The organism is Burkholderia sp. BCC1999 (assembly GCF_905339975.1).
GTDB lineage: Bacteria > Pseudomonadota > Gammaproteobacteria > Burkholderiales > Burkholderiaceae > Burkholderia.
This window is the reverse complement of sequence record NZ_CAJPHP010000018.1, coordinates 1-57,427: the sequence shown is the minus strand read 5'-3', so window position 1 is coordinate 57,427 and position 57,427 is coordinate 1. Positions and strand designations below refer to the sequence as shown.

Below are 57,427 nucleotides of genomic sequence, written 5' to 3'. Positions count from 1 at the left end.
TGCCGGCCGGCATCGCAGGTGCGACACGCGATCGAATGCGGGCGCGGTCGATCGCCATTCCGGGTCGCCTGTGCGCATGAAGCGTCATAGAATCGTCGTCGCCGGCCGTTCGGACCCTCCGGCCCGATCTCAACCTCGACCATGAAGGTGCTCGCGTGGCGCTCGCCCATCGAATTCTGCTGATCGCCGGCGCATCGGCTGCGCTGCTCGCCGGGTCCGGCGCTGCCGGTGCGGCACCCGCATCCGCATGCCCGTCACCTTCGTTCGACCGTTATCCGGCACCGGCCGCCGGCGCGCCGCGCAAGCCGGCCGCATCGCCCCGGTTGACCAGCAAGGAAGCGCGCCTGTACCGCACCGTGATTCGCGACGAATTCACGCAACCGGCCAATTTTGCCGGTCACTATCGCGTGGCGATCTGGGGTTGCGGAACGGATTGCCGGAATTTCGCGATCGTCGACAAGGTCACGGGCGCGACGTACACGATGCCGGGCGTGACAGCCATCTCGGGCGTGATGGGCAACGACGACGAGCGCGTCGATTTCCGCGCCGGCAGCACGCTGCTGATCATCGCCGGCTGCTTCAACGACGATTGCGACGACAACCACGCGAAGGCGGCCCGGTTCTTCTACGAATGGACCGGCACGCGCTTGCATCCGGTCGGCACCTGTCCGCTGGCCATCGAGCCCATTCAGTAGCCGACGCGACTTGCGCTATCGTTCCTCCGGTACACCTTTGACGGCACGCCCGCTCGCGATGTCCATTCACCTCAGCTTCGACGACGGCCCAGGCCCGTCGACCCCTCCGTTGCTCGACGTCCTGCGCGACGCATCGTGCAAGGCAACGTTCTTCCTGCTCGGTAAAAATCTGGCGGGCGCACTCGACGTCGCTGCGAGCATGGCGCGCGAAGGCCACCGGCTCGGCAATCACACCCATTCGCACGCAAGGCCGGGCGCACTGGCGCACGACGCACTGATCGACGAGATCGAAGCGACCGACGCGCTGATCCGCGATGCCTATAGGGCGGCCGGTGTTACCGCACCGGACGCGATCCCGCTGCGTCTTCCGTACGGGCTGATGCCGCAGGACGATCGCGCCGGCGTGCTTGCGCGCCTGCGACGCGAACACACGGGCTGGACCGCGATACTCGACGACTGGAAGCGACCGGCGCCGTCGCCACAAGCGCTGTTCGACGCGATGTGCGCGCATGTCGACGCCAGCTCGGCGCAGCATCGCGATGTACTGTTCTGCATGCACGACGGGGCGCGACATGGCGAAGCGCGGCCCAACACGGTCGAAGCCGTCCGCCTGTTCCTGAATCGGCGGGACTGACGCAACGGCCGGTCAGCCTCCCGGCGCCGCATTGTCCAGCAACTGTCGCCAGCCACCGAGGAATCCGATGCCGGGCCCCGGCATCCACAAGCCGCGCTGCGCCGCCTCCAGATGAATCAGCGTCTGGTCGGCGCAGAACAGCATCATCAACGCATCGCGATTGGCACGCATCCAGTCCGGCACACCATCGGCGCGCGTCCGTGCATAGGTGAGCAAGCCAGCCTCCCATCGCTGCGCGTTGAACACGAAACGATCGTCCCGGCCCGCATCGCGCGACAGCGCGAACAGCGCAAACGCCGCCTCGAGCCACTGCGCGCCCTGCCCGGCATCGTCGAAATCCAGCACGCCGTTCACCGCAGGCCCGACATACAGCAGGTTGCCCGCGTGATAGTCGCCGTGCAGCCAGTGCACCGGCCCCGTCAGCCAGCGCGCGGCGGCGGCGAGATGCGCGCCGATCCGCCGGATCACCGTGTCGTAATCGCCGCTCAAGTCGCCCGGCAGCACCGGCATCGCGCGTGCCGCCACGCGCGCATGACGTGCCGACAGCCACGCAAGCGGCGTCGATTCGCTTACGGGTACCGCGGACAGTGCCGCATGCAGGTGTGCGAGCGCGCGCATCGCGTCGATCGCACCGGCGTGCGCGTCATTCGGCAGGCCGGGGTGACCGTCGATATGCTCGAACAGGTGCAGCCAGCTTCCATCGTCGATCCGCACACCGGATTGCGCATCGACGGTCGGCCGCAGCCGCGGCAGCGCGGGCAATGCCGGCGCTGTACGCGTATCACCGAGATGACCGAGTATCGACGCCTCGCGATGCACCTGCTCGACCGGCTTGCCTGACCATGACACGCGCAGCACCGCGCGCCCCGCATCGCACTCGACGAGATACGTTTTGTTAGTATGGCCCGATGCGAGCGCCTGCACGCGTGCAGGCACGATGTTCCAGTACCGGCGAAGCCACGGTTCCAGCGTTTTCACGTCACTCCTACTCGTTGCATTGACCATGTCAGAGCGTCCTTCGGCCCGCATGCGGGACATCAATATCGAATGGCTCACGCGCGCGGCCGAATTCGACCATCTGTTCCAGACGCGCTGGCTCGGCGAGCGCTTCTTCCATCTGCCCGGCGACATGCTCGCGCTCCAGGAGCTGATCTGGCGCGAGCGCCCCGACTGCATCGTGCAGACCGGCATCGCGGCGGGCGGCGGCGTCGTGTTCTCCGCGTCGATGCTGGAACTGGCCGGCGAGCACGGCCGCGTGATCGCGATCGAACCGCGCCTGCGCGACGAGGTCAGGCAGCGCCTGCAATCGCACCGGCTCGCCCATCGCATGACGCTGATCGAAGGCGAATCGTGTGCGACCGACACGCTCGCGTCGGTACGCGCGCAGATCGACGACGGCGCGCGCGTGATGGCGATCCTCGACCTCACGCATACACATGCACACGTGCTGCGCGAACTCGAATGCTATGCGCCGCTCGTGACGCCCGGCAGTTACGCGATCGTGATGGATACCATCATGGAATATCTGCCCGAGTCGATGTTCGACGGCAAGCCGTACGGCCGAGGCAACAACCCGGCCACGGCCGCGCGTGAATTTCTCGCGCGCGACGACCGGTTCGAAGTCGACTCCGACATCGAGGACCGCGTGCTCATGACGCTGTCGCCAGGCGGTTTCCTGAAGCGAGTGCGCTGATCAGGCGTGCAGCCTCCGCCGAGCCGTCGCGCACGTAGCTGTCGCGGATGCGCGCCGCGTGCTCGCGCAGCGAACCGGGACGCAACAGGCGCTCGAGCGCATCGGCGATATCCGCAACGCCGGCCTGCTGCAGATCGAGCACGCACCCCGCGCCGGCCCGCTCGACGAAGTGCGCCGAATGGAACTGGTCGTTACAGAACGGCGACAGCAGCATCGGCACACCGCACGCGAGCGATTCCATCACCGAATTCGCACCGCCGTGACTGACGAATGCATGCGTGCGTCGCAGCAGCGCCAGTTGCGGCGCATAACGCACCGCGATCACGCGCTCGTCAGCGGCCGGCAGCAGATCCGAATCGACCAGTTCACCCACCGACAGCACCAGTTGCGCCGCCGTCGCACGGGTCGCGTCGATGACCTTCGCGAACAGGTCCGGATGGTAGTAAAGCTGGCTGCCCAGCGACATGTAGACGAGCGGGCGATCGGCGTCGATGCGTTCCCATGGAAACGCCGTCTCGTCGCCGCGCGGGCCCGACGGCATCGCAGGGCCGACCAGTGCGACACCCGGCGGCGGAGCGCCGACCAGCGCGTCGGTCGTGAACGCGAGCGTGAGGTGCGGCGACAGGACATCGCAACCGCGAAAGCGCGCGTCGAGCCCGTAGCGCGCGAACAGGTTCGCGCGTTCCGGCGCGAGCCATCGCACCGTGCGCAGCAGTTCCGAATCGAGATCGTCCGGCAGCACCGGATTCAGCGAATTCGACATCGACACCCACGGCAAGCCCTCCAGCTCGGCGGCAATCGCTGCCGCATAAAGCAGCGGATCGATCACGACCACGTCGGGCCGCCAGTCGCGCAGCACCGCGCGGATGCCGTCCACCTGCGACGGCGCAAGATCGATCAGCAGCGTGCGGATCCAGTGCCGCAGCCAGCCGGCATCGCGAATGTTCGCGGCGAAGCTCGCGCCGCGCGACAGGTCGTGGCGCTCGGGTGTCTCGCGCGGCCCGACGAACACGAAGTCGCCGGCGCCATCGAGCTGTTCGCTGATGTCGGCCGGCGCGTAGAACGCGACGTCGCAGCCGGCGGCGCGCAGGTGCTGGGCCGGACCGATACACGGGTTGACGTGGCCTTTCTCGGGCACCACGCAGAACAGGATGCGTTTCATGAGCGACTCAGGTTGGGCGATGTGCGGCATCGAGGTGAAGGTGCTCGAGATGATCGAGGATCAGTGTCAGCGTCGCCCACAGCACGCGTTCGGTATCGGCCTGCAGCGTGGGGGTGGCAAGGCCAAGCGTGTCGGCCAGCGCATGCGTGCGGTCGCGATCGAGCAGCGCGCCGAGATCCATCGCCGGCGCGAGCCGCCCGCGCTTGGGGCCATGCACGAGACGGCCCGGCAGGTTCAGGCGCGCCCCGAGATCGCGCAGGCACTGCTTGTTCGGGTCAGGCGCGATGCTCGTCAGATGCGCGACGACGCCCGCATCGACGAACGGCGGATGCAGGTCGACCGACGCCGCATCGAACAACGCGTGGCATAGCGGCAGATAGTTGGCCGACCGGTCACGGCGCAACACCTGATCCGCGCCGTCGCCGGTAATCGCGACCTCGATGCCGTCCGCGGCCATCGCCTCGGCCAGCAACAGCTTCGCGACCGGATGCAGGTTGAACATCGGTTCCTCTACCGCATGGGTCGTTCTCGGCAGCGCCGCGACGAAATCGGCCTCGTTCGCGCGGACGATCTTCACGTTCGCCTGCATCTGCGTGGCGAGTTCGAGCGCCGCGTCGAGTTCGCAGTAGTCGGGCATGTCGGTCGCGAGAATGTAGGCCGTCACGTGCGGCAGAGCGCCGAGTTCGCGCAGTTGCGCGAGCAACAGCGCCGAATCGAGCCCGCCGCTCAGCGCCAGGGCGACGCGCTTGCCGCTGTCGAGCGCGCGTTGCAGCGACGCACGCAGCACGGTGTCCAGATCGGCGTACTGCGGCCGTTCCGGCGAAGGCTGCACCGCCAGCCCTTCCGGCGAACCGATCAGCGCGTGCCCGGGCGGCACCGCAAGCACGTCGCGCAGCACGGTGCGGCCGACGAGACGCTCGCCGCTCAGGTAGCCCGCGATGGCGGCCGTGTCCGGCGCACCGGCCGGTTGTCCCGCCGCACGCAGCGCGGCGCGAATGCCGGACGCCGACACGCCGCTGCGCGGATGGTAGTGAAGACGATCGAAACCGAACGGGTCGCGCGTGCCGACGATCATGGATAACGGGCCTTCAAGGTGTCCACTTCAATGCGTTTCAGGATGCGATGCGGCGCCACCGGCGCGCTGCCGCCCTGGCAATGCAGGCACGCTTCGAGCGGCGCCTCGCGTTGCAGATAGGCAAGCATCGCGTCGAGCATGCCCGCGTCGTCGCGCAGCGGCAGGCCGTCGGCCTGAAAATCCTTCTCGCCCTTGTAAAGCGTATGGAAATGCGCGGGACGCGTGCACGTGTAGAACATGCCGTCGCGAATCATATGGCAGCGCTCGCGAATCCAGCAATCGCGATAGAGGCGCTGCGCTTCGTCGCGGTCCGTGCCGGGCTGCGCGCGATTCATCGTCGTGAACACGTCCTGCACCTTCCAGTTCAGGCGCACGTCGAAACGCGCGGCCTGACGCTCGACGTACGCGACCAGGTCGGGCGAAAGCGCCGGTTTCGGATAGCGCGAGATCGTCAGCGCATCCACCGCCTGCCAGAATGCGTCCGGCATCTCGCCGAGCTTCAGCCCGTTCGTCGTGATGGAGATCACGGGCGCGATGGCCGTCGCGCGCACGCGTTCGACCAGTTCGACGAGCGCCGGATGCAGCAGCGGCTCGCCGCCGACCAGCTTGAACATGCGCGGGCTCAACACCTTCGCCGCCTTGCGCAGATCGGCCTCGATCGATTCGGGGCTCGCATGCCACTCGGGCAACAGCGGCGACAGCGAGCAGCATTCCGCACAGGTCAGGTTGCAATGATCGACGATATGCGCCTCCAGCGAGCGCGTGCGGACGCGACCGTTTTCGACGCGGTAGTCGCGATCGAGCGGCGGCGGGAAGACGTGCTGCCGCTCGCCGGACGGTGACGGATTCGGGATCGTGTTCGGATTCGCACTCACTTCAGGTTCCTGCTTCCGTGCAACGGGAAAAGAAATCGACGAGATGGCCACGCGCGTCCACCATCGCGGACGCCATCGTCACCGCGCCGCTCAGGTGCGACGCGAAGCGCGACGGATCGTCGAGCCAGCCTTGAACGACCCACAGCTTGAGCGCGTGCTGCAGGCATGCGGCATCGACCGCCCACGCGATGCGCGCGGGATTCACCGGCCGTACCCGCTGGTATCCGCGCACGAACGCTGCTGCCAGCTGAGGCGCTTCCAGCGGCAGATGATTCAGGCACCGCACCAGTTCGTATTCGCGCGGCGCGCCGATCGACGCTTCCCAGTCGAGGATCAGCGGCGGCAGCGTGCCCGTAAACAGATAGTTGAACTGGTTGTAGTCGTTGTGGATCGGGTGTTGCGGATCGTCGGCGGGAAACGCATCGATGCTGCCCGGATAGTAGCGGTCGAGCATGCGCAGCGCGAGGTCGACATAGCGGCGCAGGTTCGCGGTGTTGTCGTTCGCGCGTGCGTGATTCAGCGCATCGAGCAAACTGCGCCGCACCGCATCCGCGTCGATCGCGGCCAGCCGTGCGCGGATCGTGTCGAGCTGCGGCAAACGAAGCTGCGCAAGGCTCAGATGCAACGCCGCCAGGCTCGCACCGAGTGCATCCCATTCGGCTGCTGAAAACGTATCGTAGGTTCTGAACTGCCCGGCTTCCCAGCGCGTCAGCATCGCGTGCGATCCTTGCCCCGTCCACAGCGAGTCGCCGGACGTCGTGCGTTTCAGCGTCTGCACATGGAATCGGGGATCGCCGTGCGTTTCGAGGTGTGCGAGGACAGCCGCTTCCTTGGTCGCGCGTGCAAGATGTTCGGACGCATAGAGCTTGACCGCCACACCGCCGCCACTGTCAGTCGGCAAATGCCACACGCGATCGCTGACGCGGCGCAGCGCCTCGCTGCGGCCGAGCGCATAGGCATCGCGAATCTCGTCGAAGGTAGCGGCGAGCGCGTCCATTCAGATGTGCTCGGCCGGCCCGTGCCGATACGGATGACCGGTCAGGAACGTGTTGTGCCCGACGTAGCGCAGCTTGTACATCGCCGGCCGGAACAGCACCGAAGGATCGTTGTTCGCGATGCCGAGCAGCGGATACAGGTCCTGCCGCACGAAGAACGCGTTGTTGCCCATGTCGTCGCAGCAGACGAGTTCGTATCCCTTCTGCCGGCCGAGATGCACGAGCGATTCGAGGCTCGCGCCGTAATAGGTCGAGCCGTCCCATTCGTGGTCCGGATTGAAACACATGACCCAGCGCTCGGGTGGCGTGTAGTACGGGTTGTATTCGATCACGACGATGCGCGGCTTGAACGCTCGCAGGCCGCGCCAGACCCAGTAGTCGTTGCCGTCGATGTCGATCGACAGCAGGTCGAAGTCCTCAGGCGTGTTCGCATCGGCAAGCAGTTGATCGATTGTGTCGGGCTGGACGCGATCGTGATGCAGCAGGACGCGTTCCGCACCTGCGTAGTGCGCGGCAAGCTTGCCGAACCGGTACGCGCTGCCCTCCACCAGCACGCCTGCCCAATCCTGCTCGCGAAGCAGCCGCGCGGTGTTGCTGTTGCGCAGGCCGTCGCTCGCGCCGATATCGACGCAGAAGCGGTTGGTCGGCGCGATCCGCTCCATCAGCCGCGCGAGGATGCTTTCCTCTGTGCCCTGCGCGTACAGGCTTGGCGCAAGGCCGGACAGGTCGAGCGGGAGAGGATGGTCCTGCATCGAGGGGCAGCTCCGGGTCGGAATGGGGAATGGTGACGTGCGTTCGGAGGGTAATTTACCCGAAGTCGATTGAGCAGAGGAAACGGGAATTTGCGACGCTGGCGGGCTTCGGCACAAGCGGAAATGAAAAAGCCCGCCAAGTACAACTTGGCGGGCCTCTCGGCTACATCAACTCAGGTACGACTCAGGATACTTACTCCTGCCCCTGGCTCGTCAGGAACTCCTCGTAATTCCCGCCGAAGTCGAACAGCGTACCGTCCGTCTTCACTTCGATGATCCGGTTCGCCAGCCCGCTCACGAATTCGCGGTCGTGCGACACGAAAATCAGCGTGCCTTCGAACTGTTCGAGCGCGATCTGCAGCGACTCGATCGACTCCATGTCCATGTGGTTGGTCGGCTCGTCCATCAGCAGCACGTTGTGGCGGCCGAGCATCAGCTTGCCCCAGATCATGCGGCCCTTCTCACCGCCCGACAGCACCTTCACCGACTTCTTGATGTCGTCCGACGAGAACAGCAGGCGGCCCAGCGTGCCGCGCACCATCGTTTCGTCGTCACCGTCCTTGCGGTACTGGTCGATCCAGTCCATCAGCGTGATGTCGTTCGGGAACTCCTCGTACGTGTCCTGCGGCATGTAGCCGACATTCGCGTTCTCGGACCACTTCACCGTGCCGTGCTCCAGTGCGAGCGCACCGAGCAGCGAGCGCAGCAGCGTCGTCTTGCCCGCACCGTTCTCGCCGATGATCGCGATGCGCTCGCCCGGCTGTACCGACAGGTTGACGTTCTGGAAGATCGTGCGCTCGTACTTCTTCGTGATGTCTTCGGCCACCACCGCGACGTTGTGCAGCTTCTTCTCGAACTCGAAACGGATGAACGGGTTCTGGCGCGACGACGGCTTGAATTCCTCGATCTTGATCTTGTCGATCTGCTTCGCACGGCTCGTTGCCTGGCGGGCCTTCGACTTGTTCGCCGAGAAGCGGCGCACGAAGTCCTGCAGCTCGGCGACGCGCTCCTTCGCACGCGTATTCGCCGCGGCCTGGCGCTCGCGCGCCTGCGCCGATGCGAGCATGTAGTCGTCGTAGTTGCCCGGCCAGACCTTCAGCGTGCCGAAGTCCATGTCGGCCATGTGCGTGCACACCGAGTTCAGGAAGTGACGATCGTGCGAGATGATGATCATCGTCGAGTTGTACTCGTTGAGCGTTTGCTCGAGCCAACGAATCGAGTTGATGTCGAGGTTGTTGGTCGGCTCGTCGAGCAGCAGCACGTCCGGCTTCGAGAACAGCGCCTGCGCGAGCAGCACGCGCAGCTTCCAGCCCGGCGCGACGTCGCTCATCGTGCCAGTGTGGAATTTCTCCTCGATGCCGATGCCGAGCAGCAGCGCGCCTGCGCGTGCCTCGGCGTCGTAGCCGCCGTATTCGGCGAATTTGCCTTCGAGCTCGGCCGCGTGCATGTAGTCGTCGTCGGTGGCTTCCGGGTTCGCGTAGATCGCGTCACGCTCGGTCATGGCGGCCCACATCTCGGTGTGGCCCATCATCACGACGTCGAGCACACGCACGTCTTCGTATGCGAACTGGTCCTGGCGCAGCTTGCCCAGGCGGACGTTCGGCTCCAGCGCGACGTTGCCGGCGCTCGGCTCGAGGTCGCTGCCGAGGATCTTCATGAACGTCGACTTGCCGCAGCCGTTCGCGCCGATCAGACCGTAGCGGTTGCCCTCGCCGAATTTGACCGAGATATTCTCGAACAGGGGCTTTGGCCCGAATTGCATCGTGATGTTGGCAGTAGAAAGCACGGCAGGTCCCGTTAAGAGAGAAATCGACGGAAAACCGTGTATTTTAGCAGGTGTCGGAGAAACTGCCGACCGCACCGCCCCGGCAGCGCATTCCGGCCCCCTGGCCCGCCGCCCGGCGGCCCCGCCAACCCGGCGGCACGCGCCCCACTGCCGCCCTACCGGAATCCCGCATCATGCCTGCCAGCCAGCTTCGCGAACAACTCGTCGGCGCGTGGCGCCTCGTGTCCTACGAAGTCCGTCCGCGCGACGGCGGCACGGCCACCTATCCGCTCGGCCGCGACGCGCGCGGCTGGATTCTCTATACGCCGGACGGCTACATGTCCGCCCAGCTGATGGCCGCCGGCCGGCCGCCCTACGCGAACGGCGACCCGCACCACGGCACCGACGAGGCGTGCGCGGCGGCCGCTCGCGGCTACATCGCCTATTCCGGCCCCTTTCAGGTCGCCGACGACGGTACGCTGACGCAAGAAATGGACGTCAGCCTGTTCCCGAACTGGATCGGCAACGTCCAGCAGCGGGTCGCCGTGCTCGACGGCGATCGCCTGCAGCTCGGCCCCGCCGCCCCGGTCCGGCTCGACGGCCGGGAGGTCGACGTCCTGCTGCTCTGGGTGCGCGCGGGCCGCTGACGCCCGTTACTTGCCGGCCTTCGCGGCCGCCCGTTGCGCCGCCTTCGCATTCATCTGCCCGAACAACTCCGAGCACGGCACATCCTTGTTGTTGCTCGGTGCGATCAGCGGAATCAACGCCGCGAACGGGTTGATCAGCCCGAGCCCGACCATCGCACCGGCGCGCAACGCGAGCGCGGTCGCATCGACGCCGACGTTCGGGTTCTTGAACGTGCCCTTCGCATACAGCGGCGAGCGAAGCGAGAAGATCCGGAAGCCCTTCGTGTGCGGGTGGATCTTCAGGTCGAGCGATTCGTCGCGCAGGTTGATCGGGCCGTCGACGTTGATCAGCGCATCGTCGGTATCGAGCGCGAACACCTTCGGGTCGAGAATCCCGTTGGTTGCGACGAAGTCGATCGCCGCGCAGTTGATCTTCACGTCGTTGTTGCCGAACAGCTTCTCGTAGACAACGTTGGCGACGTTCAGCCCTGCCGCTTCCATCAGCAGGCGGCTGATGCGGCCGTCCGTCACGAGCGCCTTCACTTCGCCATTCGACGTCGCGGCCAATGCGGCCGGCGAGTTGCCTGTCGCCGACAGCGACGCGTCGCCGTTGATCTCGCCGAGCGCCGACTGCATGACCTTCTGCGCCGGGAACAGCTGCTTGAGCTTCAGGTGCCGCGCGGCCACCGTGAAGCGGCCCTTCAGCGGCGTGCCGCTGCCGTCGAGATGCGCGGTGGTCGCGAGCGTGCCGCCCGCGACGCCGAACTGCAGCGGCTCGAGCGACAGCACGCCGTCCTGCATCACGATGTGCGTGTACAGGTTCGTGATCGGCAGGTTCGAACTCTTGACCAGCTTGCGGCCCGTGAACTTGACGTCCGCGTCGAGCGCACGCCAGCGGTCGGTCCGGAACGTCTCGACCGGCAGCACGCGGCCCGGCGGCTGATGCGTGGTGTCGCCACGCTTGGCCTTGCTCGCGGCCGTATCCGCGCCGATCACCGGCGCAAGATCGGAGAATTGCAGCAGGTTCGACACGAGTTCGCCCGACAGCTTCGGCCGCGGCTCACGCTGCTCGTAGGCGAGCGTGCCGCCGAGATCGCTGCCGCCGACGCGGCCGTTGAAGTTCTCGTAGCGGAACGTGCTGGCCTTCCGCTTGAAGTTGCCGATCAGGTGCCCTTCGGTCGCGTAAGGCGGCGTATCGGGCAGCGTGATCCCGGTGAGCTGGTAAAGGTGCGACATCGACGTGCCCTGCAGCCACAGCCGCAGGTCGATCGCCGCGAGATGCATCGGATCGGTCAGCGTGCCGACGATCGCGAGCCGCGTGTCTCCGGCCTTCACGTCGGCCTGCAGCGGGAACGGCCGCGACGCGTCCTGGATCGCGAGTACGCCGCCGAGCTTGCCGGTCCCGTTGATCGGCACGTTCTTGTAGCGGCCGTCGACCTTCAGCCCGAACGCATAGGTCGGGCCGGACGGCTTTGCGGGTGCGGCGGCGGCGCTTGCGCCGGATGCGGCAGCAACTGTCGATGCGGAAGAAGCAGATGAAGCGGACGAACCAGGCGAGCTGGAAGCAGCCGAAGCAACGGAAGCCGCAGCCGATGCGCCCGTTGCCGACGACGCACTCGCAGCCTGTGCGGCGGACGCACTCGACGCGGCTTCCGCGTTGGCCTTCGCGCTCAGTTGCGCGGCGCCATGCTTGCCGACTCGCTGCGCGGATGCCGCACGCGACGTCTGCTCCTGCTCTTTCAGCACATCGCCGAGCGGGATCGGCTGGCCGAGCGTATCGATCGCGACGGTCAGGTCGGCCTTCGTGATCGCATCGCGATACGTGACGGTGCCCTTGGCAAAGCCGAAACTTTCGAGCCGCACCTTCCACGGCGACGGCTGCGACGATTGCTTGAACTGGAAGGTCCACGTATTGCGTCCGTCGGCGAGCCGCTCGAGGTCGACGGACGGATTGACGACATCGATCGACGGGATGACGATTTCATGCGCGAGCAGCGGCAGGATTGCGAGGTCGAAGTGCGCGGCATCGAGCGTGACGAACTTGGGCATCTTCGCCCAGTCGGGGTTGCCGATCTCGAGCTGCGTGGCCGAAAAACTCGGCCAGGGCACCCAGGCACGCCAGCCGGTTTCGCCGTCAGGGCGGCGCCAGCCGACCTTGAGATCGCCGTTGATTGCGAACGGACGGCCGAGGGCGGCACTCACCTGTTCGTTGACCCACGGCTTCGCGCGGTTCCAGTCGAACGTGAAGAGAAAGACGCCGGCCGCCGCGATGAGCACCGCGACGATACCGACGATCCATGCAGCCGATTTGCCGATGGCTCGGGTAAGCGTCATGGCGGTTCCGTTGTTGTTCTGAAATGTTGCCGCACCATGCCGGGCCGCTTGCGTGGACGAACGGCGCACGACACCCGCGGCTTTTCAATCGGTATTATGACGCACGCCATGGTGACGTTTCGGCGCCATTAACGCTTTTTTTCATTTGTGACATGACAGCCCCCACCGGCCTCATCGATGCGCAGCGCATTACACGGCGCGACGCCAGCAGCGGCAAGACCCTGCTCGCCCCGACCGATTTCAGCCTCGCAGCGGGATCGCGAATTGCTATCACGGGACCATCAGGATCGGGCAAGAGCGTGCTGCTGCGTGCGCTCGCACTGCTCGATCCGCTCGACGGCGGCCACATCCTGTGGCGCGGCCACGCGATCCGGCGCAGCGCGATCCCGCGCTACCGGCGCAGCGTCGCGTACGTGCGCCAGCGCCCCGCGCAGATGGACGGCACCGTCGAATCGCAATTGCGCTATCCGTATTCGCTCGCGATCTATCGCGACGCGTCATTCGATCGCGCGCGTGCCGAAGCACTCGCCGCGCAGGCCGGCCGCGGCCCCGACTTTCTCGACAAGCGCGCGAGCGACCTGTCCGGCGGCGAAGCGCAGATCGCGGCGCTGCTGCGCGTGCTGCAACTCGATCCCGACGTGCTGCTGCTCGACGAACCGACCTCCGCGCTCGATCCCGAATCGGCGCGCGCGATCGAGGCGCTCGTCGGCGCGTGGTTCGACGCGGCGCCCGACGCCCGCGCGTACATGTGGATCTCGCACGATCCAGCCCAGGCCGCGCGGATCGGCACGATGCGACTCGTGATGCAGGCCGGCGTCATGCATGTCGCGAACCCGACGGAGGCTGCGCAATGAGCCCGGCACTGCAGGACCTGAGCCTCGTCGACGTCGGCATCGCCGCCGCGCTCGTCGCCGTCAACGGTGCGATCTCGGCGGCGCTGTCGCTCGGCCTCGGCCGCAAGCTCGCGCTCGCGGCGGTACGTACCGTCGTGCAACTGCTCGCGATCGGCTATGTGCTCGGCTGGGTGTTCGGCCATCCGCACTGGTACGTCGTGCTGCCGCTCACCGCACTGATGACGCTGATCGCCGGTTTCGCCGGTGCGGGCCGCGGCAAGCGCACGTATCGCGGCCAGCGCATCGACAGCATCGCATCGATCTGGTTCAGCAGCTGGTTCGTCGCGGCGGTCGGGCTGTTCGTCGTGATCCGCATCCATCCGTGGTTCGCGCCGCAATACGCGATTCCGATCCTCGGGATGATTCTCGGCAATACGCTGACGGGCGTGTCGCTCGGCGTCGAGCGGATGATGGAAGAGCTCACGGCGCGCCGCGACCGCGTCGAAACGGCGCTCGCGCTCGGCGCGACGCGCTGGGAAGCCGCGCAGGACGCCGCGCGCCAGGCCGTGCGCGCGGGCATGCTGCCGACGCTGAACCAGATGGCCGTCGTCGGCGTCGTGAGCCTGCCGGGGATGATGACGGGCCAGGTGCTCGCCGGCCAGTCGCCGCTGCAGGCCGTGCGCTACCAGATCGTGATCATGTTCCTGATCGCCGCGGCGTCCGCGCTCGGCACCGTCGGCGCGGTGCTGATGACCTATCGCCGGCTGTTCTCGGCCGACCACCGCTTTCTCGCGTCGCGGCTCGAAGAGCGCGCGCACTGACACGCGCGGGTACCGCGCGACGCGTTCGCGCGGTGTGCGGTCAGCGCGCGACGCGGCGCTTGCCGATCGCCTGCCGCAATGCGGCCGCGACGTCCGCGTCGGGCGCGAGCCCCTCGACCGACGCGACGAGCCGCACTGCACGCGGCGTCGTCACATAAGCCTGTGCGCCGACATAGCCGCCGCTGCCGGCCGAGCGTGTCGTCACGACGAGTGCCTGTGGCGCGCGTGCGCCAAGGTCGGCCGTGAACGCATCGGTGACCGTACCGTCACGCGCATGCAGCGCGCCCGTCACGTAATCGTCGGTATCGAAGCCCGGCGCCGCATGTGCGGTCGAATACACACGCACCGCGTAGCTGCCGGTCGAGCACGGTTCGAGCGCGCCGCTCGACACGACGGCCACCTGTTGCCGCGACGGCAGCTCGACTTTCTTCACGAAACCGCAATCGTCGGCCGCGTGCGCATGCACGGCGACGAGTGCAACGGCAGACAGCAGCACGCGCATTCGAAGTTTCATCGGGAGTCTTGCGGGAAGGAAAGGATGCGGGCGAGCATAACGTGACATCTGCATGACGTCACGCACCGCTGCCGCAGGGCAGCGGCACCATGCCGCGAAGAAGGCGTCGGGAAAACATCGGAACGGCGGCACGCAACGCTCACGTGCCGCCCCGTTCACGCCGCCCGCAGAATCCGTTGCGCGCGCACCGGACGAAATGCCGCCCCGCGCACGCCGCTCAGCGCTTGATCGACACCGTCACCTTGGTACCGTCGCTCATCGCCACGGACTTCGACCCGCCGTTGGTCGGAATCGACACCCACTTGACCTGGCTCAGCGACACGACGTCCGGGCACTGCAGCGACTTGCCGCCGGCCGTCACGCTGCGCGTGCCCTTCGGCGCGGCCGCCTGGAAGCTCAACTGCACGTTGGCGACGCCCTTCGCGTCGACCGACGGCGCGAGCCGCACCTGGGTCTGGCGCACCATCGCACCGTTCGCGTCGCGCGGCAGGTTGTCGGCGTTCGGGCAGCCGTCCGGCATCGCGACCGCACCACTCGGCGGCACCGACTTCCAGTTGAAATCGTCCGTCTCGCCCGAGCGGATCTTGCGGGTCTCCTGCGTGTTGCCGAAGGTCTTCGAGTCGACCTTGACGGTATATTCGAGCTGTCCGGTACCGCCGCCCTTCAGGCTGCCCTTGACCGGCGGCGCCGCGAATACGCTCGCGCTGACGCACGCCGCCGCGAACACGACCGACCACGATGCGGCGACTGACAAGCTGCGTTGGCTCATGCTGACCTCCTTGTAATGCGGCGGCACGCGCGTGCCGCGCGGTTTTCGATGCATGATGCGCTGCCAGTCTACCGCCAAGCGCGGTGCAATGCGCCGCAAACGCATCGGGTGTTACCCCGCTTGCATTCGCGGCGTCGCAACCTTACGCGGGCGACGGCTTCAGAAACCGCTCAGCACGAGCTTGCCGATCGACCGCCCGGCCTCGAGCAACTGGTGCGCGCGCCGCAGGTTAGTCGCGTTGATCGTGCCGACCTGTTCGCCGAGCGTCGTGCGCAGCGTGCCGCCGTCGACGAGCCGCGCGACTTCGCCGAGGATCCGGTGCTGCTCGATCATGTCCGGCGTCTCGAACATGGCACGCGTGAACATGAATTCCCAGTGAAACGCGGCACTCTTTGCCTTCAGCAGTTCGACCGGCACCGGCTTCTCGTTCTCGACGATCGTGCAAATGCCGCCTTGCGGCCGGATTACTTCCGCAGCGGCAGGGAAATGACGATCCGTATCGTTGAAGATCAGCACGTAGTCGACGTTCGGGTGGCCAGCCTCGCGCAGTTGCGCAGGCAGGTCGCCGAAGTGGTCGACCACCGCATCCGCGCCGAGCGAGCGCACCCAGTCGGCCGACGCCGGCCGCGACGCGGTCGCGATCACGTGCAGCTTGCCGAGCGTCTTCGCGAGCTGGATCGCGATCGAGCCCACGCCGCCCGCGCCGCCGATGATCAGCACCGACTTGCCGGCGTCCGCGCCCTGCGGCGACACGTGCAGCCGGTCGAACAGCGCTTCCCACGCGGTCAGTGCCGTGAGCGGCAGCGCGGCCGACGCGGCGAAGTCGAGCGTGCGCGGCTTCAGCGCGGCGATCCGTTCGTCGACCGTGTGGAATTCGCTGTTCGTGCCGGGCCGCGTGATGCTGCCCGCGTAGAACACTTCGTCGCCGGGGCGGAACAGCGTCACGTCGGCACCAACCGCGACCACCGTGCCGGCCGCATCCCAGCCGAGCACGCGCGGCGTCTCCTCGACCTGCGGCTTCGGCGCGCGCACCTTGGTGTCCACCGGATTCACGGAGATCGCCTCGACCTTCACGAGCAGGTCGCGCGGGCCCGGCACGGGCTGCGGCAGCTCCACGTCGAGCAAGGCTTGCGGGTCGTCGATCGGCAGATAGCGGGTCAGTCCAACGGCTTTCATCTCGATACTCCTTTCAGGGATTCCGGGCGGGCTGCGGCGCAGCCCCATGAACGTCATCGTAGGCAACCCGATCCTTCGAGAAAACCGCTATATTTCCTGAAACATTTTCAGGAATTTCAGAACAATGGCGACCGATCCGATTCCGGCTCCCGACAAACCGCTCGACCTGCTCGACGTCGCGCTGTTCGTGCGCGCGGCGCTGCTCGCGAACGTCACCGCGGCCGGGCGCGAGTTCGGCGTGTCAGCGGCTGTCGCGAGCGCGCGCATCGCGCAGCTCGAACGCCAGCTCGGCGCACGGCTGCTGCACCGCACCACGCGCCGCATCAGCCTCACGCAGGACGGCGAGATCTTCATGACGCGCGCCGACGCGCTGCTGTCGGCCGCCGACGCCGCACGCGCCTCGGTCGGCCATGGCCGCACCGAGCCGTACGGACGGCTGAAAGTGTCGATGTCGTCGTCGTTCGGCCGCCAGCACGTCGCGCCGGTGATTCCCGCGTTCCTGCGCCGCTACCCGTCGGTGTCGCTCGACTTGCGGCTGTCCGACGAGATCGTCGATCTCGTCGACGACGGCTACGACGTCGCGATCCGACTCGGCGCACTGAAGGATTCGACGCTCGTCGCGCGCAAGCTCGCCGCCAACCGGCGCGTGCTGTGCTGCTCGCCCGCCTATCTCGCCGAGCACGGCGCGCCGCGCCATCCGGCCGATCTGACGCAGCACGAATGCGTGATCCTCGGCGACCAGCGCGACTGGTCGTTCGCGACGCCGCAAGGCCCGCTGACCGTGCGGGTCGGCGGCCGGCTCGTCGCGAGCAACGGCGAGGCGATTCGCGAAGCGCTCGTCGACGGCTTCGGAATCGCGATCAAGTCGACCTGGGATGTCGGCCCGCTGCTCGCGAGCGGCGCGCTCGTCACGGTGCTCGACGACTATCCATTCGCGGAAGAGGTCGCGATCTGGGCCGTCTATCCGAGCCGCGCGCACGTGCCGCTGAAAACGCTCGCGTTCATTGCGTTCCTCGCCGAGCATTTCGGCGATCCGCCGTACTGGGACGGCCAGGACGCGCGATAACCGCTGCGCCGAACCCGGTTTCGATCCGCCCCCGACCGCCCCGCGCGGCCGACCGGCTACAATGGCGCGTTCGCGACGCCAGGGCCCGACGCCAGACGGGGCCCGCGTCCGCAAGCGGCTGCCCGTTGGCCGCGCACGCATTTCATTCGTCTCCCAACCATCCCGTCATGACCCACAACCTCGTCATCCAGAGTCTTGCACCGCTGTCGGACGCTCATCACAAACCGCTGCTCGCGCTATCGCGCGGCACCCGCATCGTGCAGACCGACGATCACGCGCTGCGCATCGAAAATGCGAATCCCGCGCAGCGCCTCGACATCGACGCGTACTGCGGCACGCACGCGCTCGACTTCGCGTTCATCGAGGCCGGCCGCACGCTCGGCGATTTCGGGCTCACCGTGATGGACATGGATTCGACGTTGATCACGATCGAATGCATCGACGAGATCGCCGATTTCTGCGGGCTGAAAACGCAGGTCGCCGAGATCACCGAAGCGTCAATGCGCGGCGAGATCCGCGACTTCAACGAAAGCCTCACGCGCCGCGTCGCGCTGCTGGCCGGGCTCGACGCGCAGGCGCTCGAACGCGTGTACGAGGAACGGCTGCAACTGTCGCCGGGCGCCGAGACGATGCTGGCTGGTGTGAAGGCCGCCGGCATGAAGACGCTGCTCGTGTCGGGCGGCTTCACGTTCTTCACCGAGCGCCTGAAGGCGCGCCTCGGCCTCGACTACGCGTACGCGAACACGCTCGAGATCGTCGACGGCAAGCTGACCGGCAAGGTGCTCGGCGAAATCGTCAACGCCGACGTGAAGGCGCGCCTGCTGCGCGACACGTGTGCGTCGCTCGGCCTCGCGCCGAGCCGCGCGATCGCGATGGGCGACGGGTCGAACGACCTGAAGATGATGGCCGAAGCCGGGCTGTCGGTCGCGTTCCACGCGAAGCCGGTCGTGCGCGACGCGGCGACGGTCGCGTTCGACCATGTCGGCCTCGACGGGCTGCTGCGGCTGTTCTGATCCTGCCGCACCGCCCATGAAAAACGCCGGCGCGATGTTGCATCGCGCCGGCGTTTCGTTTTTCCGAGGGACGTTGGCGGCCCTTGATCAGCCGAGTACGCTCTGCATCGCGCGTTCGATGTCCGCGCGCAGATCGGCTTCGTCTTCCAGGCCGACATAGAAACGCACCAGCGTGCCGCGATGCGGCCAATCCGGACGCATCGACGCGACGTCGTAAGGCATCGCGAGGCTGCATGCACCGCCCCAGCTCCAGCCGATCGCGAACAGGTCGAGCGACTCGACGAAGCGATCGATTTGCTCCGCGCTGTAGCGTTCGTCGAACACCACTGAGAACAGCCCGCCCGCCCCCGTGAAATCGCGCATGAACGACGCGTGCCCCGGGCAATCGGCGATCTGCGGATGCAGCACCGCCGCGATCTCCGGCCGCGCCTTCAGCCATTGCGCAAGTGCGAGCGCGCTCTTGCTGTGCGCGTCGAAGCGCACCTGCATGCTCGGCAGGCTGCGCAGCACGAGCGAGCAATCGTCGACCGACACGCCGATCCCGCAGCGCATCCGCGCAAGCTTCAGCTTCGCGTGCAGCTCCGCATTCGCGGTAATCGTCGCACCCATCAGCACGTCGCTGCCGCCCGACTGGTACTTGGTCAGCGCCTGCACCGAGATGTCGACGCCGTGATCGAACGGCTTGAACGCGAGCCCGGCCGAGAAGGTGTTGTCGATCGCGGTGACGATGCCGCGCGCCTTCGCGGCCGCGGTGATCGCCTGCACGTCGGGCACTTCCATCGTCACCGAACCCGGCGCCTCGATCCAGATCAGCCGTGTGTCCGGCTGGATCAGGTCGGCGATGCCGGCGCCGATCAGCGGATCGTAGAAGCGCACAGTGATGCCGAAATCCTTCGCGAGCCAGTTGCCGAAATCGGCGTTCGGCCCGTACACGTTGTGCGGAATCAGCACGTCGTCGCCCGCTTTCACGATCCCGAAGTACACGTTCATGATTGCCGCGAGGCCCGACGGCTGCAGCAGCGCATGCGTGCCGCCCTCGATCTCGGCGAGCCGCTGCGCGAGCGCGAGCGACGTCGGCGTCGCGTGCAGCCCGTAGCGCCACTGGTTGTCGTTGTGCCAGACGAGCGCGCGCATCGTCGCGAGATCGGGAAACACGACCGTCGACGCACGCGCGACCGGCGGCACGAACGACCGGAAGCCTTCCGGAATGACGTCGTCGGGTTGAACGATACGGGTTTGAAGTGCGCGCTTGGAAGTGGATGCAGTCATGACAGGAAGCCGGGCACGAGGCCGTTCGGTTGCGGAATATGTCGCTAGATTAGCCAAAATCGGCGCACTTGGCCCGGTACAATGCGCGCCGCGCCCGCCGAGCCAGCGCGCGCTCAGTCGCCGGTGCGCAGGTTGACGACGCCACCCACCGTCTCGATTTCCTGCACGCGGCCGTCGCGCACCTGCAGCGCCGCGCGCTTGCCTGGCGCCAGGCGCAGCACGACCGGTTGCGGATCCGACTCGTCCGAGTTCATCCGGTCGGCCTTCAGGTCGCCCGTCGTGTCGAAGCGGCCGACCCACACGCCCGTGATGTTCGTGCCGTCGTTCGATTCCTCGATCTCGAGCGTGTCGCCGTCGCGATCGCCCGCAAGTAGCACGACCTCGCCCGTATCGGCGAACTGGTACTCGCCGTGCACGCCTTCCTCGTCCGTCTTCGGGCCAAGATGCACGACGATCGGTCGATCGCCAAGCGTGCCTTCGTAGCGCGGCAGGCGGGCGAACTCGGGATTCGGCTTCAGCGGCCGCGCCGCTGCCGGTTCATCCTGCTGCACGTCCGGCGCGACGGCCTGCGCCGCGACCACGCGCGGCATCGCGAGGCCCGCTGCCAGCGCGCCTGCGACGACGAGCGCCCGTTGCCATTCCGAATATCGACCCACCTTGTATTGCTCCTTGCTTCTGATTCGCTCGAAAATCGCGGCGATGCCCTGCCCGTCGTGCGGGGCCGTGGCCGGCGTACGCGTGGCGCGTCAGCCTTGCATCAGGCGCTCCACCGCGTCGCGGTGCGGAATCGGCGCGACCGCGCCGTAGCCCGTCGTCGACAGCGCCGCCGCTGCATTCGCATAACGCGCGGCCGCGAACGGATCGTCGCCCGCGACGATCCGCGCGACGAACGCGCCGCCGAAGCAGTCGCCCGCGCCCGTCGCGTCTACAGCCTCGACTGTGAAGCCCGGCACGACGCGCCGCTCGTTCGGCGTCGCGACATACGCGCCTTCCTTGCCGAGTTTCAGTGCGACGACCTGCGGCCCGTGTTCGAGCATTGCATCGACGATCGCATCGCGATCGTTCGCGCCCGTCAGTGCCGTGACGTCGTCCCAGCTCGGCAGGCAGATGTCCGTCTGGCGCAGCGCTTCGCGCATCACCGCGCGGGCGCGCGGCAACGGCCACAGCTTCAGGCGCAGGTTCGTGTCGAAGCTGACCTTCGCGCCGTGGCCGCGCGCATGGTCGATCGCCGCGAACGCCGCGTCGCACGCGGCCGTGCTGATCGCCAGACTGATGCCCGACAGGTGCACGGCCTTCGCGGCGGCCAGCGCATCGAGCGGCAGGTCGCCTGTGGCATAGCGGCTCGCCGCGGAGCCCGCGCGCAGATAGTCGAACTGGTGACCGTCGGCGCCGTGCGTGACGAAATACACGCCGGTCGGCGCCGTGCGATCGATCCGCACATACGTCGTGTCGACGTGTTCCGCCTGCCACATGTCGGCCAGCAAGCGACCGAACGGATCGTCACCGATCGCCGACACGAAGCCCGTCGACGCACCCTGGCGCGCCGCAGCGATGCAGAAGTTCGACGTGTCGCCGCCGAAGCCCTGCAGGAATTCGGGATGGCCCGGCTGCGACTGGTTGAATTCGATCATCGCCTCGCCGAGCGCGAGGATCCCCGGAAATGCGGCGGTCATCGCTTACACCTCGCCCCACAGATCGTGACCGTCGGCGCCCGTGATCTTCACGGATACGAAATCGCCGACCTTGTAGCGCTTCGATGCCTTCGTCGCCGGTTCGACATAGACGACGCCATCGATTTCCGGCGCATCGGCTGCCGTGCGGCCGATACCGCCTTCCTCGCTGACTTCGTCGATCAGCACCTTGAGCGTCTTGCCGACCTTGCGCTGGATGCGGTTCGCCGACACTTCCTCGGCGACTTCCATGAAGCGCGCGCGGCGTTCCTCGCGAACGTCATCCGGGAGCGCGCCGTCGAGTTCGTTTGCCGTCGCGCCTTCGACCGGCGAATAGGCGAAGCAGCCGACGCGATCGAGTTCCGCCTCGCGGATGAAGTCGAGCAGCGTTTCGAACTGCTCTTCCGTCTCGCCGGGGAAGCCCGCGATGAACGTGCTGCGGATCGTCAGGTCCGGGCAGATCTCGCGCCACTTCTGCACGCGCTCGAGCACCTTCTCTGCGTTCGCCGGACGCTTCATGCGCTTCAGCACTTCCGGATGCGCGTGCTGGAACGGCACGTCGAGATACGGCAGCACGTGCCCCTTGAACGGGCCTTCGGCCATCAGCGGAATCACTTCGTCGACGCTCGGATACGGGTACACGTAGTGCAGGCGCACCCATGCGCCGTACTGTGCCGCGAGTTCGCCGAGCGCGGCGACCAGGTCGGTCATGCGCGTCTTGATCGGCTTGCCGTTCCAGAAGCCCGTGCGGTACTTCACGTCGACGCCGTAAGCGCTCGTGTCCTGCGAGATCACGAGCAGTTCCTTCACGCCCGACTTGAACAGGTTCTCGGCTTCCAGCATCACTTCGGCGACCGGGCGCGACACGAGGTCGCCGCGCATCGACGGGATGATGCAGAACGTGCAACGGTGGTTGCAGCCTTCGGAGATCTTCAGGTACGCGTAGTGGCGCGGCGTGAGCTTGATGCCGGCCGCCGGCACGAGGTCGGTGAACGGGTCGTGCGGCTTCGGCAGGTGCGAATGCACGGCCTGCATCACTTCGCCCACCGCGTGCGGGCCGGTAACGGCGAGCACCTTCGGATGGACTTCCTCGATCAGGTTCGAGCCGCTGGCGCTCGACTTCGCGCCGAGGCAGCCGGTGACGATCACCTTGCCGTTCTCGGTCAGCGCTTCGCCGATCGCGTCGAGGCTTTCCTGTACGGCTTCGTCGATGAAGCCGCAGGTGTTCACGACGACGAGGTCGGCGCCGTCGTAGGTGCCGGAGATTTCATAACCTTCGGCGCGCAGCTGCGTGATGATTTGTTCGGAGTCCACGAGCGCCTTGGGGCAGCCGAGGGATACGAACCCTACTTTGGGGGATTGGGACATCTGGATGTGTGGGGGCGTGGCAGCAAAAGCGTGAGTTTACAGCGATTTAGGGTCCAGCAGCCTAAAACGAGTGGCCGGGGCGGCACAGGCTTTCGGCTCGGATGTGCCGCGTGGCGGACTACCGTGCGCGAGGTCGAACTTGATGCGACCCTTTCACTACGTGACGAAGGGTATTCCGCCGACCATAAGCGACGTCTGGAAAGGCCCATTCAACGTGGTCGTGCATGCTGATCGGGAACGGTCAGGTGCAAGACGGCCTGCGCTGATTTGTCGGGGATCTGGGGCGGCCCGAGTCGGGCCGACACTTGTTCCGCCATTGGCTCAACCCGCGTAGATCGCGAATACCACGATTAGCGGCGACGCGACGGGCGACAGCCTCGCGGCGAAGGAACGCAACACGGTTCTGCCGGTGCGCGCTCCGTACATCAGCCATCAGTGTGTAGAAGAGAAACTCGGAGGCGACCCGTTGAACGCTTTGCTGTTCGTTGCCGAGCCGAGCACGAGAATGACACCGTCGTGACGGATGCGAAATTGTCAACCGCTGATTGTCGTCGTTCATCAATACTCGTTGCCTACGCTATCGCAGCGGTAAGCCATTTTCGACAGTCATCACCGACGGCGCCCCCGCCGCGTAGCGACCGCTTGCTGTTACTCCACAAGCCACCCAGGCTCGCCCTCGACCAAGGTGCCGCCATGGCTAATGGTGTCACCCTGACGCGCCGCCGGCCGGCCTTCGATCTCCGTGCCAGGCGAGCCGGCTTGAATCTCCGCTCCGCAACTGATGCGGTCGCCCACGCGCGCGATCGCTCGGCCGTTAATGGCAGCGGACTCGGCGCCGCTGACGACGGTTCCGTCACCGTGGACGGGACAGCTGTGTCGGTGACCGACGAGTACGATAGGTCGCATATCAAGCTCCTTATGGTTTGTACTACTTCTGAATATCCTGGCGCTTACTAGCGCGCAGGCGGAGACCACCGAAAATGCCGATCGCCAAGGCAGGTAATGAGGCCAGGGCGAGTTTCATAGTCACGACGGCGATGGCGAGGCCCAGACAACTGACCACGATCAGTGCGCCGAGCACCTTGGCCAGCCACGTACCGTGGAAATGGCTCTGCTTGATCGGCACCATTGGATGGTGCGACCGCCACGTCGCCATGGCGGGCCCAAGCGCCGCCGCGAAGGCCTTGTAGCCGGGCGTCTTGCGGTTACCGAGCAACACCAGCGTTGGCTGCTGCCGGCGCGTGAGCCGGATCAGTCCGTCCAAGGTATATGCGGTGATACTGTCAAAGGTGACGGTTCCATAGCGCTTGAAGACCAAGGCGTCGGGTGTGATGTGCACCACGTCTTTGGCAGGTGGGTACACCACGTGGGCCAAGATCAACGGGGTGGCGATGCAGACGACTATCAGCACCGCGATGGCAAGAAGAGGTCCGTCGGTGCGCAATGGGAATGGCACGAACATCGACACGACAAGCAGTGGAGAAAATAGCGCCGTCAACGGGGCGGCCTGGTGCCACCGGGTGTAGATAACCACGTTAGGTCGGTCATTGCCCCCTGTGATCGCCGTTTCGAGGCTGGGATTGGTCATGCGAGTGCACTCCAGAAAATAATTGATCGGCCGCTTCGAGACCGATGGGCCTCCGCTCAGGCACTTTGCGCACGTGGGCATGACGCCAGAAGCCGTGCTGCTACCACGATGCCCGGTCAGTTCGAGGGCTGGGTAACTGCCCTATCGGCCTTCTCGGCTGAAATCACTGCACGAGGCAAATCACGCCGCCGTGCCCATGCCCCACGCGTGGTGTGCGCGTAGCACGCCATGGTGACGACGCTGATCTCCAGTGCGTTTCCGATCATTCGACGTGCGGATGGCCGGTGCCACGCCGGGTGCTTCTGTCTGGAAAATCGCAATCCCATCTTCATCGGTTCAACGCGCCAAGGCTTCCGCCGGCGGCGGTGCGCTCAACGCACCTCCTTTGGGATCGCGTTCCCGTGTATCAATTCTCCCCTCCGTCCCATACGCCATCGCACGCATCGATGAGTTCCTTTGGCCATTTGCGGCGCGGAAGGATGCGGTCAAGCCACATATAGAAGATGTCGCCCAGCGCTATGAGCCATAAGAAAGGTGCGACGACAGGAAAGAGCACCAGTACAAGTAGCCGCTTCCACCATGTCCGTGTCTGAAACATACGGAACGGGTCCCATGTCTTGACGCACTCTCGCACGCTGGTGGCTCGATAGTTGTCCAGTGTCGAGGAAGGCGGCAGGGCATCCATGCCGTCTTGCATGTAGAGGCGGATGTATTCCCACACCATTGCTGCACCGTAGATGCCACGATTGAAAAAGGCCTCGTCGGCATCCTTCGTCGCAGCGATGCCGATGCGCAGACGACCATCGGCATACGGCCTATCCGGGTCGGCGCAGGGAAAGGCCAGGGTCAGCACACCCTCATTGACTGGCGCGCCGCCTACTGCAAAGGTGGTGACATCCTTGATATAGGCTTCCAGATGGTCCCAAGACTGGTAGACCCATTTACCTTGAATGACGCAGGTGACTTGGCGCGTTTTGCGATTGAAGATGATGGGCAACTGAGTGCGCCAAGGAATAAATATCCAAGAGAAACACAACAATACCAGTGCGGTGTCGCCCACTGTATGGCCCCAGTTCTCCAGGTAGTGCATTAATGCGCCAGCGGAATATCCATTCCTATCTCGATCATCGACGTAGGCCACATACTCAAGAACTGAGGATATTGCGAAGATAAAGGGGAGCACCACGGCCGCCCACCAACTCATGCTACGTCTACCCCCATACATGCTGCCGAAGGCCGTACGCATGAAAAGGCAGTCTGCGGTGACCTTCATCACATTGTTGTCCGCAGCCGGCTCGACTCCCAAGGGGGGATCGCTCGGACGCAGTGCGTCAACGCGCGTGAAGAATATGCTGCGCTCTCCCTTAGAGACGGGGCGTTGATTCATGGTACGTTATCTCCGGTAGTAGAACGGAGCGTCGCCTGCAGCGATATCGCATTGCGTTTGCAACGTATCTTGCAGCAGTGTCGGCGTATAGGCTGCGATCAAAGTCAAGCAGTCAGCGGTCTTCTTGCTGAGGCCGGTCACCACGTAGGTGCGAACCGCGCCCCCTCCCTCCAACTGCTTGCCTTTGCCGTCATCGATTACCGTCGGCGCCGCCCCGCCCGCTCCGTTGCTGGTATGCGTGATGATGGGCGGTTTCACAGTGCCTTCCAGCGGATAAACAATCTTCAGCACCACGCGCGGATCGTAGTCGAGATAGACGCCACTGCTGCCGGGGACGTACATTGGCGAGACCTTAGGGGTAGCGATCTTCCACTCGCTATCCTCCAACTGTGGCGCGTAGACAATCTGCACATAAGCCTTGTTCTCGTCATCGAGGGTGGCGTATGTCACCACGGAGGTCCGCCCCAACAACTCGCGCTTGCCAAAAGTCCCATCGTTAAGCCAAAAGCCAAGCGGGGTGAATTGGGCCTTGTCACCCGACCACAACCACCAGACGCCCATCCCTAGAAGAATCACGCTGGCGACAAGCCAACCCCATACGGGTACACCAGCTACGATGCTCGCCATCGTCCCGCCCGCTACGAACGCACCGCCGCCAGTGGTCAAGGCTGCTCCGCCTAGCCCCATACCGACGCCGGCCAACGCATATGCTTTGGCTGCCTCATGGTTCCCGATTCTCTTTTGATCGGCGGCCTTGTACCAGTTGGAGAGCGCATCGAATATAGCCCCCGCATAACCGAACAGCCGTAGTGCTCCGGCACCAGCGAGACGCCGCGCCAAAAATCCGGCAATTGATGCCCGCGAGTAGACGGTCGGCATCAATGCCCTTGTATTCATAAGGATTCCGTTCGTTGCACTTCCTACACCCATGATCGCGGCCCTTAAATTCCAACGAGCAGCGTCACTCTTGTCTGTGTCGAAAGCAATCACAGCCGCTTTCAGATTAAGAAGACTAAAAAACGCTACCCCACCTGAGACGCCACGCTCAAAAACCTGAAGGAACGGATTGGCGAGGCGCGTTATCGGCGTCAAGCGCTGAAATACAACCAGTTCGATAGTGTCTCCCGCCCCCACGGCGATCGAGCCCCGCGCCACGGTGCCGGGGGGAAACCCCGCCGCGGCATCCAACGCAGCAACAGCTTCCGGGCTGGTCAATCGACGTATGGTCAGGCGATCCTGATAGCGCGTTTCCACCATATTCACGAGGCGATTGGCGTCCTCCACCGTGCCCATGCCCGCCAATTGATGAAGGCGATGCGCTACCGCATCGCGCGCAGCCCCATGCCACGGGCCGCCGGCACTACCCCGATTTGGGAATCGGCTAAGCATATACACACTCGCCTGTTCCATCAGGTAGTGAAGCGCCACATAGCGCAGGAGCTGCCCCAAGCCCTTGCTCATTGCCACGTCCGTCGCGACATCCTTCTTGTTGTCCCAGATGGCGTCGATTAACCCTTTGTCATGGTCGATGTTGACCAGAATCGGATTGATTTGCCACGGCAGTTTCCACCACCGCTCGAACAACTCGCGCTCGTTGTCCTTTTTTCCAGGCGGTGTCGTTTCGGTCCCCCAGATCATGCTCTCGATGCAGATAGCAAATGCGAGCGCGTGACTGGTGGACGAATTCGGATCCTCGGTGTCGTAGCGCAGGAATGAGGTACCCATATCGTTCGCGGACTTTGTTGTCTGGTAGCTCTCCAACCATTTGCAGCGGTCGTTCTTGTGGTCCAGTACCACGCCATGGCGCTTTCCGATTTCCTTGGCAAACTCCTGCATGAACTTCACACGATCCGCCTCCCGGACATGACGGGCATAGAGCCCGGCCGCGTTCGACAAGACCGCGGAGCGCTGGCCAATCGGTTCGGTGGGCATGGCATCGAGTTGCCGACGGGCATTGGGGTAGGAGGACGGACGATGCCGGGCCGGTTCGCGCTCGATAACGGCCAGGTTGTCGGCAAAGCGTTTGCGGATCCACCCTCGCTCATCGATTTCCCGTTGCAGGGTGCGATCAAACGCTTCCCGACTCTTGCCGGCCAAGCCCTTCTTCCGAGCGTATGCGGATTCATAGATGCGCTCGATCAACTCGGCGATCAGCATCTTCCGAAATCGTTTCACGTCGCCGTCCGTGCTCGACTTGTCTGGCGCGGAGTTGTAGCTCTCCATGGCTTGGCGCGCTTGCTGGAACAGTCCTCCAAGGTCCTGCACCAGCGCGATGTTGTCGCGCATGACTACGGCGATCTGCTTGGCAGGCGCAACGGCTTTCATGCTGGTGAGCAGTGCCTTGGCTGTCGGGGCAACGTTTTTTAGCTTCCATGGCGAGAAATCGAGGTTGGTGCCCTTGAATTCCTCCACCAGGTCGTCCATGCCTTCAGCAGCGAAGGTGTGTTTCGCTGGTGCGTCGGCGTGCCAGGCCTTGACGTCGATGGTGGTCGCCAACTGCGTGCGTATGCCATCTCGATCGGACTGGATGGCGCGGATTTTCCGCTCGGTCAACAAGGTATCCGTCAGCAGAATATGGACTACGGAACACTCTCGTGCCCAGATATGACGAACGGTGTGCCCAGGCTTGTAGTCTTTGAGCGCGCCTTCCAGGGAGCGATGCTTGGATTGCAACTCGACGAACTGACCGTTCTCTTCATTCACTCGCCAAACGAAGACGTCTCCTTGCGTTTCGTCGAACAGGTAAATGAAACCGCCACCGATGCAACGCAAGCCGTATTGGGCATGATCTAGCGCTCTGAAGCTCCGGTCCAGCGAGGGTAGCTCGTAGGAATAGAGTGCGCCTCCTTTTGGTTTGGCGTGAGCGGAGTAGCGCAAGGGAAACAGGGGGATGCGGGCTTGGCAGCTTTCGCGGGCGCTGGCATAAGATGTCGTTCCGGCCATGCTCAGGCTCCTTCGGTAAGCAAATGGTTCAACGCCCGGATCGCACGGGCACCCGGTGTGAGGTTTGCGTCGCCCAACAAGGCGACGACGGCATGTGCGTGTGCTGGGTAGGCGGGGTGGCGGAACGCCTCCATCGCAGTTTCCAGATGGCGCGGCTCCTGGAAGCCCCACTGGTAAAGTTGCTCCAGCCAGATTCGTGTTTGCTGGCGGGCGCTATCGCGGAAGCTATGGGGAGCGCCCAGTGTGAGCGCCGTCTGCTTGCGCAACTGGTGGTCAGCCAAGCCAGCATCGATGGCGGCCATCTCAGGGTCGGAAAACTGGAAGCCCCCCTGTACCTGATAGGCGCCTGCTGACTGACGATAGCGCCACCATTGGTGGTCCGGGCCCAGACTCTCCCGCCACTGCAGTTCTTGCACCGGGCCAAGCAGTGTGCCGGCACGATGCGGAGCCAAGGCTTGCAACACGCTAGCCAATGCCGCCGTTTCCTGAAGACGAAAGCGTGCCTTCTTGCCGTCGGGCATGTGCACGAAAAGAATTTCGCGCAGGTGGGCCAGCACGGTCTCCATGGGCTCGGGCGTCACCAGGAGCACGGCGGCGCCGGTTGGCGACCATACGTCAATGAAGGTGCTCGCCAGAGCCGAACCCGGTCCGTACTGGACCAGCATCGGCCCCCGGGTGTCGTAGTCGTGGTATTCGGTTTCACGCCACACCCAGCGTTGCGTACAGGTGAAATCCAGCGAGCGCACTGTATCCGCGATGGTGTGCTCTTCCGGCGTATTGGGTTGCGCCAGCAGCCACTCGTCCAGTATTTCGCTCTCGAGCAACAGGTAAGTCGAAGGAGAGGTATCCGTGGTCGCTGGCAGTATCGGTTGCTCCAGTGCCTCAAGCATTGTCAGCCTCCCCGGAAGTTGCCGCATGGGCAATCGGAGCGTGGGCAACTCCCGTCACTGCGCTTCATGCAGAGCACATCAAACGGCAGGCCCTCGGCAGGGACGCCCACCGGGGCGGGTACCGTACTTGCGCCCCCACTGCTCTGCGTCATTGGTCCCTTTACTCGAATCGCCACGGCGTCCAGCGTGATGCCACCGCCGTCGATGCGCACGGTGCCGCCCGGGCCTTTGACCTCCAGAACATCGGCCGCACGGATTTCATAAACTTTGGTCCGATGCCGAATGGCTTGCCCCGCCTCCAGTTCGACACGCCCCTGCACACGCTGCGTTAGATGCCCGCCGATATCTGCTGTGTGATCCGCCACGGTCTTGTCGCGGCGATGGTTGCCGACTTCCTCGGTTCTGTCCTTGCCCGTGTGGATCGTGTGGTTTCGGCCGATGCTCAGGAAGTCGTCCTGCCCGATATCGTGGCGTCGGTCCTGGCCGATGGTGACCTGCTCGTCATGGCCGACCGTCTCCTTGCGGTCGTTACCGATGGCGATGGTTTCGTCGTGCTCGACCTGCTCGCTGCGGTCATTGCCCACGAAGGTGGTTTCGTCGTGGTTGACGTGGATGTTCTGATCCCTCTGCGCGTGGACGTAGATTTCCTCCTGATCCTTCTCGTCCTCGAAGCGCAGTTCGTTGTAGCCCTCGCCCTTGTGCGTCTGACTTTTGATCGTCATCCGCGTCTTGTGTCGCGGCAGTTCGTACGGCGGCAACTGCAGGCGGTTGTACGCCCGCCCGATGATGAGCGGCTGGTCCGGATCGCCATCCAGGTTGACCACGATCACTTCCTGCCCGATACGCGGGATCGCCATGTGACCCCACGTCGCGCCAGCCCAGTTCTGCGCGACCTGGATCCAGCACGAGCTGTGCTCGTCGTGCTTGCCCTCGCGATCCCATGGGAACTGCACCTTCACCCGGCCGTACTCGTCGGTGTAGATCTCTTCGCCTTCGGGGCCCACCACCGTTGCCGGCTGCGGACCGTCGATACGTGGGCGCGGCAGTGGCTCGGCGCGCCATTCCGCGTCGTCGGGCACCAGCACCGCTTCGTAGCGATAGTGCGTGCCTTGTTGCGCGTCGGCGCTCTCCTCCGCCTGGCTGGTGTATTGCTTACCGTGATGGACGATGCTGACCGTACGCCAGCCGCGATTCATGTCTTCGCGCGGGTGGCCGGTGAGGTCGAAGGCTATGCCGGGTTGCAGGCGCGCATCGTCACCGCTTACACGGGCCATTCGCGCATCGCGACGGTGGCCACGCAGGCGGTCCTGCGTGAATGCCTTGCCGCTGGCTTCGTGCTTGTAGCGGCCCGGGTAGTCGTAGCGCGCGTAGCCGCGGCCCTGGTGATCCAGGTCCGCACCCTCGCGCGGGTATTCGTGCGGATAGCGTGGACTCTTGAACGTGTAGTCGCGCTGCACCTGACGCGCGGTGCGCACGTTCTCGGTGTACGCGAACGTGCGCAGGCACGGCTGCGGCTGGTCGCCACCGGGCGTGGGGTTATACAGCACCGGCTCGCCCTGCTGGCGACCGAAGATGAACAGGCGATCACAATGGATCAGGCGATGCCCGTCCGCCTTGTGCTGGAACGCGTAGAAAAAGCCCTCCTCGCGCAAAATGCGCTCGATGAAGTCGTAGTCGGTGTCGCCAGCCTGCACGCAGTACTCGCGCGCCAGATGCTCGTTGGTGACACGCTGTTCATAGTCCAGCGTTTGATGGTGTGCCTTGAGCACGGCCGTCGCGATCTCGGGCACGCTCAGGGTCTGGAAGATGCGCCAGTCGGACGTCAGCTTCAGGCGTGCCAGGCGCGGCTCGACCACGGCGGAGTACCGGGTACGTCGAAAACCGGTGTCACACTGAACGAACGATGAAATGGCGCCATGCACGTAACGCACGGGCAGCCCGCCCTGCCATATCGTGAGCAGACCGTTGCGGTCGAGCACCTGGCCGAAGTCGATGGCGGCGTTGGCGCTGGCCAGCTCCACCTGCAACAGGAAAGTCTCGGACAACCCCTCATGCAGGGTGAACTCCACCACCTCGAACGATTCATCGCCGGCGGTGAAGGTAAAGCGCAGGTCGGATTGCGTAGGCATGGTCGCTCCCGTGGCCTGGGTTACGGTTTGAGGATGTGATCCAGCGATTGCAGGACCTGGTCGGTGGTGGCACCTAGCCTGATCGAGAAGAACAGGTAGGCGCCGACCAGTACGGCCAACGCGATCACCCAGGGTGTCCAGAGGGGCATCTGGCGCTTGAGGCGGTACCTGTACGTGGCGACGGTGGGCGCATCGGTGAGGCGCTCGGGCGTATCGCCGCGCAGCGGCCGCAGGATGCGGTGAAGCTTGACGATGATCGCGTTGAGCACCTCCTGCTGGTTGTGCTGTTGTCCGTATTTGCCCTGAAAGCCCAGGCAAAGGCAGAGGTATTTGAACTCCAGGACGTGGTGGTATCGCTCCGGCTCCATTTGCATGCGCGCGAGCACGGTGAAGAATTTTTCGCCGCCCCAGGTTTCGTTGTGGTGGTAGCTGAGCAGCGAGCGATTGCGCCAGAGCGAGCTGTTGCCCCATGGAGTGGCCATGACAGCTTCGTCGATGAAGGTGCACAGCGCGTAGCGATAGGCCAGTTGGGTGGCGCCGTCGTAGCCGAGCTGACGCACTTCCTCGGATAGCGCGGTGATCTGGTCGCGCACGCTGGCGTAGAGCTGGGAGATGTCATCGCAGCGGTCGAGGCGACGCAGGCGGATGACCAGGCCAAGCAGCGGCTGCGCAGCATCCACCAGGGGGTTGAGGCTGTGGCCGCGCAGCTGGAATTGCAGGTCATCGTCGTGGTCGATACGAAACACCGAATCGAAGAGCATGCTGCCCTTGTCCCCGACCGGGACGACGCGTGGGGTGCGTAGAAAGTCATCCGACTGTGCCGCCGGCAATTGCCCTGACGGTTGACGCGCCGGCGGAGGTACCCGCGACAGGGACTCACGATCGATCCTGTCGTCACCGATATCGACGGTGGTGTTCATGTCATTGACTCCGAATGGCCCAGAACTGGAGCTCCAGTTCCGGGAAGTCGCCGGTTATGTGGAAGCCGAAACCGTTGGCGCCCTTTTGCATCAACTTCTGCCAGTTCGGATGGATGCGATCGAGCTGGAAGTAGGTAAAGCCGGCATGGAACGGCAGGTGGCGCGGTGCCACCGGCAGCGGGCTGAGTGGAATGCCCGGCAGTTGCAGACGGATGAGATCGAGCAGCGTCTGCTGGGAAGCGACCTTGGCCTGTTGCAGGAAAAGCTGGCGCAACTGGTCCAGCGGCATGCGCGCGCGCACGGCGAGAATGAATTCCGCACTCTGCATAAGACTCGGGTCGCTGACCTGGGCGGTGAGTACGCCATGGCGCTCCTTGACCAGCGGCAGCGACACGGCACGCGGTTGCAGCACGGTGCTGAGCACGCGGCGCAGGGTTTCCTGCAGCAGGTGGAAAGTGGCCTGCGGGTTGTCGTGCTGGTAGGCCGGAAATTCCGGCGGCACGCGCGCCTCGTCGGTGAAGGTGACGAGTTCGCCGCAGGCCTGGCCGCACGCGAGGTAGGCATCGAGCGGATGCACGTCGCTGTCACGCGCCAGATGCCGGAACAGGTGCTGCCAGCGGTTGAGCGCTTGTAGCAGGTTGAAGTCGGTGACGTCGGCGACGCCGGCCTGGCCGGGCGAGCCAATGCGCTCAGCGATGCTCTTGGCGCGCTCGTGCGCCAGCGCAGCGATTTCTTCCATGAAATGCGCGAGCTGACTGATGGCTCGCAAGTGCAGGCCGGTAACGTGGAAGCCGCTATCCATCAGCAGGCTGCCATCGGGGCGGCGGTCGAGAATCCGGCCGATGGCCAGACCGGTGAAGGCGCTGCGATCGTCCCGCTCCAGCGCGAGTTGCAGGTTGGGTACGGCCATGGTCACGGCGACATGGTTGCCCTGATGGCTGTGGGTGTCGCGCACGTCTTCGGAGCGCGCGACGTAACGGGCATTGGCATAGGCGTCCGGCCAGCGGATTTCGGCCATGCCGTCGGAGCGCAGCGGCAGCGTGAGATAGACGGTCTGGTTGGCGGCGCTGGCATCGGTGATGTCCAGCGGCTCCGGCGGCGGTTGGTCGTGCGGGATGTCGAACGCAGTGCCGTCCGGCAGGATCCCGCGCGCACGCACGATCGCGATCTTGCCGATGGCGAGGAAATCCTGGTTCAACACCAGTTCGGCGAAACCGTAGCCGTACTTGCGTCCCAGACGGACGTTGACGTAATGCTCGAGGTAGCGACTGGTTTGTTGGAAATGCTGGGGCTTGACGAAGAGCCCTTCGTTCCAGGCGACGGGATTACGGGTGGTCATGGTTACTTGCTCGTTTGGGTGGCCGCCTCGCGGGACAACCCGCGGGGCAACTGCTGCGGACGAGAGGCCGGTCTGCGCAACAGGTCGGGAGCGCGGTAGGCTTCGTCGGTGATGGTGACGCGGGTGTCTTGCAGGGCGACCAGCAACGCGTATTTGCGCCCGCGCGGTTCGAGCCGGAAAACGTCGTACCGCCGGGGCGCATTGACATCGTGGAAAGCGGCTACGACAGCCACATAGCGGGCCTTGTCCTCGATGGGACTGAATTCGATGAACTTGAACTGGCCGGGCGCGAGGGTGTAGTCGTCTGCGGCAATGAAGGTGCTGCCCAGCGCCTTCCTCGGGTTCTGGCTGACGAGATCGAGGTCGGCGTTTTCCAGCATGCTGTCGTCCTTGAGCTGGAGCACCTGGAAAGCGACGGGTGTGGCGGCGGTGCTTAACGCTGGCGCTGGTGACTTTGGTGCCAACGCCAGTGCGCTCGCTGCGGCCAAACTGTCGACCTTGCGGTACTGGCCCAGGTTTGGCGCAACGCCGGGCGTGTCCGTGAGCGGCGAGCTGCGGCGATGCTGCCCGTCCGGCGGCAAGGGTGGCTTGCTGGTGGGCGTGACAGTGAGGGAATTCGGCAGCGGCCGCCCAGTGCCATGCGAAGGCAGTGGCACCACCCCCTCCTCGCCCTGCAAATGGGCCAGCAAGGCGCGCAAGCCGCTGATGAGCTCGCCCTTGGTTGCGCCATCGAAGCTGACGGAATACGGGCCCTCCCCGACCAGCTTCTCCTCGGCCGGCTCATCGACCGTGGAGAAGCTGTCGGCGACAGACGCGCTGACCGGGTTGGGATTGACGTCGGCGCTGGCGTACAGGCTGAGAGCGATCCGGGTAGGCTGATCGTCGGGGGCGCCCACCGGGATGGACGGGTCCATCAGGACCCGGCCCGTTTTCTTGAACACATTGCCCACGGTGCTGCAGCCGGCGAGCAACGTGCCGGCGAGCAGGAGCGCGAGGCTTCGCTTCATGGCGCCTCCGCACGCAAGGCCTGGTCGTACGCTTGATCGAATACCTCCCAGAACAATTTGTCGAAGCCTTGCTGGCGCCCGGAGATCAGTTCCTCGTAGTAGTGCCCGTACATTTGCCACGCCCAGCCGTCGCTGTTCGCCTGGCCGCCCTGCGGCGGCCGGTAACGGGTGAAGCGCCGTTGCAACTGCTCGGGTGAGAAGGCTTGCAGGAGCGCGCTGAGACCAGCGGTGATGGCCTGATGGGTGGCCTGCTGCTGGCGCAGGATCTGCTCCAGCGATTCCTCGATGGCTGCCGCGGGCGACAGATGAACGACGCTGCGGTCAGCGGCGAACATGGCGCGCACGGTGTCCGGGTAGCTTTGCCCCAGACGCAGAGGGTTGTCTTCGATCGGTTGCAAGGTGCGCTGGCGCTGTCCATGCGCGCCGCCGTGCAAAGCGCTCAGGCCGTTGATGGCCGCACCGAGGCTACGGCCTGCCTCATGGAGAAGCACGTAGGCTGTTTGCGCATCCAGCGCCCCCACTGGTGCGCCGAGCCCTTCGATCAGCGGATTGACGAGGCCGGCCGGGTCATGGGCATTCGCTTGCTGGGTATGCGACCACTCGCGAGCGGCGGGATTGCGGCTGTCGGACTCCGACATGTTGGTGTCTCCTGATGCATGGATGGGCCTGCCGTAAACGGCTTCCTGAGCCGTGGCGGCAAGGTCGGCCTGGGCCGCCAGCGGCGACAGTCCGTAGTGATGGGGGTCGAGCGGATCGAGCGAGGCGCGCTCGGTGGCGCCCACGCTCCGCGTGGCAGCGAGGTCCAGCGCGTGCAACGGGTCGAGCTGGCCGTGCGGCTGTGGCGGCTCGCTCAAGGCCCGGAACGCGGCCCAGTCGGGATTCGGCGCAACGGGAGGCTGCCCTTCGTGCGCCGCGTCGGGCAAGCCATCCACGTAATCGTCGGGCAACTGCATCAACTCCTCGACGCCGTGCTGGGCCAGCACGCGGGACGGGTCCGGCAACGCGTGCTGCTCCTCGTCCAGATGCACCGCGAGGCGATACGGCCCAACGTGCAGGGTGTCCGCGTCGCGCAAGCGCGCGCTGGCGTGCAGGCCCAGCGGACGGGTCTGCTCGTTCAGCTGGGTGTAGCCGCTGCGATCGATGACGAGATAGCCGCCATCTTCGAAGCGGATTTCGCAATGTTGAGACTGCACCCGGCCGGCACGGTCGTGCAGCAGCCAGTTGGCACCTTGCGAGCCGATGGTGCCGCCGGCGGCGTCGAAGCTGTAGCGCGGCGCCGTGCCTTGCTGCAAGGCTTCCGGGTTGGCGACGACCAAGGCCAGGCGGGGCTCCGTGGATACCGTATTCATGCGCGTACCGTCAGTTGAACGCGAGGCGGTCGGCGCAATGCAGACTGTTCCAGAAAACTGGTCCAGCCCAGTTCGGTGCCGACCTCGCCCGATAGATTGAAGGAAGGGATTTCGTTTTCGCGCAGCGCCAGTTCGAGATCGCACGGGGTTTGGTCGCGCAGCAGGAAGGCAACGAGTAAACGCAGACGCTCGAAGTTTTCGCCGTGCGGAAGAAATTCGCGGAACCGCTGCTGGCTGAGGTTGGCGATGACGATGGTGAATTTGGCGTGGCGCGTGCGCACGCTGTCGCCCACGCGAAAGCTCTCGCCGAGTTGGCCATTGAGGCAACCGAGCTGGACGCGATCGCCGGGGTCGATGTCGGCGTGGCGCAGTTCGAAATCGCGGATGTCGACGTCCTTGAGGTCGAAGCAGTGCGCGATCAGCCCGGCGACCATCGCGGGCGAGCGGCTGCGATGCACCACGGCACCGGCAAAACTGAGCAAACGGCCCCAGGCAATGGGCGTGTCACCCCGGATGGCGGTGTTCTCCAGACCGATCAGCGCGAACAGGTGCTGCGAGAGCGGGTCACTGGCGCCGGGACGGAAGCGGATGTAGTGCCGGTACTTGCGCCATGCCTGGTGCAGCAGCGTCAGCAGGCGGTGATGGAATACGTCGAGGAACGCCGGACGGATGCCGATGCCCTGGCCGGCCTCGTAGGCCAGCCGCTCCACGTAGTAAGACGGCAGGGGCGAGTCAGGACCGTGCAAGCCGAAGAACGTGGCCTGCACTTCGTACTGGTGAGGCTCGCCGTGCGCCACGCGCCGAGCCAGCGACACGTCCGAGGCCGGGAAGCCCATGCCGGCATAGTTGCTCAGCTTGATGCGCTGACGTTCGGGATCGTCGCTGTCGGGCGATTCCAGGTCGTCGCCATGCAGCGCATGCAGCCGCTCCAGGAGCAAGAAGAAGTCGTGGTTTCTCGCGTCCGCCAGCAGCTTTTCGGTCAAATCAGGGCTTGGGTTCCGCTGCGCATGGGCCATGCGTAGTGCTCCTGATTGGTGATATTGATCGCCTCCATTACGTGGAAGGAAGAAATGCTGCTGTACAGCGCGAGGAAATGGCTCAGCACCGTGCCGAACAGGTAGAGGTCGCCTTCGCAGGAAAAACCCGCCTGATCGAGCTTGATCACGCTGCGGATGCCGCGGATCGGCAACGCCTGGAACATGCGGTCGACCGGCGTGGTCTCGACTTCCAGCAGCGCATCCAGGCGCTTCTGCGTGGCGCGGCGCCGCTGGATATCGTGGTGAGCAGCGAAGTCGTACGCGCTGATGACGGCCTTCAACGGGTCGGCGGCCAGCAGCGACAGGTAGGTCGGCGACAGATTGGAGATGAGCCGCCACTGCAGGTTGCCGTCCAGAACGGGCCGATACGACGGGGTGGGCGCCGTCAGATTGCGACTGCCGACGAAGGTGGGGACGTCGGGTGTGGGGATGCACACGTCTCCCGCGCCCAACGCCAGCGGCAGATCGCGGTTGGTGCAGGTCAGCGACACCGAGACCGTCTCGTCGCGGCCAATGTAGTGGTGCTCGTCGCCCCGCACGAACGAGGCACGGTGCTCGACACCCGCGGCGGTGAGCGACGGTTCGATGCGGGTGCGGTAGTACAGCGTGGTGTGGCCGCGCTCGTAGTCGATCTGGTGGCGCAGCGACTCGAAAGGCTGGTAGGTGCGCAACCATTCACCGGCCTTGCCGCTGCCCTCGCCTTTCCAGCCGTCGACGCCGTCGATGCTGAAGATTTCGTACGCGTCGGTCCGCTGCCCTGCGGGTTGCAATCGATAGTCCACTGCTTTGCCGGTCAGCCGGACGGGCTCGGCCTCGTGTTCGAACAGGTTCACTGCAGGCGTGCAGTAGAGCGCCAGATCGCCCGTGCGAATGCGTACGTCCTCGGGCATGGGCCGAGTGAAAACGAATTCCAGGCGGATCTTCCCGGTCTGATCGGTGGGCCAAAGCGAACGTAGCCCGCGTATCCCGAAGAAGAAGAACCGGCGCGGAAACAGGAAGTACTCCTGCAAAATACGGTAGCCGTCCAGTGCATTCTTCGGGTACGGAAGCAGCGCCTGATCGGGGGCGAAGCCGTGGAACAGCAACTGGCTGGCGGGGATGTAACGGATCTGCCCCGCAACCTCCATGCGGATTTCGCCGAGGTATTCGGCCAGCCACAGATAAAGCGTCATCGCGGTGTAGTCGCTTCCGCTCAGGTAGAAATCGAGCTGGTCGCAATCGTAGGTACTGGGCGGGCTTTGGCTGAGCGTGGCCAGATCCACGCGCACAGTCGATTTCTCCAGCGAGTGTGCATCGCTGACCTGATCGATCCGCCAGGGATAGATGGCCATGTCTGCACAGGTGCGGAACTCGCAGGAAATGCCGTCCACCTCGCGAGCGCGCATGCGTGTCCCCTTGGGAATCACATGGCGTCCCGTGATGGCGCGGTCCATCGGCAGGAACTGCATGATGGTGGCGCTGGGCAACGGACGCAGGTAGTTCGGCCACAGCAGTTGCAGCAACGGGTGGGTCAGCTCCGGAAAGTCGTCATCGATCTTCAGGCGCAGCTTGGCCGTGAGGAACGCAAAGCCTTCCATCAGTCGTTCCACATCGGGATCGGTGGCCTCCTCCCCAAGGTATCGCGCGAGCTGTGGATTGTTGCGCGCGAACACCTGGCCGAGGCGGCGCATATAGTCCAGCTCTTCGCGAAACTTTTGCTTCAGTGGCATCAGCCCTCCTGGCTGGGTACTAGATCACGTGGATCCAGCGCTCCCGGTGCTGGACGAGCAGATCGATCTCCACGTCCTCCGTGCTGTCGTTGACCGGCACCAGGCAGTGCAAACGGAAATGCAGCGGGCCCGTCTGGCCGTGCGCGGTGACGGGATGAACGTTCAGCACCTGGACGCGAGGTTCGTAGGCCACTACCGCAGTGCGCACGTCCAGACAGACCTGATGGCGCAGGTCCGTCTGGCTGGCCGCGGCGTCGTTCATATCCGGCAAGCCGAAGCCGGGGCAGCTTTGCGAGCTGCCCTGGCGGCTATTGAGAATGCGCTCGAGGTGGTCCTTGATGGCACCGATGCGCTCCGACGCCAGCGCCTGCCGCGTGCGCATGCGACGTGGCGGCAGGTCCGGATCAAGCCGTTCGAACAGGCTGCCCTGGCCGGTGGAGCGCGGCATGCGTCACCCCCTCCGTCATTCCTTGTCGAGCCGGCCGACCAGCGACAGGTCGAAGCTCGCGCCCATGTACTTGAAGTGCGGGCGCAACGACAGGGAAATCCGGTACCAGCCGGGGTTGCCCGTCGCATCCTGCACGACGACCTTGGCGGCACGCAACGGACGGCGGCTGCGCACGTCGGCGGAGGGGCTTTCCTGGTCCGCGATGTACTGACGCAGCCAGTTGTTGAGTTCGCGCTCCAGGTCCTGGCGCTCTTTCCAGCTGCCGATTTGTTCGCGCTGCAACACCTTGATGTAGTGCGCCAGACGGTTGACGATGAACATGTACGGCAGTTGTGTGCCGAGCATGTAGTTGGTCTGTGCGGCCTGGCCTTCGGGCGTATTCTGAAAAACCTTGGGCTTCTGCACCGAATTGGCCGAGAAGAAGGCCGCGTTGTCGCTGTCCTTGCGCATCGCGAGCGGAATGAAGCCTTCCGCCGACAACTCGAACTCCTTCCGGTCCGAAATCAGCACCTCGGTCGGAATCTTCGCCTGAAGCTGGCCAAGAGACTCGTACAGGTGCACGGGCAGATCATCCACGGTGCCGCCCGATTGCGGACCGATGATGTTCGGGCACCAGCGGTACTTCGCGAAGCTGTCCGTGATGCGGTTGGCCATCAGAAAGGCCGTGTTACCCCACAGGTAGTGGTCGTGCTGGCCGTCGATGGTTTCGCGATAGGCAAAGCTGCGAACCGGATTCTCCAGCGGATCGTACGGTTGGCGCAGCAGGAAACGCGGCATGGTCAGACCAAGGTAGCGCGCGTCTTCCGACTCGCGCAGGCCACGCCATTTGGCGTGACGCGGGCCTTCGAAGATGTCCTTGACCTCTTTGAGGTTGGGGACGTCCTGGAAGGAATCCAGATTAAGCATCTCGGGGCCCGCCGCCGCGAGGAACGGTGCGTGTGCCATGGCGCCAACCGAGGCGACGTAGTTGAGCAGCTTGATGTCGGGTGCGGAGGGGCCGAAGGTGTAATTGCCGACGATGCAGGCAACGGGCTTGCCGCCGAACTGGCCGTAACCTGCGGTGTAGATGAGCTTGTAGAAACCACTGCGAGTGATGTCCGCGGCGCTCTCGAAGTCTTCCAGCAGTTCATCCTTGGTGGCGTGAAGCACTTCGATGAGAATGTTTTCGCGGAAGTCCGTGCCGGCCACCAGTCGATGGAGCCCACGCCAGGCCGATTCCAGCTCCTGCAGCGCAGGCTGATGGAGGATGACGTCGATCTGCCTGCCGAGCTTCGCGTCGATCTGGGCAATCATCCGGTCGACCAACTGCTTGTTGACCGGCTGTTCGCGCGCATCGATCTTGAGCATCTCGGCAATGAAGGCAGCCACGCCGCGCTCGGCAACGGCATAACCCTCCTGGGCGGGCTGCAGGCGGGTCTGCGCCATGATCTGGGCCAGCAGGCCCTCCTGCGCCAGCGCGTCCTGCTTTTGGACTGCAGCGGTTTGTGCTTGTGTCATTGTTATGTCCTTTGCAAACGGGAAGACGAACAGCGCGGCATCAGGCCTTGCCGGGTTCCAGCAACTGCTCCAGTTCCTTGGCCAGCTTGCCGCGGGAAGCTTCGTCACCAAGCAGAACCTGCAACTGCTTGCGGAAGGCCGGGATATTTCCCATCGGCCCCTTGAGCGCCACCAGCGCCTCGCGCAACTCGAGCAACTTGCGCAGTTCCGGCACCTGGCGCGCGATTGCATCGGGACTGAAGTCCTCGATGGCGCTGAACTTCAGGTGGACGGGCAACGTGTCGTTCTCACCCCCCTCTTCCAGTACGGCCGGCGCATCCATCGTCAGGCCCAGGCCGAACTCGGACATCACGTTGTTGAAGTTGTCCTTGTTGATGCTGACGGCGGTACGGTCTTCGAGTGCGACCTCGTCCTCGCGCCCCTTGAAGTCACCCGTCACCAACAATTTCAGCGGCAGTTCGACTTCCTCCTGCTCGCCGCCCGTTGCCGGAACGTAGCGAATGTTGATGCGTTCCTTCGGTGCGACCGATCCTTGCTTTGCCATAAGCCACTCCCATTCGAATTGAAGTCTTTGCAGCGCGAGATTCGGTAAACCCGGCGCATAACGCACCCAGGTATATGCAGCGCAAGCGGAAGCGTGCCGGCCGAGCCAAGCCACCCTCTATGGCATGCCGAAAAATCGCTTTCCGCTGCAAACGACGAGGCTAGACGTTGATGGCGATAATTGAAATAAGACAGGTCTCATTTTTATGAGAAAACATCCCATATTAGTTCGAACACCTAATCCACGAAAATATCCATCATTAATTTTCAGACAAATCCCATGGACGAATAAGTTATCGCCGTGGTTTCCTCGCTAGCTTGGCCATGTGCTTATTTCAGGTGAATTGAAGGCGCTCTCACCAACCGCATTCAAATTCCCTGGCCGATACATTCGTTTGCATTATTAGCAATACGAAAACGCTTTTTCCAAGAAAAACCTTTCCTGAAAAGGGGAGCTCGATTACATGATTGCGGTAGATCTCCCGGCGCTCATCGAGCGTCTTAATGTGTTGTGTCGACATGCCTTGGAAGAAGCTGGAAACCTCTGCATCGGGCAGCGTGGTGCCGAAGTCACGGTGCCCCATCTGCTGTTCAAGCTGCTCGATCAGCCTCAGTGCGACGTGCGTATCGTGTTGCGCGTCGCGGGGATTGAGGTGGACAGCGCGCGGCACGCGCTGTCCACCGCATTTCCCGAGGGGGATAGCGGGCACAATCAATATCCTTCCTTCTCCCCGTTGCTGGTGGAACTGTTGCAGGAGGCATGGCTGCTCGGTTCGGTGGAGCTGGGACAAGCCGAAATCCGTAGCGGCGCGCTGCTGCTCGCCGTGCTGCTCAATCCTGGGCGTTACCTTCCGCTGGCGGCGATACGCCTGCTGGATAGCGTGAGCCGGGAACTGCTGCGCAAGCGCTTTGGCGAACTGTTGGCCGGATCGACGGAGGCTGCCGATGCGGCGTCCGCCGGCAACCGCGAGCGTCCTGCCAGTGGAGCCGACAGTGCGCTGACCCGCTTCGGTCACGACTTCACCGCACAGGCTCGCGAGGGGCGGATCGACCCGGTGCTGTGCCGCGACGCCGAGATCGACCTGATGGTCGACATCCTGTCGCGCCGCCGCAAGAACAACCCCATCGTGGTAGGCGATGCCGGCGTGGGCAAAAGCGCGGTGGTCGAAGGGCTGGCATTGCGCATCGTGCAGGCACGCGTGCCCGAGCCGCTGCGCGACGTTCACCTGTGGGGGCTGGACCTGGGCGCGCTGCAAGCCGGCGCGTCGGTCAAGGGCGAGTTCGAGAAACGCCTGAAGGCAGTGATCGACGAAGTGAAAGCTTCGCCGCAGCCGATCATCCTGTTCATCGACGAGGCGCATACGCTGATCGGCGCAGGCAACGCCGCGGGCGGCAGCGATGCGGCCAACCTGCTCAAGCCGGCGCTGGCACGCGGCGAACTGCGCACCGTCGCCGCCACCACCTGGTCCGAGTACAAGAAGTACTTCGAGAAAGACCCCGCACTGGCGCGTCGCTTCCAACTGGTGAAGCTGGACGAGCCCAGTCCGGAAGAAGCCGTGCACATCCTGCGCGGCCTGCGCCCCCTCTACGAACAAGCGCACGAAGTCTATATCGGTGACGATGCCCTGCAGGCCGCCGCCGCGTTGTCGGCGCGCTACCTGTCCGGCCGGCAGTTGCCGGACAAGGCGATCGACGTGCTCGATACCGCTTGCGCGCGCGTCGCCACCGCGCTGGCCGAGCCGCCGCGTCGCTTGACCGCGCTCGAGAACGAGCTTCGGCAAATCGATGCGGAAGCCGAACATCTGGTGCGTGATGCCAGGTCCGGCCGCGCACCGTCGACGCAACGACTGGACGACCTGCGCGATGCGCGGAAAAAAATGGAAGAGCGTATCGCCGAGCTGCACCAGGCCTGGGAACAGCAGAAATCGGTCATCGATACGATTGTCAGCCTTCGCGGTCACGATCCTGACGACGACACCGCCCGGCTGCTTTCGGGCTGGGTGACCCGCCTGACCGAACTGCAACGCGATGGTGCCCTGCTGCATGCCGACGTGGGCGCCGAGCAGATTGCCCAAGTGATCGCCGACTGGACCGGCATACCGGCCACCACCATCAACAGCGATCAACTGACGCGTCTCGAACAGTTGCCAACTACCTTGCGCGTGCGCGTCAAAGGACAGGACGCGGCGCTGGAGGCGTTGCACCGACGCCTGCTCACGGCGATGGCCGACCTGCGCCGGCCGGGCACGCCGATGGGTACGTTCCTGCTGGTCGGCCCCAGTGGCGTGGGCAAGACCGAAACGGCGTTGGCGGTGGCCGATGCGCTGTTCGGCGGCGAGCGCTTCCTGACCACGATCAACATGTCCGAGTATCAGGAGCGACACACCGTATCGCGCCTGCTGGGCGCGCCACCCGGCTACGTTGGCTACGGCGAAGGCGGCGTGCTCACCGAGGCCATTCGTAAGCAACCCTATGCAGTGGTGTTGCTGGACGAGGTGGAAAAGGCCCACCCGGAAGTACTGAATGTGTTCTACCAGGCCTTCGACAAGGGCGAGCTGGCCGATGGCGAAGGTCGCCGCATCGACTGCCAGAACATCCTGTTCTTTCTGACCTCCAATCTCGGCTTCGATCAGGACGATCCGTCGCTGTCCGATCTCGACGTCGACAGCCTGCGGCAGCACTTGATGCGCTTCTTCAAGCCGGCCCTGCTCGCGCGCATGCAGCTCGTACCCTATCGCTACCTCGACGAGGCCGTGTTGAGCGACATCGTGGATAGCCGCTTGCTGCGCCTGCAGCAGCAATTCACCCAGCGCTACAACGCCGCGCTGGAAGTGGCCGATAGCGCACGCGACGAGCTGCGCTCGCGCTGCATACGGCACGCCAATGGCGCCCGCATGCTCGACGCGAGCATCGACGGCGAACTGCTGCCGCCGCTGTCGCTCGCTGTCCTGCAGCAGCAGGCCAAGGGAGAGCCTTTCCGGCGCGCGGACTTGTGCTGGCAGGAGGGTGCCTTCCTGGCCACGCTGCACTGAGTAGAGCACAGCATGGAAACCGTGAGCGTCGTCCTGCTGGCGCGCGAACTCGCGCAAGCGAGCACCATGGCCTCGCTGGCCGCGGCCTGGCTGCGCGCCGCCTGCGATGGCACCGGTATCGAACAGGCGCTTTGCTACTGGCACGAACGCCCCGGCGACAGGCTGCTGCCGATCGCCCACGCCAATGTGGCCGACGCCGCTGGCCTCACCTCGATATCGTTGGAAGAGCTGGACAATCCGCTGGTGTATTGCCTGACCAGCGCCAAGCCTTGCCATGTCGCGCGACTGGATGCCTTGATCGAGGTCGGCGCTGGCTTCGATGCCTTGCGCGAACATCTCACCGCCCGCGCCGCCCTGCTGGTGCTGCCGATCCATGGCCCACAGCATGAAGTGGTGGGCATCTTCGCATTGATTGGCGCCGAGGCGGTTCTGCGCGCCTGGCAAGCAAATCCGATCTGGCAAGAGCTGGTCACGCTGCATCACGTGCTGATGGCGCGCCTGCTGGCGTCGTCCGACATCCACCGCATCGAAGAACAGCGACGAAACGAGATCGCCCAGGACCGGACACGCGCCGCCCGCTTGCTGGCCGCTGACTTTGTCGGTGTCGGGTCGACGGCCCGCCAGTTGCGCGAAGACATGCTGCGGCTGGCCGACTCGTCGCTGTCCTTGCTGGTCACCGGAGAAACCGGCTCGGGCAAGGATCATGCAGCTTGGCTGATTCACCAGGCCTCGTCCCGCCGGGGCAAGTTTGTACCGGTGAACTGTGCCGCGATTCCGAAAGACCTGATCGAAGCCGAATTGTTTGGCGCGGTACGCGGCGCCTACACCGGCGCCACTCAGGCACGCACCGGGTTGGTGGCCGAGGCGGATGGCGGCACCTTGTTTCTCGACGAAATCGGCGATATGCCGCTGGAACTGCAAGGTACGCTGCTGCGCCTGCTCAACGAGAAGACCTATCGACCGATAGGTGCCACGCGCGAGCAGGCGTCCGACTTCCGCCTGACCTGCGCCACCCACCGTCCCCTGCCCGAACTCGTGCGCGACGGCGCGTTCCGCGAGGACCTGTATTTCCGCATTCGCCAGCGTGTGCTGCGCATCCCGCCCCTGCGCGAACGCCCTGAAGACATTCCGGCACTGGTCGCGCACATGCTGCTGCAACACAACCGTGAATGCCAGGGCAACATCGCCGGCATTTCCGCGAGCGCGCTGGCACGCCTGAAAGCGCACTCCTTTCCAGGCAACGTGCGCGAGCTGCGCAGCCTCGTGCTGGCCGCAGCCGAGCGCACAGCGTCCGGCAAGCACATCCGCGGCGACCTGCTGGCCGACCTGGAGGAAGACCTGCCGCTATCGGCGAGCCCGCCGCCGTCGACGACAGCATCAGCGCTGCAACAGCTCCTGCACACCGACAACTTGCCGGAAGCCTTGCTGGACTTCGAGCGCCTCGTGGTCGGCGAACGGCTGCGTCAGGTCGAGGGGTCGCGGCGCGAGGCGGCGCTCAGCCTCGGCATACCCAAACGCACGCTGGCACGCAAATGCCTGGAGTGGAATTTGAATGGAGAGGAACGCTCATCATGAAATCGATCAGCCTGGCATTGCTGTTAGCGGCAGCACTGGCCGGTTGCGACGGAGATCACTCCGCCGTCGCCGCGAACAGCGACTGCACCACCGTCGTGTCACCGCAGGAACGGCTGGCCTGCTTCGATGCCAAGGCAGGTACCCCACCACCGGCCACATCGCCACCGGCCGCACTCCAGGCCCAGGCATCCGCGGCCGCGCCAACGCCCGCCACCACGCCGGCCAGCGCGAAGCGCCCGGACATCACTGACCTGGTCCAAGCCAACGAGGCCAAGCGCCATGCCGACGACACCGGCTTGCTGCTGATGCGTACGCCGGAAAAGATTCCCGGCCAGGACAAGGTCGTTATCTCGGCTCCGGCGCTGGGAGGCTCGACACCCGCCCCGACACTCGCGATCAGTTGCCTGCAAAACATCTCGCGCCTGCAACTGCTGACCGCCGACGCACTGCCCTTCAACCGCGCCAATCTACGACTGCTGCTGGACGGCCGACCCGTGTCGACCAGCCAGCCGTGGCAGGTCCTCGATGACGGTACGGTCACCGACGCGGGACGCGGCCTGGTGGCGATCGAGCAGCTGCGCCACCTGGCCCGGCCAGCACAGCGCCTGCAGATCGAGAGCGACCAGGCCCCCTTCGACGGACTGATCTTCGATGTCTCTCGGCTCCATGAGCAACTGGTTCAGCAGCGCGAGGCATGTCACTGGTGAAACTGCCCGCCCCACTGGACCTCGATACCTTGCTGGCGCCGCTCGACCCGCGCCAGCCCGCTGGTGTGTTCGATGACGAAGACGACGCTTACCAACGCATCGACCACGAAATGGTCAAGCTCGGTAGCCTGCAGGAGGCGACCATCGATTGGCCCTATGTCGACGAAGCCGCGCAGCACTACCTGCGCAGCCAGTGCAAGCACCTGCGCGTTGCCGGGCATCTGCTGACCGCTCGTGCGCGCACACGCAGTTGGCGCGGCTGGGCCGAAGCCACGGGCGTACTGGCCGGCATGGTCGAACGCTACTGGGAAACCAGCTATCCGAAACCGGGTGCCACCGGCTACCTGGCCAAACGGAGGTTGGTGGGGCAGTTGCTGGAGCGGCTGGCCGACAGCTTGGCCGCGTTGGAAAGCACCGGATACGGCGAGGAGTTCTACAAGGCCGGCCAATCCGCACTCGATAGCCTGCAACGCTGCGCTGAAAGCGCCCAGCTCGACGTGCCCACCCTCTCCAGGCTGGAGGCGTTGCTGCGACAAAAAGCCGAAGGGTTGCGCGCGCCAGAACTGGCCGACGCCAAACTCGCCCCGCCCGCGCGCGGCGAGGTGCTGTCGGACGCCTTCTTCACGCCGGTTCTGCCGGCGCCCGGCAACGAGCGCGAGAGCCGCAAGTCGCTGCTGGCCGCGGCCGAGATCATCAACCAGCAAGACCCCTACGACCCCACCGGCTACCTGCTGCGGCGGTTTGCCCTGTGGGCCCACCTGACCAATGCGCCGTCGGCGCGCAAACACCACCAGACCGAACTGATGGCCGTGCCCGCCGACGTCGCCGAAGGGTATGCGGACACGCTCAGCGCCAACGCTGTCGACCCGGCGCTGTTGCAACGTGTCGAACGCAGCGTCACGACCTCACCGTATTGGCTGCGCGGCAGCTACCTGGCCGCCGGCATCGCCCGGCGCCTGGAGATGCCGCTGGTAGCCGAGGCCATCCGTCAGTCGACCGAACGCTTCGTCACCCGACTGCCCGCGCTGAGCAAACTGGAATTTGCCGATGGGCGTCCGTTCGTAGACGGAGAAACCCAGGCCTGGATCAGTGGCGCACCCGCAGCCGGCGCCATGGCCGCCGCCGGCCAAGACTACGTCGGCGTGCGCGACGAACTGCACGGCCTGCTCGAAGCGCAAGGCGTCGAGTCCGTGCTGCGTCGGCTCGAAGCGATCCAGCAGGACGCCACCGACCTGCGGCACCGCTGCCACGTCATGGCCATCGCTGCCGAACTGCTGCGGCCACGCGGCCTCACCTGGCTGGCGGATGGTTTGTTCGTCCGCGCATATCGGGCCATGCAGCACGCGTCGGCGCCCGAGTGGGAGCCCGACCTCTTCAGCCTTCTCGAACGACAACAGCCGGATGCCTCGGGGCACAAGGATTAAACAGGGAGCATCGTCATGTGGAACATCTGGTCCAAACTACAACGTTACGGCCGACTCATCTTGCGTTGGGGGCGGCAAGGCGCGCCCCTGCTGCAACTGCTGCTACTGGCGCTCGCGCTGGCCACCATCTGGTGGTTGGGACCCAAGTGGAGCTGGGGCGAGCATCGCCCCCTGGCCAGCCTGTCCGCGCGGGTACTGGCAACAGTCGTCGTGCTGATCGTGCCGCTGCTGATCTGGGCGCTGCGCCTGCGCAAGCGCGCCATGCGCCTGGAGGCCGAGCAGCACCATGTGGAAGAGCAACAGACCGACCCATGTCTGCGTTACGTCGAAGCGCAGGAGCGTGCGCTCGATCACAGCCTCGAGATTCTGCAGGCCAACCTCAAGGGCCGGCAGGCGCTGTACCAGTTGCCCTGGTACCTGGTGCTGGGTCAGGAGAACTCCGGCAAGACCAGCTTCGTCAACCGCTCCGGCCAAAGCTTCTCCCTCACCGGCGAAATGAAGGCCGGCAGCCGGCGCCTGCAAGACGATCCCGACAAGCTCTACGCCATCGACTGGTGGATGGGCGACCAGGCCATTCTCATCGACCCGCCGGGTGAACTGATCAGCCAGCCGCGGATCGAGCCGATCGCCACTCCCGGCGACGCGGAAAACGAAAGCGCGCCCGTGCTGCCCGCGCGGCTGGCCCGCCACGGCGCGCTGCCCGAAGACATCCACGCGCGACTGTGGGACAGCTTCGTCGGCTGGCTCGGCCGCAACCGCAGCCGCCGGCCGCTCAACGGGGTGGTGCTGATGGTCAGCCTGGAAACCCTCGCGCACCAAGCGCCAAGCGACCGCAAGGCGCTCGCCGCGGTGCTGCGTGCGCGCCTGGCCGAACTGAGCCGGCAGCTCGGTACACGGCCGCCGCTGTACGTGGTGCTCAGCAAGTTCGATCTGCTGGAAGGCTTCGAAACGCTGTTTGCACGGCTGCCCAAGTCGGTGCGTGAAGATCTCTTCGGTTTCAGCTTCACCCTGGATGCGATCCAGCGCTATGACGCCTGGCTTGACGAGCTCGGCACGAACTACGACGCCTTCCTTGACCGCCTGAACGAGCAGGTGTTCGACAGCCTGGCCGACTTGCCCGACGTAGCGCAGCGCGAAGCGCTGTACTCGCTCACCCGACAATTGAGCGGCCTGCGGCCCCTGCTGCTGAGCTTCCTTGCCGACGTGCTGGGCAGCGATCGCTATGTCACGCCGGCGCTGCCGCGCGGCGTGTTCTTCTCTTCGGTCTATCAGCAGGGTGTGCTCAACAATGCTTTCCTCACCACCGCATCGCAGACCTATGCATTGCATGGACCGGTCAACTACATGCAGCCCAGCGGGCGCTCCCTGGTTTACTTCGCCCAGCACCTGTTCCAGCGCGTCATCTACCCCGAATCCGGTCTGGCCGGCGACAACCCCAGGGTCATCGCCGAGAAGAAGCACGCGCTGACCCTGCGCTTCGGCGTAGCGTCGCTGGGCAGCGCGCTCGTGATCGGCGCGTGGTACCACTACTACGCGATGAATCTCGACAAAGCCCTGAGCGTGCTCGAGCGCAGCCGCGCGTTCAGCACCCGCGCCGTCGACGGCACGCTCGACCCTACCGGCCGCAATTTGCTGCAACCGCTGGACCAGATCGGGAGCGTGGTCGCCGTCTACGGCAACTACCGCGATGCTTGGCCGGTCGTGGCCGACCTCGGCCTGTACCAGGGCCGTACCATCGGCCCCAAGGTCGATCAGGCCTACCTGACCCTGCTGTCACAGCGCTTCCTGCCGGCGCTGGCCAGCGGCGTGATGAAAGAGCTGGACGGCGCCGGGACGGACAGCGACACGCAACTGGCCGCGCTGCGCGTCTACCGCATGATCGAAGACAGGCCCAATCGTCGGCCGCCCGTGGTCGAAAACTGGATGGCCGCGCACTGGCAAACGGCCTTCCCGGGCGAGGACGGCGTACAGCGCGCGCTGCTGCGCCACCTGGACTACGCCATGAAGTATGCCGACACGCGCCTGCCGCAATACCAGGAGCGTGTCGCAGCCTTCCAACGCGAGCTGCGCACCATCCCGCTGCCGCAGCGCGTCTACATGACTATGCGCCGCCAGGCCGGCGCCGCGCTGCGTGCGCCGCTCGACCTGCGCAACGAGATCGGCCCGGCGTACGACATCGTGTACGAACCCGAAGCCGGCGCGGGCGGCAAGCAGGAGACACCGCGCGCCAATGGCCGCATCGACGCCCTTCTCACCGCCAAGGGCTACCGCGGCTACTTCGCCCCGCACAGCCAGGACATTGCCGAGCTGGCCATGATCGACCAGTGGGCCCTCGGCGAGCGACGCAACATCGACTACTCCGAGGCGGACAAGCGCGCACTGGCCGATCGCATCCGCGCGCTCTACAGCCGCGACTACGTCGACACCTGGCAACGCAACCTCAACCAGATCGCCGTGCGCGACTTCCAGGACATCGGCCAGGCCGTCACCATCCTGGGCAGCGTCACCAGCCCGGCCGCGCCGCTGCGGCCCTGGTCGAAACCGTGCGCGACAACAGCGAACTCGGCACCCCGCCCGCGACCGCGGCCACGACCAGCGCCGACACCGAAACCTCGCAAACCAAGGCCGCCGCGCTGGCCGACAAGGTGGACAGGCTCACCGAGTCCGACGCGACGCCGCTGCCGGTCATCACCATCGCCCACGCCTTCGCGCCGATCAGCCAGTTGCTCGAAGCCAAGGGCGAGCGGCCCCCGTATCTCGACGAAACCATGCAGGCCATCGGCGCCGTGCAGGACAAAGTGCGCGCCGTGCATGACAGCCCGGACCGCGGCAAGGCCGCGCTCAACGTCGTGCTCGAACGATTCGGCCAGAAAGGTCCCGATCCCGTCGCCAACCTGCAACGCATCGCCGGCGGCCTGCCCGAGCCGTTGAGTCATCAGGTCGGCAAGCTGGCCGACGAGTCGTCGCGCATCGTCCTTGTGGAAGCCCTGCGCGAGCTGGAAAAACGCTGGGATGCCGACGTGTACCGCTTCTATCACGAACGCCTGGCCAACCGCTACCCGTTCAACCCGACCAGCCGCGAAGAAGTCTCGCTCGACGACTTCACTGCCTTCTTCGGACCGCAGGGGCGCCTGCAACAATTCCGCGACAAGTACCTCAACCTGTTCATCGAGGACAACCTGGAGGCCCTGTACTCCGAACGCCTCGGCGGCTATTTGGTGCGCAACGACGTACTCACCCAACTCGAAGCTGCCAACCGCATCCGCGACGCCTTCTTCAACAGCCGCGGGCAACTCGGCGTGCAGTTCTTCGTCGAACCCCTGGGCCTGGCCGCCAACAAGCGCAGCAGTTCGCTTAGCGTCGAGGGACAGCTGATCTCCTACAACCACGGTCCCACCATCAGCACGGCCGTGATCTGGCCCAACACCCTGGCGCCCAGCAACGAAAGCCGCATGACCCTGGTACACGCCGGCGGCAGCAGCAGCGGGCTGATCTACCGCGGCCCGTGGTCGCTCTACCGCCTGCTCAGCCAAGCGCGCCTGAACGGCGCCACGGCCACCAGCGTCGACCTCAGCTTCGCCGCGGCGGACGGCGGCATGCGCTACCGCATCAGCACCGAGAAGGCCAACAACCCCTTCACCCAGCCGCTGTTCAAAGGGTTCGCGCTACCGCGTACGCTGCTGCAGGACGAGCGGCGCGCGGATGCGTCGGCGAGCGGACAAGGTGAGGTGGAGCTGAAACAGATTGCGCGTCGGAACGGTGTCTAACCACACGCGGGCCGCGCGGCGGCCCGCCCTCTGCTCATCGTGCCCGACCGATTCGGTACGGTCGTTGGCAATGACGATGGTTTCATCGTGATTGGCCGCGCAGATGGTCCTACGTAAAAGCCTCGCCGCTGGCTTCGTGCTTGTAACGGTCCGGATAGTCGTAGCGCGCGTAGCCGCAGCCTGGTGATCAAGGGCCGTGCCGTCGCGCAGGGTGAATTCGACGACCGCGAATGATTCGTCGCCAGCGGTAAAGGTAAAACGCAAGTTGGTTCGATCACCCATGAGTAGTCCTTACCAGCCCGCTACCGGGCTTGATGATCCTCATACTGAATTGAGCGACCAGCGCTCGCGCCGGTCGCACGGAGTGGCCGGGGCTCAGCCTTCCTGCGGCTTGCGCCAGTCGTCCGAGGCTTCAGTGCCTGCGATGGCGTGGGTCCAGGTGATCTTGCGGTAAGCCATGGCGACCTTGACCAGTTGGGTGTACTCGGCCTTGGTCGCGTCCTGCGCATGCGGCAGCACGGTGTTGATGTTGACGATGGTGGCGTCTTCGAGCTTGGTGGTGAAGAAGTGCTCCTGCTTGCCCTCTGTCGAAGTGCGGTACCACTTCACTTCCACTTCGGGGAGCATCTCACCGGAGGCCAGTGCCTGGTACAGCAACGGCGTGGCCTTGTTGAGCGGCGAGGTGAAGGTGAACGGCTTGTGCACACGCTGGCCCGACGGCTGGCCGCTCTGCGGGTCGGTCGGGGTGGCGATCAGGTGTTCGACTTCCTGGACGAGGATCTGGTCTTCGTGACCCTCCTGATAGACGTTGCCTACGGAGTCGGCGGTGAAGGCGCCTTGCGTGATGTTGCCCTGGGTCTTGCCATGGATGCTGATATAAGCGGGAGTCGGCATGAATGCAGTCCTTGTTGTTGGAATCGACACGGCCCTCTGACCGTGTTGCCATCGGTGATGACAGACTCGGTAATGCAATGCCCGTGCCAACCATCTCAAGTCGCGATTTAATCCCTTGATATCAGCACATTAGCGGCGATGCCCGGTATTTCGGGCAAGCGACGAGGAAAGCGCAACCGCGAAAATCGTTTTTTTCGAGGAGAAATCGGGCCATTCGTGGCCCGCTCAAAGTCAACTAATTGAAAATAAAAGAGATTTGCCGGGCCATTTTTGGCCCGACCGGGCCACGAATGGCCCAATCGCTCCCTGGGCCTATTCGTTCGGATAACAAACTCCTTGGCTGATGTTGCTGGAGCACATCCGGCAACGCGCGCTATTGTCCAGCACGCAGTTCACCGTGCTGTATCGGCAGCCGCTGGAACGCTCTGCGGTGCTGATGCAAGAGCGCCCCGCGTCGGAGCGCCGCCACCATGCTAAACACAGGGTGGAATGCTGAACTACGCGGCCTGAAGATCGTCGCCTACGCGCTCAAGCTGAACCAGCCGCGCCTACTGCCGGTCGGACCGCACCAGAAGAGGATCAGGCGGCGCAGGCAGAGTCTGGACGACCGCGACGGCCTACGCCGCGCTGCTGCACGACCCGGGAAAAATTGCGGCGGATTTCGTTGTTGAATTGGCCTGGCGCCCATGGCATGACCCACCGAACCATCCGTATCGGTTTCGCTATCGTGACGGGCATGCATATCGCCTGCGCTGCGCGGCCACGGGGCTGCTCTCCATGCAGCCCCCATCCTCGACTGGCCGCATCGCGCAACACCAGCACGAATGCTGCCAGCCGCTATGCGAAAATTGAGACTTCCAGTCTCTTCAATCAGCCATATCGGGGCCCGTATGACTACCCACATCACGATCGAATTCACCGAACACGCAGCGGAAGCCATCGGCGAGCAAACCAGCACCAGTTTCTCCTACGACCAGGGTGCGCACGTACCGCAACCGGGCGACTTCGTCGAACTCGAGAATTCGCGGCAGACGTTCCTCGTGATCGGCCGCGTGTTTTCGCTCAAGGCGAACTACAGCGCCGTCAAGCTCGTGCTCGACCTGCCACCGTCGGACGATGACCAGGACTTCAGTCCCGCGCACTGAACGACAACGAAACGCATGGCCTCGGTCTGAGCCGCTGGTCATGCAACGCACGAGTGTGTGACATCGCAGCCGATGATCGATCGACATCGGCTGCGCATGGCCCCCCGCCGACGAACAATAAAAAAGCCCGCCATGGCGGGCCTTGCTGGAACACGGAGCGTCACACGTTACCGAGCATCCGGAAACACCGACGCAGTCAGACATCGCTCGAACCACACCGCATCGTCACCATCGCCGATCGGCCACATTTCCGCATCGAGTTGCGGCAAACCGGTTGCCGGTGCAGGCGCACGCTTATCGTCACCGGACACCCCCGCACGCATCCACCCCGATTGTGCGCCCCCGTTGTCGCACGCATGCCCATGCGCCTGCGTCTCGCAGAACGCCACCGGGCGCACCTTCCCGCCGTCGGCCGCGCTCACCGAGCGGTACTGAAAAACCGCGCCGGTCGCCCAGTCCTCGCTCTGGCTGCAGACGCGCGCACGATGCTGCACGTGAACCGCGCCGAAACACGCATATGAAACGTGTGTGCCGCTCGCATCGTCGGGAATGAAATCGCAGTTGCCATCGAAGCCGGTCAACGGGCCGCCCGTGTATTTCGCGAGCCACTGGCGCTCGGCCAACGCTCGCGCGACCAGTCCTTTACCGGACTGATCGGCCAGCTCGGTGCTGCGTCGGTCGATTGCCTTGCGCACTTCATTGACGGCCAGCGGATGGCCATCGTAATCGGCATCGAGACGGTTGTTGCGGGCGGCGATCCAGCGGCGCTGGCTGCGCACGAGCATGTCGCGAATAGCGGCATCCGGCGCGGCCTTCAGCGCGCCCGCGTAGGCCGAATTCATTCGCGCATCGGCTGCCCGCAGCACGGGGCTCGCGCAGATGCGCTTCTCGACTGGTTGCGCGGCCTTCGCGCAATCCATCGCCAGGGCCGGCAAGGCCAAACCCACGCCACACATGAACACCGAAGCAAGACCGGCCAGCCTGACGGTCGATGCCATTCGAATCCTTCGCATGCGCTCTCTCAGTTAGTTTGTTGTTCTCGGCCGCGCCGGATCGACGCAGCATCGCCTCTCTCGCTTGCCCGGAACCGGTACCGCGCGTTGCCGTGCAGCGCCGCTCCGGGTGCGACAGGCACACACCCGCACCGGGTCGAACACACGCCTTCAGGCGCGGCGTGCCCCGGCTGTCATTCACAGGTGACTGGATCTCGATCGACTGGACAACGGTCATGCCCGCCCCATACGCGGCGCGAGCATGTCGTGCCGACGATCACGAACGATCGTCGGCGATATCTTTCGGCAGGCGGCAGCCGCGCATCGTCGTGCCCGGGCACGCGATCGGCCGACCCGCGCCACCTTGCTTCGCGGCACCGACGCCCGACGGCTCGCGCCGCCGCGGCCGGCCTGCCGCGCCATCGCTACTTCTTTTCCGGCTCCGGCGCACCCGGCTGCTTGAACGGGAACGTGCTGAACATCGACTTCGCCTGGTTCTGCATCTGCTCCTGCATCTGCACGAACATGTTCTTCGACTGCTCGATGTAGCTGGTCATCATCCCTTGCATCATCGGCGCCTGCATGTTCATGAACTGCGACCAGACTTCCGGATTCATCGCGTTGCCTTCGTACAGGTTCTTCGACTGATCCGCGAGCTTGTTCTGGATGTCGATGAACGCCTGGATGTTCTTTTCCAGGTACGTGCCCATCATTCCCTGCATCGCATGGCCGTAGAAACGGATGATCTGCGACAGCATCGACGACGAGAACATCGGCACGCCGCCGCTTTCCTCTTCGAGGATGATCTGCAGGAGGATGCTGCGCGTCAGATCTTCGTTGGATTTCGCATCGACGACCTTGAAATCCTCCTGCTCCAGCACGAGTTGCTTCACGTCGGTGAGCGTAATGTACGTGCTTGTCTCGGTATCGTAGAGCCGGCGGTTCGGGTACTTCTTGATGAGCCGTTCGGCCGTCTTCTTTGTAGTAGTCATGTAACGCCTTTCAGTGCAGCGTAGCGCAAGTGACGAATCCCCGCCGCCCGAATCCGGGAGGCGGGGGCCTTCGGAACACACCCGGCTGCGCGGCCACCCGGCCCGCGCAGCCTGGGCGTCAGCCCATGTGCAGGCCGCCGTTCAGCGAGAAGTCGGCGCCCGTCGCGAAGCCGGAATCGTTCGACGCGAGCCACGCGACGATCGAGCCGATTTCTTCGGGCCCGCCGAGACGTCGCACCGGGATCGTCGCAACGATCTTCTCGAGCACGTCGGGGCGAATCGCCTTCACCATGTCGGTGCCGATGTAGCCCGGCGACACGGTGTTGACCGTCACGCCCTTCGTCGCGACTTCCTGCGCGAGCGACATCGTGAAGCCGTGGATGCCGGCCTTCGCGGTCGAGTAGTTGGTCTGGCCGAATTGCCCTTTCTGGCCGTTCACCGACGAAATGTTGATGATGCGGCCCCAGCCACGTTCGACCATCCCGTCGATCACCTGCTTCGTCACGTTGAACAGGCTCGTCAGGTTGGTGTCGATCACGGCCGTCCAGTCTTCATGCGTCATCTTGCGGAACACGACATCGCGCGTGATGCCCGCGTTGTTGACCAGCACGTCGATTTCGCCGACTTCGGCCTTGACCTTGTCGAAGGCTTCCTTGGTCGAGTCCCAGTCGCCGACGTTGCCTTCCGACGCGATGAAATCGTACCCGAGTGCCTTCTGGTCCTCGATCCATTTCACGCGGCGCGGCGAGTTCGGGCCGCAACCCGCGACGACCTTGAAGCCGTCCTTCAACAGACGCTGGCAGATGCTGGTGCCAATTCCGCCCATCCCGCCCGTTACGTACGCAATTCGCTGAGACATGAATCTCACTCCATTTTTTGGTTTCGAGAGCTGCCGAGGCCCCCTCTGACTTCACGTGGCACCGGCCGAAGCCGCAATCGGCCGGTGCCCCGGATTCGGTTCGACGGTAACGAACGGCCGGTTACGGGCGCTCGACCGCGAGTGCGACG

The 57,427-nt window shown here is 64.8% G+C and carries 49 protein-coding genes and 1 pseudogene; 16 read left to right on the top strand and 34 right to left on the bottom strand.

Annotated elements, in window-relative coordinates:
• Nucleotides 1-155 precede the first annotated feature (155 nt).
• The gene (locus U5809_RS24545; RefSeq protein ID WP_322088425.1) at nucleotides 156-695 is read left to right on the top strand and encodes a hypothetical protein; all 540 of its coding nucleotides are present in this window, start codon (nucleotides 156-158) and stop codon (nucleotides 693-695) included.
• Between the two features lie 58 nt (nucleotides 696-753).
• On the top strand, nucleotides 754-1,329 hold the full coding sequence (locus U5809_RS24540; RefSeq protein ID WP_322088424.1) for a polysaccharide deacetylase family protein: 576 nt from the start codon (nucleotides 754-756) through the stop codon (nucleotides 1,327-1,329).
• Nucleotides 1,330-1,341: 12 nt separating this feature from the next.
• On the opposite strand, the gene U5809_RS24535 is transcribed toward U5809_RS24540, so the two are convergent.
• The gene (locus U5809_RS24535) at nucleotides 1,342-2,334 is read right to left on the bottom strand and encodes a phosphotransferase enzyme family protein (protein ID WP_322088423.1); all 993 of its coding nucleotides are present in this window, start codon (nucleotides 2,332-2,334) and stop codon (nucleotides 1,342-1,344) included.
• Between U5809_RS24535 and U5809_RS24530 the strand changes: the two genes are divergently transcribed.
• The gene (locus U5809_RS24530) at nucleotides 2,333-3,022 is read left to right on the top strand and encodes a cephalosporin hydroxylase family protein (protein WP_322088422.1); all 690 of its coding nucleotides are present in this window, start codon (nucleotides 2,333-2,335) and stop codon (nucleotides 3,020-3,022) included. The two genes, U5809_RS24535 and U5809_RS24530, sit on opposite strands and share 2 nt — an antisense overlap.
• Here the strand turns inward: U5809_RS24530 and U5809_RS24525 are convergent.
• From U5809_RS24525 to U5809_RS24500, 6 genes are all read right to left on the bottom strand, one after another.
• Entirely contained in the window at nucleotides 2,979-4,184 is a 1,206-nt protein-coding gene (locus U5809_RS24525) for a glycosyltransferase (protein ID WP_322088421.1), read from the bottom strand. The genes U5809_RS24530 and U5809_RS24525 overlap by 44 nt on opposite strands.
• A 7-nt stretch (nucleotides 4,185-4,191) precedes the next feature.
• The gene (locus tag U5809_RS24520) at nucleotides 4,192-5,259 is read right to left on the bottom strand and encodes an asparagine synthase-related protein (protein ID WP_322088420.1); all 1,068 of its coding nucleotides are present in this window, start codon (nucleotides 5,257-5,259) and stop codon (nucleotides 4,192-4,194) included.
• Entirely contained in the window at nucleotides 5,256-6,134 is an 879-nt protein-coding gene (locus U5809_RS24515; RefSeq protein ID WP_322088419.1) for a radical SAM protein, read from the bottom strand. The genes U5809_RS24520 and U5809_RS24515 overlap by 4 nt, the downstream gene beginning before the upstream one ends.
• A 1-nt stretch (nucleotide 6,135) precedes the next feature.
• Nucleotides 6,136-7,131, bottom strand: a complete 996-nt coding sequence (locus tag U5809_RS24510) for a phosphotransferase enzyme family protein (protein WP_322088418.1) — start codon at nucleotides 7,129-7,131, stop codon at nucleotides 6,136-6,138.
• Complete coding sequence (locus U5809_RS24505; RefSeq protein WP_282505125.1) at nucleotides 7,132-7,881, bottom strand: FkbM family methyltransferase; 750 nt, start codon at nucleotides 7,879-7,881, stop codon at nucleotides 7,132-7,134.
• Nucleotides 7,882-8,074: 193 nt separating this feature from the next.
• Entirely contained in the window at nucleotides 8,075-9,667 is a 1,593-nt protein-coding gene (locus tag U5809_RS24500; protein ID WP_322088417.1) for an ABC-F family ATPase, read from the bottom strand.
• Between the two features lie 173 nt (nucleotides 9,668-9,840).
• Between U5809_RS24500 and U5809_RS24495 the strand changes: the two genes are divergently transcribed.
• Nucleotides 9,841-10,293: a lipocalin-like domain-containing protein gene (locus U5809_RS24495; protein ID WP_322088416.1), complete on the top strand. Its 453-nt coding sequence runs from the start codon at nucleotides 9,841-9,843 to the stop codon at nucleotides 10,291-10,293.
• Nucleotides 10,294-10,299: 6 nt separating this feature from the next.
• Here the strand turns inward: U5809_RS24495 and U5809_RS24490 are convergent, their stop codons facing one another.
• Nucleotides 10,300-12,606, bottom strand: coding sequence for an AsmA family protein (locus tag U5809_RS24490; RefSeq protein WP_322088415.1), 2,307 nt, complete (start codon nucleotides 12,604-12,606; stop codon nucleotides 10,300-10,302).
• Nucleotides 12,607-12,758: 152 nt separating this feature from the next.
• On the opposite strand from U5809_RS24490, the gene U5809_RS24485 reads away from it, so the two are divergent.
• Nucleotides 12,759-13,460, top strand: coding sequence for an ATP-binding cassette domain-containing protein (locus tag U5809_RS24485; RefSeq protein WP_322088414.1), 702 nt, complete (start codon nucleotides 12,759-12,761; stop codon nucleotides 13,458-13,460).
• A complete protein-coding gene (locus U5809_RS24480; RefSeq protein WP_089467547.1) occupies nucleotides 13,457-14,260 on the top strand; it encodes an ABC transporter permease in 804 nt (267 codons plus the stop codon). The genes U5809_RS24485 and U5809_RS24480 overlap by 4 nt, the downstream gene beginning before the upstream one ends.
• Before the next feature lie 40 nt (nucleotides 14,261-14,300).
• On the opposite strand, the gene U5809_RS24475 is transcribed toward U5809_RS24480, so the two are convergent.
• The 3 genes from U5809_RS24475 to U5809_RS24465 form a co-directional block, all read right to left on the bottom strand.
• Nucleotides 14,301-14,774, bottom strand: coding sequence for a PliI family lysozyme inhibitor of I-type lysozyme (locus tag U5809_RS24475; protein ID WP_322088413.1), 474 nt, complete (start codon nucleotides 14,772-14,774; stop codon nucleotides 14,301-14,303).
• A gap of 217 nt (nucleotides 14,775-14,991) precedes the next feature.
• Complete coding sequence (locus tag U5809_RS24470; RefSeq protein ID WP_322088412.1) at nucleotides 14,992-15,543, bottom strand: DUF6013 family protein; 552 nt, start codon at nucleotides 15,541-15,543, stop codon at nucleotides 14,992-14,994.
• 159 nt (nucleotides 15,544-15,702) lie between these two features.
• Nucleotides 15,703-16,719, bottom strand: coding sequence for a zinc-binding alcohol dehydrogenase family protein (locus tag U5809_RS24465; protein WP_322088411.1), 1,017 nt, complete (start codon nucleotides 16,717-16,719; stop codon nucleotides 15,703-15,705).
• A gap of 124 nt (nucleotides 16,720-16,843) precedes the next feature.
• On the opposite strand from U5809_RS24465, the gene U5809_RS24460 reads away from it, so the two are divergent.
• A complete protein-coding gene (locus U5809_RS24460; RefSeq protein WP_322088410.1) occupies nucleotides 16,844-17,785 on the top strand; it encodes a LysR family transcriptional regulator in 942 nt (313 codons plus the stop codon).
• A gap of 167 nt (nucleotides 17,786-17,952) precedes the next feature.
• A complete protein-coding gene (gene serB, locus U5809_RS24455; RefSeq protein WP_322088409.1) occupies nucleotides 17,953-18,798 on the top strand; it encodes a phosphoserine phosphatase SerB in 846 nt (281 codons plus the stop codon).
• Nucleotides 18,799-18,885: 87 nt separating this feature from the next.
• Here serB and U5809_RS24450 read toward each other — a convergent pair whose 3' ends face one another.
• From U5809_RS24450 to tssB, 19 genes are all read right to left on the bottom strand, one after another.
• Nucleotides 18,886-20,067 carry a cystathionine beta-lyase gene (locus U5809_RS24450; RefSeq protein ID WP_322088408.1) on the bottom strand — a complete coding sequence of 394 codons (1,182 nt, stop codon included), beginning with the start codon at nucleotides 20,065-20,067 and terminating at the stop codon, nucleotides 18,886-18,888.
• A 113-nt stretch (nucleotides 20,068-20,180) separates the two neighbouring features.
• On the bottom strand, nucleotides 20,181-20,723 hold the full coding sequence (locus U5809_RS24445; RefSeq protein WP_322088407.1) for a hypothetical protein: 543 nt from the start codon (nucleotides 20,721-20,723) through the stop codon (nucleotides 20,181-20,183).
• A 90-nt stretch (nucleotides 20,724-20,813) separates the two neighbouring features.
• Nucleotides 20,814-21,740, bottom strand: coding sequence for a sugar kinase (locus U5809_RS24440; protein WP_322088406.1), 927 nt, complete (start codon nucleotides 21,738-21,740; stop codon nucleotides 20,814-20,816).
• A gap of 3 nt (nucleotides 21,741-21,743) precedes the next feature.
• Nucleotides 21,744-23,105, bottom strand: a complete 1,362-nt coding sequence (gene rimO, locus U5809_RS24435) for a 30S ribosomal protein S12 methylthiotransferase RimO (protein ID WP_059234056.1) — start codon at nucleotides 23,103-23,105, stop codon at nucleotides 21,744-21,746.
• Nucleotides 23,106-23,753: 648 nt separating this feature from the next.
• The gene (locus U5809_RS24430) at nucleotides 23,754-24,011 is read right to left on the bottom strand and encodes a PAAR domain-containing protein (protein ID WP_322088405.1); all 258 of its coding nucleotides are present in this window, start codon (nucleotides 24,009-24,011) and stop codon (nucleotides 23,754-23,756) included.
• A 22-nt stretch (nucleotides 24,012-24,033) separates the two neighbouring features.
• The gene (locus U5809_RS24425; RefSeq protein ID WP_322088404.1) at nucleotides 24,034-24,693 is read right to left on the bottom strand and encodes a hypothetical protein; all 660 of its coding nucleotides are present in this window, start codon (nucleotides 24,691-24,693) and stop codon (nucleotides 24,034-24,036) included.
• A 406-nt stretch (nucleotides 24,694-25,099) separates the two neighbouring features.
• Nucleotides 25,100-26,080 carry a hypothetical protein gene (locus U5809_RS24420; protein ID WP_322088403.1) on the bottom strand — a complete coding sequence of 327 codons (981 nt, stop codon included), beginning with the start codon at nucleotides 26,078-26,080 and terminating at the stop codon, nucleotides 25,100-25,102.
• A gap of 6 nt (nucleotides 26,081-26,086) precedes the next feature.
• Complete coding sequence (locus tag U5809_RS24415) at nucleotides 26,087-29,023, bottom strand: toxin VasX (protein WP_322088402.1); 2,937 nt, start codon at nucleotides 29,021-29,023, stop codon at nucleotides 26,087-26,089.
• Between the two features lie 2 nt (nucleotides 29,024-29,025).
• Nucleotides 29,026-29,913, bottom strand: coding sequence for a DUF4123 domain-containing protein (locus U5809_RS24410; protein ID WP_322088401.1), 888 nt, complete (start codon nucleotides 29,911-29,913; stop codon nucleotides 29,026-29,028).
• 2 nt (nucleotides 29,914-29,915) lie between these two features.
• Nucleotides 29,916-32,042 carry a type VI secretion system Vgr family protein gene (locus tag U5809_RS24405; RefSeq protein WP_322088400.1) on the bottom strand — a complete coding sequence of 709 codons (2,127 nt, stop codon included), beginning with the start codon at nucleotides 32,040-32,042 and terminating at the stop codon, nucleotides 29,916-29,918.
• A 20-nt stretch (nucleotides 32,043-32,062) separates the two neighbouring features.
• Entirely contained in the window at nucleotides 32,063-32,962 is a 900-nt protein-coding gene (icmH, locus tag U5809_RS24400) for a type IVB secretion system protein IcmH/DotU (RefSeq protein WP_322088399.1), read from the bottom strand.
• A gap of 1 nt (nucleotide 32,963) precedes the next feature.
• Nucleotides 32,964-34,301 (bottom strand): type VI secretion system baseplate subunit TssK, encoded by a 1,338-nt coding sequence (gene tssK / locus U5809_RS24395; RefSeq protein WP_322088398.1) that lies wholly within the window; start codon nucleotides 34,299-34,301, stop codon nucleotides 32,964-32,966.
• 2 nt (nucleotides 34,302-34,303) lie between these two features.
• Nucleotides 34,304-35,308 carry a type VI secretion system lipoprotein TssJ gene (gene tssJ / locus U5809_RS24390; protein WP_322088397.1) on the bottom strand — a complete coding sequence of 335 codons (1,005 nt, stop codon included), beginning with the start codon at nucleotides 35,306-35,308 and terminating at the stop codon, nucleotides 34,304-34,306.
• Nucleotides 35,305-36,657 (bottom strand): type VI secretion system-associated FHA domain protein TagH, encoded by a 1,353-nt coding sequence (tagH, locus tag U5809_RS24385; RefSeq protein WP_322088396.1) that lies wholly within the window; start codon nucleotides 36,655-36,657, stop codon nucleotides 35,305-35,307. The genes tssJ and tagH overlap by 4 nt, the downstream gene beginning before the upstream one ends.
• The gene (gene tssG / locus U5809_RS24380) at nucleotides 36,654-37,673 is read right to left on the bottom strand and encodes a type VI secretion system baseplate subunit TssG (RefSeq protein ID WP_322088395.1); all 1,020 of its coding nucleotides are present in this window, start codon (nucleotides 37,671-37,673) and stop codon (nucleotides 36,654-36,656) included. Before tssG ends, tagH begins: the two co-directional genes overlap by 4 nt.
• Nucleotides 37,637-39,403: a type VI secretion system baseplate subunit TssF gene (gene tssF / locus U5809_RS24375; protein WP_322088394.1), complete on the bottom strand. Its 1,767-nt coding sequence runs from the start codon at nucleotides 39,401-39,403 to the stop codon at nucleotides 37,637-37,639. Before tssF ends, tssG begins: the two co-directional genes overlap by 37 nt.
• Nucleotides 39,404-39,422: 19 nt before the next feature.
• Nucleotides 39,423-39,851: a type VI secretion system baseplate subunit TssE gene (gene tssE, locus U5809_RS24370; RefSeq protein ID WP_322088393.1), complete on the bottom strand. Its 429-nt coding sequence runs from the start codon at nucleotides 39,849-39,851 to the stop codon at nucleotides 39,423-39,425.
• Nucleotides 39,852-39,866: 15 nt separating this feature from the next.
• Entirely contained in the window at nucleotides 39,867-41,348 is a 1,482-nt protein-coding gene (tssC, locus tag U5809_RS24365; RefSeq protein ID WP_322088392.1) for a type VI secretion system contractile sheath large subunit, read from the bottom strand.
• A 40-nt stretch (nucleotides 41,349-41,388) separates the two neighbouring features.
• Nucleotides 41,389-41,892, bottom strand: a complete 504-nt coding sequence (gene tssB / locus U5809_RS24360; RefSeq protein WP_322088391.1) for a type VI secretion system contractile sheath small subunit — start codon at nucleotides 41,890-41,892, stop codon at nucleotides 41,389-41,391.
• Nucleotides 41,893-42,355: 463 nt separating this feature from the next.
• On the opposite strand from tssB, the gene tssH reads away from it, so the two are divergent.
• Genes tssH through U5809_RS24330 form a run of 6 tightly spaced genes read left to right on the top strand, consistent with a single transcriptional unit; the run spans nucleotide 42,356 to nucleotide 52,396 of the window.
• Nucleotides 42,356-44,923, top strand: coding sequence for a type VI secretion system ATPase TssH (tssH, locus tag U5809_RS24355; protein ID WP_322088390.1), 2,568 nt, complete (start codon nucleotides 42,356-42,358; stop codon nucleotides 44,921-44,923).
• 12 nt (nucleotides 44,924-44,935) lie between these two features.
• Entirely contained in the window at nucleotides 44,936-46,498 is a 1,563-nt protein-coding gene (locus tag U5809_RS24350) for a sigma-54 dependent transcriptional regulator (RefSeq protein WP_322088389.1), read from the top strand.
• Nucleotides 46,495-47,205 carry a type VI secretion system-associated protein VasI gene (gene vasI / locus U5809_RS24345; protein WP_322088388.1) on the top strand — a complete coding sequence of 237 codons (711 nt, stop codon included), beginning with the start codon at nucleotides 46,495-46,497 and terminating at the stop codon, nucleotides 47,203-47,205. Before U5809_RS24350 ends, vasI begins: the two co-directional genes overlap by 4 nt.
• Nucleotides 47,193-48,629, top strand: a complete 1,437-nt coding sequence (tssA, locus tag U5809_RS24340; protein WP_322088387.1) for a type VI secretion system protein TssA — start codon at nucleotides 47,193-47,195, stop codon at nucleotides 48,627-48,629. Before vasI ends, tssA begins: the two co-directional genes overlap by 13 nt.
• A 15-nt stretch (nucleotides 48,630-48,644) precedes the next feature.
• On the top strand, nucleotides 48,645-51,560 hold the full coding sequence (gene tssM, locus U5809_RS24335; protein WP_322088386.1) for a type VI secretion system membrane subunit TssM: 2,916 nt from the start codon (nucleotides 48,645-48,647) through the stop codon (nucleotides 51,558-51,560).
• Nucleotides 51,479-52,396 (top strand): type VI secretion IcmF C-terminal domain-containing protein, encoded by a 918-nt coding sequence (locus U5809_RS24330; protein WP_322088489.1) that lies wholly within the window; start codon nucleotides 51,479-51,481, stop codon nucleotides 52,394-52,396. The genes tssM and U5809_RS24330 overlap by 82 nt, the downstream gene beginning before the upstream one ends.
• A 375-nt stretch (nucleotides 52,397-52,771) precedes the next feature.
• Here the strand turns inward: U5809_RS24330 and U5809_RS24325 are convergent, their stop codons facing one another.
• Nucleotides 52,772-53,290 (bottom strand): Hcp family type VI secretion system effector, encoded by a 519-nt coding sequence (locus U5809_RS24325; RefSeq protein WP_322088385.1) that lies wholly within the window; start codon nucleotides 53,288-53,290, stop codon nucleotides 52,772-52,774.
• Between the two features lie 346 nt (nucleotides 53,291-53,636).
• On the opposite strand from U5809_RS24325, the pseudogene U5809_RS24320 reads away from it, so the two are divergent.
• Nucleotides 53,637-54,073 (top strand): annotated as a pseudogene (locus U5809_RS24320) (TraI domain-containing protein); the annotation flags it as partial.
• Between the two features lie 107 nt (nucleotides 54,074-54,180).
• Nucleotides 54,181-54,435: a hypothetical protein gene (locus U5809_RS24315; protein WP_176047872.1), complete on the top strand. Its 255-nt coding sequence runs from the start codon at nucleotides 54,181-54,183 to the stop codon at nucleotides 54,433-54,435.
• 167 nt (nucleotides 54,436-54,602) lie between these two features.
• Here U5809_RS24315 and U5809_RS24310 read toward each other — a convergent pair whose 3' ends face one another.
• From U5809_RS24310 to U5809_RS24300, 3 genes are all read right to left on the bottom strand, one after another.
• Nucleotides 54,603-55,433: a lysozyme inhibitor LprI family protein gene (locus U5809_RS24310; RefSeq protein WP_322088384.1), complete on the bottom strand. Its 831-nt coding sequence runs from the start codon at nucleotides 55,431-55,433 to the stop codon at nucleotides 54,603-54,605.
• A 419-nt stretch (nucleotides 55,434-55,852) separates the two neighbouring features.
• Entirely contained in the window at nucleotides 55,853-56,419 is a 567-nt protein-coding gene (phaR, locus tag U5809_RS24305) for a polyhydroxyalkanoate synthesis repressor PhaR (RefSeq protein WP_011549704.1), read from the bottom strand.
• A 118-nt stretch (nucleotides 56,420-56,537) separates the two neighbouring features.
• On the bottom strand, nucleotides 56,538-57,278 hold the full coding sequence (locus U5809_RS24300) for a 3-ketoacyl-ACP reductase (RefSeq protein ID WP_166964704.1): 741 nt from the start codon (nucleotides 57,276-57,278) through the stop codon (nucleotides 56,538-56,540).
• Nucleotides 57,279-57,427: the final 149 nt, after the last annotated feature.

Coding starts and splice junctions, on each gene's coding strand:
- tssM (WP_322088386.1), top strand. CDS start 48,645: ATGTGGAACATCTGGTCCAAACTACAACGTTACGGCCGACTCATCTTG.
- U5809_RS24315 (WP_176047872.1), top strand. CDS start 54,181: ATGACTACCCACATCACGATCGAATTCACCGAACACGCAGCGGAAGCC.
- U5809_RS24475 (WP_322088413.1), bottom strand. CDS start 14,774: ATGAAACTTCGAATGCGCGTGCTGCTGTCTGCCGTTGCACTCGTCGCC.
- U5809_RS24480 (WP_089467547.1), top strand. CDS start 13,457: ATGAGCCCGGCACTGCAGGACCTGAGCCTCGTCGACGTCGGCATCGCC.
- U5809_RS24405 (WP_322088400.1), bottom strand. CDS start 32,042: ATGCCTACGCAATCCGACCTGCGCTTTACCTTCACCGCCGGCGATGAA.
- icmH (WP_322088399.1), bottom strand. CDS start 32,962: ATGAACACCACCGTCGATATCGGTGACGACAGGATCGATCGTGAGTCC.
- rimO (WP_059234056.1), bottom strand. CDS start 23,105: ATGTCCCAATCCCCCAAAGTAGGGTTCGTATCCCTCGGCTGCCCCAAG.
- U5809_RS24430 (WP_322088405.1), bottom strand. CDS start 24,011: ATGCGACCTATCGTACTCGTCGGTCACCGACACAGCTGTCCCGTCCAC.
- tssH (WP_322088390.1), top strand. CDS start 42,356: ATGATTGCGGTAGATCTCCCGGCGCTCATCGAGCGTCTTAATGTGTTG.
- U5809_RS24525 (WP_322088421.1), bottom strand. CDS start 4,184: ATGAAACGCATCCTGTTCTGCGTGGTGCCCGAGAAAGGCCACGTCAAC.
- U5809_RS24460 (WP_322088410.1), top strand. CDS start 16,844: ATGGCGACCGATCCGATTCCGGCTCCCGACAAACCGCTCGACCTGCTC.
- U5809_RS24465 (WP_322088411.1), bottom strand. CDS start 16,719: ATGAAAGCCGTTGGACTGACCCGCTATCTGCCGATCGACGACCCGCAA.
- U5809_RS24310 (WP_322088384.1), bottom strand. CDS start 55,433: ATGGCATCGACCGTCAGGCTGGCCGGTCTTGCTTCGGTGTTCATGTGT.
- U5809_RS24495 (WP_322088416.1), top strand. CDS start 9,841: ATGCCTGCCAGCCAGCTTCGCGAACAACTCGTCGGCGCGTGGCGCCTC.
- U5809_RS24485 (WP_322088414.1), top strand. CDS start 12,759: ATGACAGCCCCCACCGGCCTCATCGATGCGCAGCGCATTACACGGCGC.
- tssB (WP_322088391.1), bottom strand. CDS start 41,892: ATGGCAAAGCAAGGATCGGTCGCACCGAAGGAACGCATCAACATTCGC.
- U5809_RS24425 (WP_322088404.1), bottom strand. CDS start 24,693: ATGACCAATCCCAGCCTCGAAACGGCGATCACAGGGGGCAATGACCGA.
- vasI (WP_322088388.1), top strand. CDS start 46,495: ATGAAATCGATCAGCCTGGCATTGCTGTTAGCGGCAGCACTGGCCGGT.
- tssE (WP_322088393.1), bottom strand. CDS start 39,851: ATGCCGCGCTCCACCGGCCAGGGCAGCCTGTTCGAACGGCTTGATCCG.
- U5809_RS24420 (WP_322088403.1), bottom strand. CDS start 26,080: ATGAATCAACGCCCCGTCTCTAAGGGAGAGCGCAGCATATTCTTCACG.
- U5809_RS24325 (WP_322088385.1), bottom strand. CDS start 53,290: ATGCCGACTCCCGCTTATATCAGCATCCATGGCAAGACCCAGGGCAAC.
- U5809_RS24530 (WP_322088422.1), top strand. CDS start 2,333: ATGTCAGAGCGTCCTTCGGCCCGCATGCGGGACATCAATATCGAATGG.
- U5809_RS24535 (WP_322088423.1), bottom strand. CDS start 2,334: ATGGTCAATGCAACGAGTAGGAGTGACGTGAAAACGCTGGAACCGTGG.
- U5809_RS24440 (WP_322088406.1), bottom strand. CDS start 21,740: ATGACCGCCGCATTTCCGGGGATCCTCGCGCTCGGCGAGGCGATGATC.
- U5809_RS24350 (WP_322088389.1), top strand. CDS start 44,936: ATGGAAACCGTGAGCGTCGTCCTGCTGGCGCGCGAACTCGCGCAAGCG.
- U5809_RS24505 (WP_282505125.1), bottom strand. CDS start 7,881: ATGCAGGACCATCCTCTCCCGCTCGACCTGTCCGGCCTTGCGCCAAGC.
- phaR (WP_011549704.1), bottom strand. CDS start 56,419: ATGACTACTACAAAGAAGACGGCCGAACGGCTCATCAAGAAGTACCCG.
- tssA (WP_322088387.1), top strand. CDS start 47,193: ATGTCACTGGTGAAACTGCCCGCCCCACTGGACCTCGATACCTTGCTG.
- U5809_RS24510 (WP_322088418.1), bottom strand. CDS start 7,131: ATGGACGCGCTCGCCGCTACCTTCGACGAGATTCGCGATGCCTATGCG.
- U5809_RS24415 (WP_322088402.1), bottom strand. CDS start 29,023: ATGGCCGGAACGACATCTTATGCCAGCGCCCGCGAAAGCTGCCAAGCC.
- tssJ (WP_322088397.1), bottom strand. CDS start 35,308: ATGAAGCGAAGCCTCGCGCTCCTGCTCGCCGGCACGTTGCTCGCCGGC.
- tssG (WP_322088395.1), bottom strand. CDS start 37,673: ATGGCCCATGCGCAGCGGAACCCAAGCCCTGATTTGACCGAAAAGCTG.
- U5809_RS24470 (WP_322088412.1), bottom strand. CDS start 15,543: ATGAGCCAACGCAGCTTGTCAGTCGCCGCATCGTGGTCGGTCGTGTTC.
- U5809_RS24490 (WP_322088415.1), bottom strand. CDS start 12,606: ATGACGCTTACCCGAGCCATCGGCAAATCGGCTGCATGGATCGTCGGT.
- tssF (WP_322088394.1), bottom strand. CDS start 39,403: ATGCCACTGAAGCAAAAGTTTCGCGAAGAGCTGGACTATATGCGCCGC.
- U5809_RS24520 (WP_322088420.1), bottom strand. CDS start 5,259: ATGATCGTCGGCACGCGCGACCCGTTCGGTTTCGATCGTCTTCACTAC.
- tssK (WP_322088398.1), bottom strand. CDS start 34,301: ATGACCACCCGTAATCCCGTCGCCTGGAACGAAGGGCTCTTCGTCAAG.
- U5809_RS24300 (WP_166964704.1), bottom strand. CDS start 57,278: ATGTCTCAGCGAATTGCGTACGTAACGGGCGGGATGGGCGGAATTGGC.
- U5809_RS24450 (WP_322088408.1), bottom strand. CDS start 20,067: ATGACTGCATCCACTTCCAAGCGCGCACTTCAAACCCGTATCGTTCAA.
- tagH (WP_322088396.1), bottom strand. CDS start 36,657: ATGAATACGGTATCCACGGAGCCCCGCCTGGCCTTGGTCGTCGCCAAC.
- serB (WP_322088409.1), top strand. CDS start 17,953: ATGACCCACAACCTCGTCATCCAGAGTCTTGCACCGCTGTCGGACGCT.
- tssC (WP_322088392.1), bottom strand. CDS start 41,348: ATGACACAAGCACAAACCGCTGCAGTCCAAAAGCAGGACGCGCTGGCG.
- U5809_RS24410 (WP_322088401.1), bottom strand. CDS start 29,913: ATGCTTGAGGCACTGGAGCAACCGATACTGCCAGCGACCACGGATACC.
- U5809_RS24540 (WP_322088424.1), top strand. CDS start 754: ATGTCCATTCACCTCAGCTTCGACGACGGCCCAGGCCCGTCGACCCCT.